The following is a 55,633-nucleotide window of genomic DNA, read 5'->3' as shown; positions in this document are numbered from 1 at the left end:
CCGCCGCCCTCCTCCTGTCCGTGCTCAGCGCGGCAGCGGTCCGTTTCGGGCTGTGGTGCTACGAACACCGGCTGCCCCCCGCCGTGCCCGTGCCGCCGGCCGGCAGCGCACTGGCCCGGGTGATCACCCGGCAGGCCGTCCAGGCCACCTCCGGCGCCGCCTTCGCGCTCGTCGTGGGGCAGATGGTCTCCGGACAGCGCTGGTACTGGGCCGTCGGCGCCACCTGGTGGGTCTTCGTGAACACCGTCTCGCGCGGCGAGACCCTGGTGCGCGGCTTCCGCCGCGTCCTCGGCACGGTGCTCGGCCTGGGCCTCGGCGCCCTCCTCGTCGTCCCGCTGCACGGCGCCGTCCTGCCCACCCTCGCCCTCGTCGCCGTCAGCGTCTTCGGCATCTTCTACACGGCCGCCGTGTCCTACACCTGGATGATGCTCTGGGTCACGCTGCTCGCCGAGTCGCTCTACGGCCTCCTCGGCGTCCTCACCCCCGGCCTGGTCGCCCTGCGGCTCGGCGAGACCGCCGTCGGCGCACTCGGTGCCGGGCTGGCCGTGCTGTTCGTGCTGCCCGTCACCACCCACTCCGTCACCGATGCCTGGATCCAGCGCGCCCTGCGCTGCGTCCACGCGTGCACCGCCGAGGCCGCCGCCCGGCTCGCGGGCGTCGCGGACGCCGATCCCACGCCCCGCGTGGCCGAACTGGAGCAGCTGCTCGGCCGGGTACGGCTCTCCGTGGCTCCGCTGGTCCACCCGCTGAACCCGATGCTCGGCCGCAAGCGGCGCGCCCGCCGGGTACTCACGCTGCTCGACGACTGCGCCCGCGAGATCCGCGGTCTGGTCGCCGTCGCCGCCGACCCGGAGGCCTCCCACGACGCGCGCCTGGCCGCCGCCTGCTGGCGAGTGGAGGCGGCCGTGGAGGCGCTCACCGGCGGCGCCGAACCCTTCACCGCGACGCCCGCCACCGACACCGCCCGCCCGACCGCGGAAGCGGGCGCCCTCGCCCACCTCCACGGCCTGGAGCGGGCCCTGACCGACCTGGCCGCCCCGCTCCGAGCCCCCTCGGGGTCCCCCCTGGTCGGCGCCTGACCACCACGGCGCACCCGCCCCACCCCCAAGCGCCGGGACACCCCGAGATTCTCCGGCCTTGGTCTAGACCGCACATGATCGACTGCTACCGTCAGCCCGAGACGGGTCGAGCGGGCGAGAGGGGACAGTGGTGGCAGGCGAGGGCGGCGGGCGGCGGCGGGCGTTCATCGGGTCGTTCACGGCGGCGGGAGGACCCGGCGTGGTCACCGCGGCCGTGGCCCACAGCGATGGCGCGCTGACCGTGCTGAGCGACGTGGACGGCGTGCTGGACCCGTCGTACCTGGCCCTGTCGCCCGACGGCGGCACGCTGTACGCGGTCAGCGAGACCGCCGAGGGCGCGGTGGCCGCGTACCGGGTGAAGGAGGAGACCGTCGAGCTCACCGGGGCCCCGGTGCGAGTCGGCGGGAGCGGACCGACCCATCTGAGCGTGTTCGACGGGCACGTCCTCACCGCCAATTACGGCTCCGGCAGCGTCAGCGCCGTCCCGGTCCGCGCCGACGGCCGGCTCGCCCATGCCCCCTCCGACGTCCTGCGGCACACCGGGTCCGGTCCGCACGAACGCCGGCAGCGCGGTCCGCACGCCCACCAGGTGCAGCCGGACCCGAGCGGACGCTGGGCCGTCGGGGTCGACCTGGGCACGGACTCGGTGCGGGTGTACGCGCTGGCGGACGGCAAGTTCACCGTGCACCGCGAGATCGCGCTGCGGCCCGGCTCCGGACCCCGCCATCTGGCCTTCCACCCGGACGGCCGGCACGCCTACGTCGTCAACGAACTCACGCCCACCGTCACCGCCTGCCGCTGGGACGCCGCGAGCGGCGCCCTCAAGCCGCTGGCCGAGACGCCGGTCCTGCCCCATGCCCCGGCCGGTGACGCCTACCCCTCGGGCGTCGTGGCCGCCCCTGACGGCCGGTTCGTGTGGACCGCCACCCGCGGTGAGGACGTGCTGTCCGTGTTCGCCGTCGAGGCGGACGGGGAGCGGCTGGAACTGGTGGCGACGGTGCCCTGCGGCGGCCACTGGCCCCGGGCGCTCGCCCTGTCCGCCGGCTTCCTCTACGTCGCCAACGAGCGCTCCGGCGATGTGACCTGGTTCGCGGTGGACCCGGACACGGGGCTCCCGGAGCGCACCGGCGCGGTGCGGGTGGCCGCGGCGTCCTGCGTGGTCTTCGGCTGACGCCCCCGACCCGCTCCCGCACCGCCACGCACCGCCGCCGCACGGCGAAGGGCCCGCCCCGGCTGTCCGGAGCGGGCCCTTCGTGCGGTCGTACAGGTCGTACAGGTCGTACGGGTCGAGCGGGTCGTACGGGTCATGCGGGTAGTGCCGGTCGTTCGGTGGTTCGCGATGCCGCCGGAGGTCGGCGACGCGCGGATCAGCGGACCGGCGTCCCCTGCGACTGCTGCGGGGCGATGCCCAGCGCGGTCGTGTACTTGGCCAGGGCGAGCTTGCCGATGGCCGGGTACGGGCCGAGCGCCTCGGCGGCCGGGCAGTCCGCCTCCTTGGCGGCCGCCTCGATCAGCTCCGCGTCGATCTCCGGGCCGATCAGGTACGGCGCCAGGGCCAGCTGCTGGGACCCGGAGGAACGCAACTGCGCGGCGACGGCCGCGATCGAGCCCTCCTGGTCGAGGGCGGCCGCCATCACCGGCACGGCGAGGCGGGCGGCCAGCAGCATGCCGGTGATCCCGGCGGCCTGGACGGCCTCCTCGCCGCCGACCGACGCGAGGATGATGCCGTCGGCGGCGGTGGCCACCGTGAACAGGCGGGCGCGGTCGGCGCGGGCCAGGCCGGCCTCCGACAGGCGCACGTGCAGCGCCTCGGCGAGCAGCGGGTGCGGGCCGAGCACATCGGTCAGCTCGGCGGCGACCCGGCTGTCCATCACGGCCTGGCGGATCTGACGCAGCAGCGCGCTGTCCGGGCCGGCCAGCAGCGGCACGACGACCCCGACCGGGCCGTCGGGCTCCTTGACCTCGGCACCGGCGGCCAGCGCCTGCTCGTAGCGGGCGGTCCGCTGGTCGGCCGCGTGCGCGAGCACGGACCGCAGGGTCGGGAACTCCTCGTCGTCCCCGTCGACGTACCCGATCAGGGCGTCGAGGCCGGGAAGCTCGGAGCGGGCGATGCTCACGACCTCCTCGGCAAGGCTGCGCGTGGCGGCGCCGGGCGTGCCCGGCACCGCGAGGACGAGCGCGGGCGCGCCCTCGGGAGCGGCCAGCGGTTCGGGTCGGCGGTGCCGTCCGGGCTGGCGGGGGCGCGGCATTCGTACTGGCAGGCCGGACGCGGGCCCAGTGGGGGAGCTCATGGCGCCGCATGTTACTGGCTTTCCGGGTCCTGCTGTTCGGGGAGGGTGCAGGTGAGCGGTATCCGTCCGGTTTTGTCGGATGCGTGACGCGGTGATCCGAACCGGTGGATGTGTGCAAGGGGTCGGATACGGCAACTCGCCCGCGACATGGGCGCACTTGTCCGACATACGCCGGACACATGCGGACGTGGCGGACGTGAGCGGATCAATCCCCTTGTGCCGGTGGCACGTAGAGCAGCTTCTCGTCACCGGGCAGGGCGAAGGTGCCTCGGGCCAGGTCGGTGGCGATGCGCACCGAGCCGTGCAGCGGATCCCCCTCGGCGGCCACGCGCCGCGCGTGCGGCAGCCGTACGGCCAACTCCTGCTCCAGCGGCACGAGGAGCGGGTCGCCCATCTTGAACAGGCCTCCGGTGAGGGCGACCAGGGGCTCGCCGAGGGGAGGGCAGACGGCGGCGGCCGACTCGGCCATGTGCCGGGCCGCCGCGCGCAGCACGCCGGCCGCCACGGGGTCCTCGGCGGCACAGGCGGCCACCTCGGGCGCGAAGGAGGCGAGGACGGCGGCGCGGTCCGAGCGCGGATAGATTATGCCGGGCAGCCGCGGCATCGGCCCGAACGCCTCCTCGGCACGCGCCAGCAACGCCGCCGAGCCGCCGTCCCGTCCGTCGTGGGCGCGCAGCGCGGCCTCCAGACCCGCCCGCCCGATCCACGCCCCGCTGCCGCAGTCGCCGAGGAGATGACCCCAGCCGTCGGCACGGTGCCAGCCGGACAGGTCGGTGCCGATCGCGATCAGGCCCGTCCCGGCGGCGATCACCGCCCCGGGCCGCGGGCCCAGGGCGCCGACATAGGCGGTGACCGCGTCGGCGACGAGTGCGACCCTGCGCACCCCCAGTTCCCGCGCCAGCGCCCCGGGGAGTTCGGCGCGCAGGGCGTCGCCCAGGGTGGCGAGTCCGGCCGCTCCCACGACGGCCGCCTCCAGCCGCCCCACCCCGGCCTCGGCGGACAACGCCCGCGCCATCGGCACGAGTTGCTCCACCAGGTGTCCGGGATCGATCCCCCGGTCCCCCGTGCGCACCGGTTCCTCCGACGCCCGCTGAGCGAGCGGCCCGGCCCCGGGCACACCGATGACGACCCGCATTCCGGAACCGCCCGAGTCCACGGCGAGGAAGCCGGCCGCCGAGTCCGCGCCGGCCTCCGTCCGGCCCGTCACGGCAGGCGCCAGTCCACGGGCTGCGCCCCCTGCCGGACCAGCAGGTCGTTGGCCCGGCTGAACGGGCGCGAGCCGAAGAAGCCGCGGTCGGCCGACATGGGAGAGGGATGGGCCGACTCCACCGAGGGCAGGTCGCCGAGCAGCGGACGGAGATTGCGGGCGTCACGGCCCCACAGGATCGACACCAGCGGCTTGCCGCGTGCCGCCAGTGCCCGTATCGCCTGCTCGGTGACCTCCTCCCAGCCCTTGCCGCGGTGGGCGGCCGGCTTGCGCGGGGCCGTGGTGAGCGCCCTGTTGAGCAGCAGCACGCCCTGCCGGGTCCAGGGCGTCAGGTCGCCGTTCGACGGCTGGGGCAGCCCCAGGTCGCCGTTCAGCTCCCGGTAGATGTTGACGAGGCTGCCGGGCAGCGGACGCACCTCGGGCGCCACCGAGAACGAAAGGCCGACGGCGTGCCCTGGGGTCGGGTACGGGTCCTGGCCGACGATCAGGACGCGTACGTCGTCGAAGGGTTGCTGGAAGGCGCGCAGAACGTTCGCGCCGGCCGGGAGGTAGGTGCGTCCGGCGGCGATCTCCGCGCGCAGGAAGTCACCCATCGCGGCGATCCGCCCGGCCACGGGTTCCAGGGCCTTCGCCCAGCCTGCTTCGACGATTTCATGCAACGGTCGTGGTGCCACGGGCGTCACCCTACTGCCGGACACCGGCCGTTGATCAAGCTGTGGCCGAAACCCGGGCCCGGCCGTCACGGGGGACGGCCGGGACTGCGCCTCGGGGCCGGCAAGTGCCGTCATGCTCAGCCGATCACCGCCGCCCGTACGCACAGCACGTCCGGCAGATGCGCGGCCAGCTGCTGCCAGCTGTCGCCGTCGTCCGCCGAGGCGTACACCTCGCCGTTGCGGTTGCCGAAGTACACGCCGGCCGGGTCGGCGTCGTCGGTGCACAGCGCGTCGCGCAGCACCGTGCCGTAGTGGTCCTCCTGCGGCAGGCCCGCCGTGAGCGGCTCCCAGCTCTTGCCGGCGTCGGCCGTGCGGAACACGCGGCACCGGTGTTCGGCGGGCACCCGGTCCGCGTCGGCGTTGATCGGGAAGACGTACGCCGTGTCGCCCCGGTGCGGATGGGCGGCCGCCGCGAAGCCGAACGTCGACGGCAGTCCCTCGCCGATGTCCGTCCAGTGCGCGCCCCCGTCGTCGCTGCGGTACACCCCCCAGTGGTTCTGCAGGTAGAGCCGGTCGAGGTTGACCGAGTCCTGCGCCACCTTGTGAACGCACTGGCCGAACTCCGGGTTGGCATCGGGCAGGAACACCGCGGACACCCCGGAGTTGGAGGGCTCCCAGCTCGCGCCGCCGTCGGCCGTACGGAACACCCCGGCGGTGGACACGGCGACCGTGACGGCCCTCGCATCGCGCCGGTCCGTCACCACGGTGTGCAGGCCCTCACCGCCGCCGCCCGGCACCCACTTCGACCGCGTGGGGTGCTCCCACAGCGGGCGGACCAGCTCGAAGCTCTCGCCGCGGTCCTCGGAGCGGTAGAGCGCGGCCGGCTCCGTGCCCGCGTACACCACGTCGGGCTCGGCGGCCGCCGGGTGCAGCTGCCACACCCGCTCCAGCGAGGCGCCCGTCTCCTTGGGGAACTTCACCGCCGGCCGGGCGGGCTCCGTCCACGTACGGCCCAGGTCGTCGGAGTGGAACACGGACGGGCCCCAGTGCGCGCTGTCGCCACCGGCCAGCAGCCGCGGAACGGCGCCGCGGGTGTCGATGGCCACCGAGTACACGGCCTGCGCGTTGAAGTAGGGGCTGTCGTCGAACTCCCAGGCGCCGTCCCGCCGCCGCCCGATGAACAGGCCCTTTCGGGTGCCCACGGCGAGCAGTACCTCGGTCATGCCGATCACCTCCGAGAGGTCTTCGTCCGGACATCCTTGTCTCGGACACCGGCCAGTCTGCACCCCACCACTGACAGTCACCCCCGCGATGACGTCGTCGCAGGTCGGACCGGCATGGTGGGCGTGCCCCGCGAGCCGGGGCGTGCGGAAGGGACGGTTTCGCGCCGCCGCCGGACCCATGGCAGCGCCGGGCCGGGGAACCCGTGATGAGCGTCGAGGAGCCCTCTGCCGTAAGGAAGGGCGGTGGGGCAGGTCCGTGTGGCCCGTGAGCTTGTGAGGAGGATGCCGTCGATGGCGTTCCGGGGTCCCGAGGTGTGGCTGTGGCGGTGGCGCCGCAATCCGCTCAAACGCCGTTCCGACACGGTGGAGGCCTGGGTCGTGCTGGGGGCGTGGGTGCTCACCGTGGCCGCCGGGGTGCTCACCGGGTGGACCGCCGCCGGCGGAGTGGAGGGCGTCATGGCCCGGGAACGGCTCGAGTGGCGGCCCACGGCGGCGCTGGTGACCCAGCAGGCGTCACGCCCGCGGCCCGGTGACCCGGACCCGACGGGCGACGGGAGCGGCCGTGGGGCCACACAGGGGACCGACACGCTCAGGGTGTGGGCGAAGGTGCGCTGGACCGCGCCCGACGGTTCCGCGCACACCGGTCAGGCCCGGGTGCCCTCCGGCAGCGCACCCGGCACCCGCGTCACAGTGTGGACCGACCCTGACGGCGGGCTGGTCACCAGGCCCGCCACACCCACCCAGGCCCACACACACGCCCTGCTGATCGGCGGGCTGGCGGGCATGAGCGCCGCCGCCGTCCCCCTGGCCGGCAGCCGCGTCCTGCGCGGCCGCCTGGAACGCCGCCGTCTGGACCAGTGGGACGCCGAGTGGGCCCGCTTCGATCCGCTGTGGGGCCGCAAGACCTGGTGACGCCGCGGGACCTGGCGAACCCCCCTACGCCGCGTACGCCGGAACCTGCGCTTCGCCACCGGGCCCGACGACACCATCGCGGTGTCCACGGGGGCCGGGAGCCCTCCGCCGCCGTGGACGCCGCGCGCGTGACGCGTCGGCTGCAGGTGATGTCCGACGCCGAGTAGCGGCAGTACGTGCCGTCCGGTCCGCTGCCGGTCTCCGTGGGCTCCGCGCCGGCGTTGTTGCCCTGATAGCGCACGCACGGCTTGATCTTCTTCGAGCTGTCGCCATGGATGCGGATCCTGCTCAGCGGCGCCGCGTCACCGTAGTTCTGGTTGATGCCGACGATCGCCTTGCCGGGCGCCGTGACAGTCGACGCCGCTGACCGCGATCGTGCGCTTGTACTGCGTCCTGCAGTTGCCGCAGGAGCGGACCAGCTGGCCGAAGTCCTCCACCTGGAACTGAGAGACCGCCAGCTTGCCCGCGCCGTTGAACTGCAACACCTTGTCCGACGCCTTCCTCGCACCGCCCCCGATCACGCTGTAGGAGAAGGACGACGACTTGCCGAGGAAGGTGGCCGCGTCCTCGCCGACGTCCTCCCACCTCACGTTCTGCGGCGTGCGGCTGCCCAGGCAGTGGATGCCGTCGGCGGCGGGGGAGCCGATGATGGCGGCGCTCGCGGGGGAGAGGGCCATGTCTGTCATGATCATGACAGCGTGGAGTGTAAGCACTTTCTGGCCACGCTCGGCGCAGAAGGTCGTGGGAGCGCTCCCCCGACGTGCCCGACGAGGCACTCGAAGAGCCCGGGGAGCCGGGAGTCGGGTGGCGCGCGCGCAGCCCCTGACGTTCCCTGAGAAATGGCGGGATGACCAGCACTGTCGCGGGCACCCGGCCACGGAAAGGGATCTCACCCCCAGGCGAGGAGAGTCATGGCTGAGCAGAAGTCGTCGTCGATCCTTACGGCGCCCCTGCACGGCGCTGCCTCGGTGCTGCGGCGGGTACCCGGCGCAGGGCTCGTGGGCAGGGCCGCCCAGGGAACGCTCGACAAGGTCGGCGCCGTGTCGCCGAGGGGCCGGCGGATCGCGGTCTACACGGGGGCCGGGGTGCTCGGCGTCGCCGGAGTGGTGGAGTGGCCGGTCGCCCTCACGGGCGCGGCCGTGGCCTGGCTGACCCAGCCGAGGCCCGATCACCCCGAACGAGCCGGACAGCCGCCGCAGGCCCTTGGCACCGCACCGGACGGCGGCCCGGAGACCGGAGAGGCCATGCCGGTCAGCGAACCGGCGGCCCGCAACGTCGCACGACCCACCGGCACCACGGCCGCCGCCCGGCAGGCCGCGCGCAAACGCGCCGCCGCCACCCGCGAAGGCGCCGAGGACGTCGCCGCCGCGGCCCTCAGGTCCCCCGGCACCCGGAGCCGGACCAGGCCGCCCGCGGGCAGGACCTCCGCGGCCAAGTCGGCGACGGCCAAGGCCGCCACCGCGAAGGCGCCGACGGGCGGGACGGCCACCAGCAAGGCGTCCACACGCAAGGCCGCCACGGTGAAGGCGGCCACCACCAGGACCGCCACCACATCCGCCACGAGCAAGGCGACTCGTAAGACGGCCGGCGGCAAGGCCGCCACGGCGAAGGCGTCCTCCAGCGGGTCCACCACCGGGACCCTCGGCCCGACGGCGCGGCGCGCCCGTACCACCCGCTGAGGAACGTCATGGTGCTCGGTCTGCTGACGGCTCCGGCGGCCGCCGCGCGGCGGCTGAACGAGGCGCCCCGGCTGCTGGCGCGGGCGGCGGCCCCGGCGGTCGGGGTGGCCGCCGGGGCGGTGGCCGGTACGGCTCGCGCCGGCGTGCACGGCCTGGACGCGGCGGCGCGGGTGACGCGGGTCGCGCGCAACGCGCTGCCCGGCGCGGGGGTCCATTGGCGCTCCGGCAGGCGCGCGCACTTCGCGCTGCGCCCCGCCGAGCCGGAGCGGGTCCGGCGCGCCGGCGGCACCGAGCACCTTGCGCGCCGCGTCGCGGCCGCCCTGGCCGAGCACCCCGACGTGTTGTTCGCCTACTGGGACCAGGGGCTCGGGCGTCTGGTCGTCACCGCCACCCAGGAGGAGGCCGCCGAACGGGTGACGGATCGCGCGGCTGAGCTGGCCGCCCAGCACGATCTGACGCTCGCGGGCGGCGACCCCGAGGAGACGACCCATCCGGCCGACCCCGCGGGGGTGCGGTTCGCCGCGGCCACGCTCGCCGCCGACGTCGTCGGCATCGCCGCGGGACTGACCGCCTACGCCCTGCGGCTGCCGCCGTCACCGCGCATGGTGACCGCCGCGCTGACGCTGCTGCGCGAGAACCCGCGCTTTCGCGCGCGGCTGCGCGCCCGGCTGGGCCATCAGCGGATGGACCTCCTGCTGGCCTGCGCCAACGCGGCCGTCCACGGCGCCGGGCAGACCCCCACCTCACTCGTGCTCGACGGGGTGCTGCGCTCCTGCCAGCTGGCCGAGACGGTGGCCCGCTCGGCCGCGTTCGACACGGTCCACGACCGGCTGTGCGCCCCGGACCGGGTCAGCGTCGCCGCCGGCGCCTTCCCCCGCCCGCCGCTGCGCCTGACGCCGGCCCAGGAGTACGCCGAACACGCCTCCGCGGGCAGTCTGCTGGGCGCGGCGGTGACCCTGCTGGTCAAGCACGACGCGGCGGAGGCGGCCGAGGCGGTACTGGCCGGCTCGCCCAAGGCCGCGCGCTACGGGCCCGCCCTGTTCCACTCCGTACTGAGCGCGTCGCTGGCCCGCACCGGCGTGCTGGTGCGCGATGCGGAACGGCTGCGGCAGCTGGGGATGACCGGCACCGTCGTGCTGCACCCGAGCGCCCTGCGCACCGAGACCGGGGATGTCGATCCGTGGGCGGAGGCCGTGCTCGACGCGGCCCGCCGGGCCCGGCTCAAGGTCGTCCTCGTCGACGACCCGGCCCTGGAGGACCTCACCGGCCTGGCCGACGAGGTCGTCGACGCCCGGCGGCCCCTGGACGACGTGGTGTACGGGTTGCGCGGCGGCGAGGACGAGGGCGTGGTGCTCACCGTCGCCCGGATGCGGTCGGCCGACGAGCAGGGCCTCCTGGCCGGACTGCGCGGCAGCGACATCGCCGTCGCCCTCGCCGACCACGACAGCGCCGTCGTCTGGAGCGCGGACATCCTGGCCGTGCACGGCCTGCCCGACGTGTGGCGGGTGCTGACCGCGGTCACGGCCGCCCGCGCCGTCGGCCACCGGGCGCAGACCCTGGCCCGGTCCGGCGCCGCGCTGTCCGGGCTGCTCGTCGCCATCGGCGAGTCCAAGGGCGGACGCGGGCGCCGGGCCGTACTGCCCGGGCTGCGGCACGCACCGGTCGACGCGGCGGCGGCCGCCGCCCTGCTGTCCGGGGCGCGGGCCGCCCTGGGGGTCGCGGCCGCCCGCGCCCCGCACCCGAGCCCGCGCGTGCACTGGCACGAACTGGACTCGGAGGAGGCGCGCGAGCAACTGGAGCACGAACCGGCCGCCGTACCGACCACGTTCGAGCGGGCCACCGGCCGCCTCCGCAAGGCGGCCGACGGCGTCGCCCGGCACCCGGCCATGACCCCCGTGCGCTGGACCTACGAGCTCGGCGCGGCCGTACGCGGCGAACTGCACGACCCCCTCACCCCGGTGCTGGCCGTCGGCTCGGCGGCCTCCGCGATCCTCGGCTCCATGCTGGACGCCCTGCTCGTCGTCGGCGCCCTGGACCTGAACGCCCTCGTCGGCGGCGTGCAGCGGCTGCGCGCCGAGCGGGCGCTGTCCGGGCTGCTCGCCGACCAGAAGCGCAAGGCGCGCATCGCGCCCCCGGACGCGGAGGCGCCGGCCGGCGGCACCCGTACGGTCGACGCCGGCAAGCTGCGCCCGGGCGACGTCATCGAGCTGAAGGGCGACGACGTGGTGCCCGCCGACGCGCGCCTGCTGTGGGAGGAGGGCCTGGAGGTCGACGAGTCCGCGCTGACAGGGGAGTCCCTGCCGGTGCAGAAGCAGACCGCCCCGACCCCGCACGCGGCCGTCGCCGACCGGCGGTGCATGGTCTTCGAGGGCACGACCGTGGTGGGCGGACGCGCCCGGGCCGTCGTGGTGGACATCGGAGAGCACACCGAGGCCGCCCGCGCCGTGCACCTCGCCGCCCGTACGCCCCCGGCCGGCGGAGTCCAGGCCAGGCTCCAGGAACTCACCCGCAAGGCCCTGCCGTTGACACTGGCGGGTGGGGCCGCGGTGACGGGCATCGCGCTGCTGCGCGGCACCCCCGTCCACGAGGCGGTCAGCGGCGGCGTGGCCGTCGCCGTGGCCGCCGTTCCCGAGGGCCTGCCGCTGGTGGCCACGGTGGCCCAACTGGCGGCGGCCAGGCGGCTCACCCGGGGCGGCGTGCTGGTGCGCACCCCGCGCACCCTGGAGGCGCTGGGCCGCATGGACACCCTCTGCTTCGACAAGACCGGCACGCTCACCGAGAACCGGCTGCGCCTGGTGCGCGTCTGCGATACGGGCGGCACGGTCCACGCGGTGCGCGACGAGGCCGCCGCGGAGACGCTGCGCGCGGCCGCGCGGGCCTGCCCGCGGGTGAACGGCGGCTCCGACCGGCCGGTGCACGCCACCGACGAGGCCGTCCTGGACGCGGCCCGCCCCGACCCGGAGTGGACCCAGCTCGAAGGCCTCGGCTTCGAGGCCGCCCGCGGCTACGCGGCCGCCGTGGGCCGCAGCGCGGACGGGCCGCGGGTGCTCGTGGTCAAGGGCGCCCCGGAGACCGTCCTGCCCGCCTGCTCCGGACTCCCGGCCCACGCCTCCGACGCCGCGCACGCGCTGGCCGGCGACGGGCTGCGGGTCCTGGCGGTGGCCCGGCGGCGGCTCGCCGCGCGCGAGAAGGAGACGGACGTACTCGAAGAACCTCTGGCGGGACTGGAGTTCGCCGGTCTGCTGGCGCTGTCGGACGTGCCGCGCGAGACCTCCACGGCGCTCGTCCACGGCCTGTACGAGGAGGGCGTCCGGCCGGTCATGCTCACCGGTGACCACCCGCAGACCGCGCGGGCGATCGCCATGGAACTCGGCTGGCCGGCCGACACCCCCGTGGTCACCGGCGACGAACTGGCCGCCGCCGACCGCTCCGCCCGGGCCCGCATGCTGCGCGACGCGGGCGTGGTGGCCAGGGTGGCGCCCGAGCAGAAGCTCCAGGTCGTCGAGGCGTTGCGGGACGCGGGCCGGGTGGTCGGCATGGTCGGCGACGGAGCCAACGACGCCGCGGCGATCCGGGCCGCCGACATCGGCGTGGGCATCAACGCGCGGGGCTCGGCGGCCGCGCGCAACGCCGCGGACATCGTCCTCACCGACGACGATCTCACCGTCCTGATCGACGCGATCGGCGAGGGCCGCGCCCTGTGGCACAGCGTCGCGGACGCCATCGCCATCCTCATCGGCGGCAACGCCGGCGAGGTCGGCTTCGGCATCCTCGGCACCCTGATGTCGGGCAGGGCGCCGCTGTCCACCCGGCAGATGCTGATGGTGAACCTGTTCACCGATCTGTTCCCGGCGATGGCGGTCGCGGTGACGCCCAAGGAGGACGTCGAGCAGACCCGGGCCGGATCGCCCGAGGACGCGGCCGGCGGTGTCCTCGGGGAGCCGCTGATCCGGCAGATCCGCCACCGCGCCCTGACGACCTGTCTGGGCGCGGTCACGGCCTGGCTGATCGGACGCTTCACACCGGGCAGTGCCCGCCGCTCCGGCACGATGGCCCTGTGCGGTGTGGTCGGCACCCAGCTCGTCCAGACGCTTCTCGACCGCCGCGACAGCCCGCTGGTCCGGGTGACGTCCCTCGGCTCCGCCGTCGTCCTCGTCGCCGTGGTGCAGACCCCGGGCGTCAGCCGTCTCTTCGGCTGCACTCCCCTGGGACCGGTCGCCTGGGCCGGCGTCGCCGCGGCCATCGCCCTCGCCCTCGCGGGCCAGCGGACACTGCCCCGCCTGGAGGAGACCGTGTCCCGCCTGCTGCCGCCGCGCTGGGGGAGCGGGGCCGGAGGCAGCTTCCGAGCCGGGCGGGCGCCGCTCCGGGGCTGACGGGCGCTGCGCGGAGCGGTCGTCAGACGGAGCGGTGGTACTGGTCGGGTACGTGTACCTGGCCGCCCAGTTCGCGGGCCGCGTGCCGAGCCCAGGAGGGGTTGCGCAGCAGTTCGCGGCCCAGGAGGACCGCGTCGGCCTCGCCATTGGCGACGATCTTCTCCGCCTGCTCCGCGTCGGTGATGAGTCCGACGGCGGCGACCGCCATCGGCGATTCGGTCTTCACTCGCGTCGCGAACGGCACCTGGTAGCCGGGCCCCGTCGGAATGCTCACGCCGGGGGCGTTGCCGCCGGTGGAGACGTCGAGCAGATCGACACCGTGCGCGTGCAGCTCGGCCGCGAAGCGCACCGTGTCGTCCGCGGTCCAGCCGGCGTCCTCCAGCCAGTCGGTCGCGGAGATGCGGAAGAAGAGCGGCTTGTCCTCGGGCCAGACCGCGCGCACCGCGTCGACGACCTCGAGGGCGAAACGCACCCGGTTCTCGTACGAGCCGCCGTAGGCGTCGGTGCGGTGGTTGGAGTGCGGGGAGAGGAACTCGTTGATCAGGTAGCCGTGGGCGCCGTGGATCTCGGCGATCTCGAAGCCCGCGGCCAGGGCCCGCCGCGCCGCGTCCGCGAACTGCCCGACGACCTCCTGGATCTGGTGGGCGCTCAGCTCGTCGGGGACCGGGTGCCGGTCGGCGAAGGCGACAGCGCTCGGCGCCACCGGCCGCCAGCCGAGCTCCTCCGGTCCGAGGGGCGCCCCGCCCTTCCACGGCTGGTCCGTCGACGCCTTGCGGCCGGCGTGCGCCAGCTGGATCGCCGGCACGGTGCCCTGGCTCCTCAGGAAGCCGGTGATCCGGCGGAACGCCTCGGCCTGGGTGTCGTTCCAGATGCCGAGGTCGTACGGCGAGATCCGGCCCTGAGGCGACACCGCGGTGGCCTCCACGATGATCAGGCCCGTGCCGCCGGTCGCCCGCGCCGCGTAGTGGGCGAAGTGCCAGTCGCGCGGGACGCCGGCCCCGGGCCCCTCGGGCTCGGCCGAGTACTGGCACATCGGGGGCATCCAGACGCGGTTGGGGAGGGTCACTTCGCGCAGTGCGTAGGGCTCGAAGAGCGCACTCATGGCGGACTCCATTTCGTCACGGGGGGACCGGTCACGTTCGTCACCGAACCGATCGCGACTTGTACGATAACTCTCGTAGTACGTTGGCTGTCAAACTACGATGTTTCTCGTAGGATGAGGAACTCGTACGAAGTGGAGCCGCCGTGAACGCCACCGCCACCGCCGCCGGCAGCCGTGATCTTCCGCACCCCGCACGGGAGGAGATCCGCCTGGAGGGCGTGCTGCACGCGCTGTCCGATCCCCTGCGGCTGCAGATCGTGCGGGAGCTGGCCGCCGGGGCCGAGGAGCTGACCTGTTCCCAGTTCGACCTGCCCGTCTCCAAGTCGACGAGCACGCACCACTTCCGCGTGCTGCGCGAGGCCGGCGTGCTCCGGCAGATCTACCGGGGCACGGCGAAGATGAACGGCCTGCGCCGCGACGACCTGGACGACCTCTTCCCGGGACTGCTCGACAGTCTTGTCGCTGCCGCCACCCGGCAGGCCGCCCGCCACGGGGAGGGCGAAACCGCCGGTCACGACGAGGACCGGTGAGGCAGCCGGCCGGCCCACGTGTGCCATCCCCGGACGCCGGTGACACCGGGTGACATGCGTGCTTCCGTCCGCGGGCTGCGACCCCTGCGACCCCTTACGACCCCTACGGCACCGAGGTGCGCGCCGCCGCTCGCAGCGACTCCCAGTCGGGGAGCTTGACCACGCTCCGCCCGAGCGAGGCGCCGAGCTCCGCCTCGGCCCGCTCGATGGCCTGCCATCCCTCCCACTCGACCGGCTCGACGCCCTCGGCGCGCAACGCGTCGACGGCATCGTCGGGTACCCGCGTACGTACGAGCGCCGGCGCGTCCGCGAGCAGTGAGGTCACCGTCTCCTTGGCGCACGGCCGGTTGGTGCCGATGACGCCGGTGGGTCCCCGCTTGATCCAGCCGGCCACGTACTCGCCCGGCGCGACCGTCCCGTCGCGCAGCACGCGCCCCTCCTGGTGCGGCACCGTGCCCGTGTCGGCGTCGAACGGCAGCCCCTCCAGCGGCACCCCGCGATAGCCCACGGACCGCAGCACCAGCTGCGCCGCCACGTCCTCGTACCGCCCCGTGCCCATGGCACCGCCGCGGCCGTCCGGGACCGTCCGCTCGAACCGCACGGCCGCCACCCGGCCGTCGGCGGCGAGCAGTTCCACGGGACGCAGGAAGAAGCGCAGCCGGATCCGGCGGGCGGCGCCCCGCGGGGGCGTGGCCGCCCACTCGCGCAGCACCTCCACGTTGCGGCGCTGGGCGGCGGGCAGCGCCGAGGGGTCCGCGTACCCCGGATCCAGCGCCAGCTCCTCCGGATCGACGACGACCTCGGTGTCCGGCAGGGCCCCCAGCTCACGCAGTTCCTTGGTGGTGAAACGGGCCTGCGAGGGGCCGCGCCGGCCCACCATGTGGATCTCGGACACCCGGCTCGCGGTCAGCGCGGCGAGCGCGGCCTCGGGCACGTCCGTGGGGCTCAGTTCCGCCGCACCGCGGGCCAGCATGCGCGTGACGTCCACGGCCACGTTGCCCACACCGATCACCACGGCGCTGTGCGCCCCGCGCACGAACCCGTCGTCCACGGCGTCCGGGTGGGCGCTGTACCAGGACACGAACTCGGTCGCCGACCAGCTGCCCGGCAGATCCTCGCCCGGGATCCCGAGGCGGCGGTCGGTCGCGGCACCCACGCAGTACACGACCGCGTGGTACAGCTGCCGCAGCCGCCCGGCGGGCACCCCGCCCGGGCCGCCGACCTGCACGCCGCCCAGGAACCGGACCCGGTCGTGCTCCAGGACCGTCCGCAGGTTGTTCTGCAGCGACTTGATCTTCTCGTGGTCCGGCGCCACGCCGTAGCGCACGAGCCCGTACGGGCACGGCAGCCGGTCGAGGACGTCGACACACACCGAGGGGTCCTGCTGGACGAGGCCCTGAGCGGTGTAGCACCCGCTCGGACCCGAGCCGACGACGGCGACACGCAGCACGGCGGAACTCCTTACCCCGGTGGTCGGAGGAGATCGCTGATGACTCCAGCATGGCAGCAAGCGGCCCGTCCGGGGAGTGCGGCGACACGCCACCGGACGGCGTGTCGCCCGCCCGTTTCCTCCCGAGCCGTCCGACGACCCGCCGGACGGTCCACCCGCTCCGGCTCAGCTGCTCAGGTGCTCAAGTGCTCAGCGGCTCCGGCTGTCCCGGGCCCCGGGGATCCGTTCCCCCCGCTCCTGCGCCCGCGGACCTGTACCGGGCTTCGGTCCCGCGGCCCCGTACCGGGCCCCGGTCATGCGGACTCGTGGCCTCTGCTTCCGGGCCTGTGGATCCGTGCCGGGCCCCGGCCCGGTGACCTGTGCCGCTCTGCTCCGGGCCCCGACCCCGTGCCACCTGCTCCCGCCCGCGAACCCGCGCCGGCCCCGGCCCTGCGGACCCGTGCCGCCAGCTCCCGGGACCGGGCCCCCGGGCCGAACCTCGAACCCGGGCCGGGCCCCCGAGCCGAACCTCGAACCCGGGCCGGGCCCCCGAGCCGAATGTCGAACCCGGGCCGGGCCCCGGGCAAACCTCGAACCCGGGCCGGGCCCCCGGCCGTACCACGGACTCCCCGACCGGCTACTTCTTCCGGTCCGCCGGGTGCTGGTCGGTCGCGAAGAAGCGGGAGATGTCCGTGCGGCACGAGCCGGCGGGTGACTCGGTGTCCGGTGGGAGCCCCATGTCCCAGTCGAGCCGGTAGCGCTTGAACAGCTCGGCCCGCAGCACGGGCACCGGCATCGGCGCTCCGGGGACCAGCGCCGCGTAGACCGCCCCCATCAGCAGCGCCCGCAGCATCGGGTAGTCGGCGTCGACGTCCGTCGAGCCGCGCCGGGCCACGGTGTCCCGCAGCAGGTGGGACAGGCGCTGCTGCTCCGGGCACTGCACGAACCCCTCGGCCTGGAGGATCCCCGCCATGTGCTGGCGCATCAGCACCGGCCGGTCCCGGGCCAGCCCCAGAATCGCGTCGATGGCCCGTGCCATCCGCTCCCGGCCGTCCTCCGTGCGCGGCTCGCGCTCCAGCGCCTCCTCCAGCGTGCGGTGCATCAGCCGGTGCACGGCCGACTGCACGAGCTGGCGCTTGCCGGGGAAGTAGTACGACACCAGGCCCCGGGCCGATCCCGCCCGGTCCGCGATGTCGCCGAGCGTCGTCGCGTCGTACCCGTGCTCGCCGACCAGTTCGACCGCCGCCTGGAGGAGCCGTTCCCGGGAACGCCGCCGCAATTCTTCATTGACCGAGGCGCTGCGCGGGGACATGCTGAAACTCCTGCGTTGACTGGCTGCCAGCCAACTATACTCAACGCGAGCGGACCGGCCCCCGATTCGGGGTCAGGTCGTGCTGCCGCCCGTCTCGGGCGACGCGGGGGATCGTCCGAGACGGGCTCATCTGTGTCCGACTGGTGTCCTGAGGCTACCTTTCGGGGCGTCCGGCACGGGTGTTCTTCCGTATCTCACGCCAGATCATGCGCGGAACACTGGGTCGTACCCGGGTGGTGGCCACCCCCATCGCCCGGCGCACGAAGCGGTCGTCGGCCAGCTGGGCGAGCATGCTCGCGGCGAGGTCGGAGCGGGCCGTGAAGACGCCGTCAGCGCTGTCCTCGGCGAGCAGGTAGGGCGTCGGGCGGGGATGGTCGAAGAGGCCCGAGGGACGCACGATCGTCCAGTCCAGGCCGTGGGCGCGGACCACGTCCTCCATGCGCCGCATGTCCTCGTGGGCCGCGCGGGCGATCACCCGGTTGACGTAGGGGTCGAGGACGTTGTTGAAGAAGAACGCCCCGCTCGGCCGCCAGCCGGGGTCCAGGACGCTGGAGCTGACGACCATCAGCCGTTTCACCCCGTGCCGCTCCATGGCGGCGGCCATATGGGCGGCCGAGTCGGAGTAGAGGGTGACCGGCCCCTTCCCCGGAGGGACGCCGAGCGCCGAGAGGACCGCGTCCTGGCCGGCGACCACGGCGTCGACGGCCCGCGCGTCCAGCGCGTCGGCCTCGGCCACGACGAGGCCCTCGCGGGCGGGGACGAGCAGCGGTCTGCGGGTGACCGCGGTGACCTCGTGCCCGTTGTCGAGGGCCTGGGTGAGCAGTTCGCGGCCGGTGGGGCCGCCGGCTCCGAAGACGGCGATGCGCATGGGTTTCTCCTCGTCGAGGTTCGCGGAACGCCTTGACGGTGCCGCCCGGAGGCCTGGATATTCAACGCTGATGAATAAAAACCGTGGCCGCCCGCGCGGCCGTCCCGCCACCAAGGCCCGGATCGCCGAGAAGGCCCGCGCCCTCTTCCTGGCCCACGGCTACCAGGGCACGACGCTGCGCGCCGTCGCCGCGGCGGCGGACGTGGACGTGGCGCTGATCGGCTACCACTTCGGTTCGAAGCAGGGGCTGTTCGGCGAGGCGATGAATATCGACTGCGGCCGTTCGACCGCGATCGTCCGGGCCCTGGACGGCGATCCGGCGTACCTGGCCGAACGGCTCATCGACGCGGTCACGGCGCTCTGGGAGGAGCCGGACGCGGACGGTGCCGGGTTCGCGGCGCTGGAGCCGGTGGCGATGCGGGACGAGGACGTCATGCGGGTGTTCCGGGAGTTCCTGGAGCGCGAGGTGCTCGGCAGGATCGCCGACCACCTCGGCGGCCGGCACGCGAGGGAACGCGCCACCGGCGCGGTGGCCGTGCTCGGCGGACTGATCTTCACCCGCTATCTGAATCCGCTGGGCCCCGTCGTCGCCCTCGACGCCGCCGGCGTACGGCGGATCCTTGCCCCCGCGCTGCGGGCGGCCCTGCACGGCGGGTCGATACCCGTACGCGCGCACCGGCTGCCCGCACGCCTGCCACGCACTGCGTGACGGGCGGCATATCGGATTCGGGTTCACACAGGCCGTTGATCCCCCGCGGTTGAGCCCCGACTTCACGCAGGCCGTTGAGCCCCGGCCGTCGAACCCCGGCCGTCGAACCGAAGGGCTTCAGCCCCGGCCGTTCAGGCCTGCTGTTCAGGCGCCCCGGCCACCAGGTCGAGCACCGGCCGCAGCGCGTCCGGCCGCTTCTCCACCGGCAGGTGGTCCACGAAGTGCACAGCGCACCCCAGGGCCGCCGCACCCCCGTCGTCGTGGCGGTTGTCCCCGACCATCAGCACGTCACCGGGGTCCGCGCCGAGCGCCTCGCACGCCACCGCGAACAGCCTCGGGTCCGGCTTCTGGATGCCGTGTTCGTACGACAGGACGAACGTGTCCACGTAGGCGTCCAGGCCGTGTTCGCGGAACACCGGGCGCAGGTCCCAGCCGATGTTGCTCACCACGGCGACCGCGATCCCGCGCTCACGCAGGGTGCGCAGCACCTCGGACGTGTCCGGGTACGGGGACCAGGCGGCCGGAGTCCTGTGACGCTCGTACAGCGCGTCGTGCAGTGCCGGGTCGGGCAGCGGTACCTGACGGGACAGACCGGTGTAGGCGGCCCGGTGCTGCTCGGCACTGCGGTCGCGGTTCTCCCACAGCCCGGCCAGCTCGTCGGGGATCCGCCCCGGGGACGCCCCGCCCGGCAACGCCCCCGCCTCCTCCAGCGCCTGCGCCGCCTCGGTCAGCTCCCGTTCCCCGAGCACCAGACCGGCCTCGTCCAGCACGGCTCGCAACCAGGATTCGGTGGACTCGACACGGAAGAGGGTCCCGGAGAAGTCGAAAAGAACGGCAGCCATGGAGGTGATCATCGCTCATTCGGACGATGCCGGCCACCGTGTGTGGACGGCCGCCGCACCCGCCACCACCGCCCCGCCCAGCAGCCAGCCGCCGAGGACGTCCGAGGGCCAGTGCACGCCCAGCCAGACGCGGGTCATGCCGACCCCGGCGACCGAGAGCACGGCCGGCATGACGGCGGCACCCCACAGGATGCCTGCGGCGCCCCCGCGGCGCAGCAGCCACAGCAGCAGGCCGCACACCACCGTCGCGGTCATGGCGTGACCCGACGGGAAGGCCGCGTAGTGGGCGGAGTCCACCGGGTCGGGCCACACGGGGCGGGGCCGGCCGACCGCGGCCTTCAGTCCCTGTTGCAGCACGGCGCCCAGCGCACATGTGCCCACCAGCCAGCACGCCGTCCACCAGGCGGATCGACGCCACAGCAGCCACACCGCGGCCGCCGCGCACAGCAGGCGCATCGTCAGCGGGTCCCACACCCAGTCGGTGAGGACACGGAACGCGTGGGTGAGGCCGCGCTCGTCGACCGCCCAGCGGTGGGTGGTGCGGGCGACAGCGCCGTCGAACACCATCAGGGGCCGCCATCGGACGACGGCCAGCGCCGCCGGCACCGCCGAGCACAGGACCAGGACCGAGGCGGCCCGGGCGGCGACGGTGCGCCGGACGGGCGGACGGGGCGGGGAGTCGACGGGAGCGGCCGGCATGACTCGATCCTCGCCCATGGGCGGACGGAGAAACACCGAACGTCGCTACCGCCCGGTCAGCCCAGCGCCCGCAACCCCGGTATCAGCGTCACAAGGACCGGGATCACCGGGACGAGCGAGGCCAACGCCGTCAGACGCAGCCGGCGGCCCGCGGTGAGCCGGTCCGGCGGAGTGAGCAGGCGGTGCACCCGCTGCGGAACATGGGCCTGCGCGGTGGGGCAGGGGCCGAACACGCCCCGGTCCTCGTTGAGTTCGACGAGCGCCAGCGCGGTCGTCAGCCGGCCGAAGCGGCGCGAGGCTATGTCGTCGGCGGCGAGTTCGACCAGGCGGTGCATCTCGTCGCGGAACGCGGCGAACACCGGCACCTGGGGAAAGCCCCCCGCCAGCGCGGCCGAACAGTGCAGCAGCCAGTCGTGCCGGGCCCGCGCGTGACCCTGCTCATGGGCGAGGACGGCGTCCAGCCGGCGCCCCTTCAGGCGGCGCAACGCGGCTGTGGTGACGACCAGCCGCGGTGGGGCGCCGGGCAGCCACCAGGCCTCCGGCCGCTCGCCCTCCAGGACCACGAGCCGGTCGGAGCCGGGCTGCTCGCCGGGCAACAGCGGAGCCCGGACGAGGAGTTCGGCACGTCGCTGGTTGCGGCGCGCCCGGGCCCGTACGACCTCGCGGACCAGCATCGCCGCGCTCCACACCCCCGCGCACGCCAGCGCCACTGCGGTCGTCGGCGCCCAGGCGCCGGCCGCGCCTAAGGCGTAGGCCTCGACCACCGCATGCGGAGCCGTGGCGAACACATGGCCGCGCACCGCCTGCCAGGCGGCCGCCGCGCTGAGGGTCATCGACAGCGCGCAGCACAGCAGGACGCCGGCCACCACGCACTGCCAGGCCCACAGGGCGACCACCGGTTCCCGGTCCGTCCAGTCGGCCCGGGCGAGCAGCCGGGGAGCGGCTACGGCGGTCAGCGCGCCGAGCAGCAGCAGGACCGCGGGCACCATCATGCGAGCACCTTATGAGCGGCCGACCGCTCGGAACACGGTTCCCCGCTCCGAAGTGACACAGACCACGGGCCCATGGCGCGCCGTACCCCCGGCCCGCGTACCACCCGTCCCGCCTCGCGGTCTCACTCGGGGTCGGTCGGCGGCACGATGTTCACGGGGCCGGCGCTCACATGGTCAGCAGCATGGCGACCATCGCCATCCCCATCGACAGCCGGCACGCCCGCGCCAGCTCCGGCCGGTCGCCCCACCGCGGGGCGCCGGTTCCCGGCACACCCGTGGCCGCACCCGCCCCCGCCGTCGCGGTCACCGCCGGCACCAGCCGGGCACCCGACAGCAGGACGTAGCCGGTGAAGTACAGCAGCAGGGCGCCGGTGAGCAGGGGTATGCCGGATCCGCCGTGACCGTGGTGGTGGGACTCCGGCGAGGCGGCCATGACGACGGACATGTAGACCATGGCGCCCGCGCCCACCAGGTGGTGCAGATGGTGCGGACTCGTCCGCGCCGACCACAGGGCGCGCAGCGCCGCCGCGCCGAAGACGGCCGCGTAGGCGGGCCAGGCCCACACCGGCGGGGTGAACGCGGCCGCGGGCACGGCCATGGCGGCCATCCCGAAGCCCATCAGCGCCTCGCCGCCCGCGGCGCGGCGCTGCTCCTCCACGGGGCTGCGCATCCGCAGCAGACAGTAGGCGCCTGTCGCCACGCAGAGCGCGACCAGCAGCCAGCCGGGCGAAGCCGGTCCGTGCACCCGCCACCTCCCCGTTCGACGGTTCCGGGCCGCTGGGCGGCGATCCGGTCGGTCGCTCTTGCGATGCCCGGGGCACGCGGTGCGCACACGAGCGCAAGGGTGTACGAGGGGAGCATTCCAGGGGGCGCGAGCCTCACCTCGCGCCCACAGGCGCGTACCCGCCGATATTTTTTACTAGTAAAACACCTGCTAAGCTTGTTCCATGAGCAGTGCGTCCCCCACCCCCGACCCCACCCTCACCCCCACGACACGCCCCGTCCGCCGCCTCCCGCTCACCAGCGTGCTGCGGCTGGGCCGCCCCTCGGACATCTGGTTCAAGCCCGCCCTGAGCGTCGTCGTCTCGGTCGCCCCGCCCAATCTCACGCTGCTCGCCCTCGGCAGGCTCGACCTGGCCATGTACACGATGGCCGGATCGCTGTGCGCCCTGTACGCCCACAACCGCCCCTACGCCGCACGGGCCCGCGTCCTGGCCTGGGTGGTGCTGGGCATGCTCGGCGGTCTGGCGCTCTCCCTGGTCGCCGCCTCGCTCACCTCGGACGCGGTCGTCCTGGTCGCCGTCGGCGCCCTCATGGCCGCCGTGCAGAAGGCGCTGTGCGACGCCACCCGCATCGGCCCGCCCGGCAACGTCGTCCTGACCTTCATCAGCTCCGCCTCCCTGTTCGTACCGCAGACCCTCGGCCAGGTCCCCGGCCATCTGGCGCTGGCCGCCGCCGCGGCCGCGTGGGCGTGGCTGGTCGGCATGGCGCCCGGCCTGCTCCGCCCGCACGGCCCGGAACGCCGCGCCACCGCCCAGGCGCTGGACACCGCCGCTGCGTACGCCGCCACGCGCGGAACCTCGGCCGGCCACGCCCGGACCCGCGTCGCCGCTGCCATCGCCGTCCAGGCCGCCTGGCAGGCCCTGGCGGCCACCGGCGCGCGCCCCGGGCCCCGGCGCGCCCTGGAGCGTCTGATCGTCCGCGCCGAGGTCGCGCTCGCCGCCCCCGCGGACACCGACCCGGAGCGGCTGCGCGGCTGGGCGCGGCAGCTGCGCGGCACCGGCCCGCTCCCGAGTGCCGGCGAGACGGCGGCGGCCACGGAGGAACTCTTCGGCGTGGACGCCGAGAACGCCGCCCCGCACCGCCCCTGGTGGAGCCGGCTCGGCCCGCTCGCCCCGGTCGCCGTGCGCACCGCCCTCGGCTGCGCGCTCGCGGGGTACGCCTCCCTCGCGCTCGGTATCGGCCGCCCCTACTGGGCCCTGGTCACCGCGGCGTCCCTCTACCAGACCAACCTCGTCCTCACCTGGAGCCGGAGCGTCCAGCGCGTCGTCGGCAACCTCGTCGGCGTCCTCGTGTTCGCCGCCATCGCCCCGCTCGCACACTCCGGTGGCCTCGCCCTCGTACTGTGCTGCGCGGCCCTCAACTTCGGTGCCGAGGCGCTGATCGGCCGGAACTACTGGCTCGGCACCATCTGCGTGACCCCGATGGCGCTGCTCATCACCGAGTTCGCCGGACGGCAGGCCGCGGGCGAGCTGATCACCGAGCGGGCCGTGGACACCGTCGTCGGCGCCCTGGTCGGCTTCGCGGCCGCCGTCGCCGTCACCAACCGCCGGACCGGCGACCGCGTCGAGCACGCCCTGACCACCGCCGACCGGGCCCGCGAGCGGGCCGCGCGCCTGCTCGCCGAGGAGCGGCCCACGCCCGCCGCGCTGGAGTCCGCCCGCCGGAACCTGGCCGCCGCGCTGGTCGAGCTGCGCGCCACCGTCGACGCCGCGTCCGGCGAGTGGTGGCAGCGCGCCCTGCCCCAGGAGCGGGTCGTGCTCACCGAGCAGTCCGCACACCGTACGCTCGCCGCGACGGTACGACGCCTGGGCCTCGACGCCCCGGTGGCGAGCACGGGCAGGACGACGGAGGACGTACGGCCATGACGGCGCACAACGGACGGCCGGCACCGGGGGAAGCGGCAGGGGGGCGGACGTCGCAGCCGGTCCCCGGCGCCGCCCGCGACGACACCGTGGCCGGAGTCGTCCGCCAGTGGCGGGCCGTCCACCCCGACCTGGACACCGACCCGATGGAGATCATCGGCCGCATCAACCGCTGCGCCGCCCTCCTCCAGCAGGCCGAGGACGCGCCACTGCGCCGCGCGGGGCTCAGCCGGGCCGAGTTCGACCTGCTCGGCGCGCTGCGGCGCACCGGACACGAGCTCACGCCGAGCGAACTGGCCCGCGAGACGTTCTCCTCGGGCGCCGCCGTCACCAAGCGGCTGAAGCAGCTGACCGAACGCGGTCTGGTGGAGCGCCGCGGCGACACCCGTGACCGCCGCGTGGCCCACGTCCACCTCACGGACGCCGGGCGGGACCTCGTCGACGGCATCCTGCCGGAGCAGCTCGCCTACGAGCGGACCGTCCTCGCCGGACTGGACGGCGAGCGGCAGGGCGAGCTGGCCGGCCTGCTGTGCATGCTGCTGGGCCGCCTGGAGGGCCGCCAGGGCCTGGCACGGCCGACGGGGTGACTCAGATTCCCTCCGGTCGGGGCTCCTCCTGCCCGGCCACGTAGATCCCGAACGCCGCGCCCTGCGGATCCCGCAGCACCGCGATGCGGGGCCCGCCCTCGACGGACGTGGGCTCTTGCAGAGGCTTGCTGCCGGCCCGCACGGCGACCTCGGTCGTCGCGTCGACGTCCTCGACCGCGAAGTACGGCAGCCAGTGCGGGGGCACGTCGGCCGGGAAGCGTTCGTGCAGCGCCGTCACGCCGCCGAAGTCCATGCCGCGCAAGCCCCACTGCGTGTACCACTCCGAGGCGTTGACGCTCCACCCGAAGACGCTGGTGTAGAAGTCGCGGGCCCGCTTCACGTCCCGGGTCGCGAGCTCCACCCAGCCCAGCGCGCCGGGCCGGTTGAACACCCCCGCGCCCGGGAAGTCCGCGGCCTGCCACATCTGGAAGGCCGCGCCGGACGGGTCGAGCGCCACGGTCCGGCGGCCCTCGTCGAAGATGTCCATGGGACCGCGGATCACTGTCCCGCCGGCCTCCACCACCTTGTTCGTGGCCTTGTCGGCGTTGGCGACGGCGAACGTGACGTTCCAGGCGACCGGCTGGGTGGGCCGGTACAGCGGGCCGATGCCCGCGACCGCCGCGTCCCCCAGTCGGGCGATGGCGTATCCACGCAGTTCCGGACGGGGGTCCGTCTCGCACCGCCAGCCGAAGACCTCTCCGTAGAACTGCTGCGCCGCCGCGAGATCGCTGGTTCCCAGCTCCGCCCAGGAGGGGCCGCCGATCACCGGTTTGTCGAACTCCATGGCATTCCTCCGGGAAGGCTCCGCCCCCACCACAAGCACGCTATCCCCGGTCACCCTCGGTGGCCAGTGGGAGTCGTCCCGGAGCCCCGTCGGCCCTAGATCCCCGCCCGGTACCGCAGCGGATGGTCCGCCGGTACCTCGACGAGGACGATCGGCGTGCCGTCCGGGTCGGCGATCCACATCTCGATCAGTCCCCACGGTTCCCGCACCGGCGGCCGTGCGATCTCGACGCCCCGTTCGCGCAGCTCCTCGTGGGCCGCGCCCACGTCCGCCACCTGGAGCCACAGCCGCACGGCGGGGGAGCGCGGGGCCTCGGAGCGGCCCGACAGCTCCAGGAAGCCGCCGCCGAGGAAGTAGACGGTGCCGCGCTCCGGTCCCGTGCCGAACTCGCGGTAGACGGCCAGACCGAGCTGCTCGCCGTAGAAGCTGCGGGAACGCTCGGGGTCGGTGGGCTGGAGCAGCGTCCGGCTGCTGAGTACGTGCACCATGTACCCGGAGCCTAGGGCCTGTCCGGCGGATCCTGCCGCAGACGCGGGGTCTGGCACGCCCTCCCCCACTGCCTCAACGGCGTGGGGGGACCCCCAGCGGCGTTGTCGTCACTCACCGACTCCCCCACGCTCGAACGAGCTCGCGCGGGGGCACCCCATCGCGTCGACTCCCTCCTCCGCCTTGCGGCTGCACGCACCAGACCCCGCTCACCTGGGTCGATCAGGTGCCGTGAATTCCCTGCGACGTGATCCGCCGGACAGGCCCTGGTGGCAGGATTGCCTTCACCCCCGCCCTGCCGCGCCCGAGCACCTTCGGCCGCGCCCGAGACCGAAAGGTATCGCCCATGGACACCGCCGCCCTCGGACTGACCTTCCGCGACGCCACCGACGCCGACGTCGATGCCCTGGTCGCGCTGATCGAGTCGGCGTACCGGGGGGAGTCCAGCCGGGTGGGGTGGACCACCGAGGCGGACATCCTCCAGGGGCAGCGGACCGACCCGGAGGGGGTGCGGGCCGTGATCAAGTCGCCGGACAGCAGGCTGCTGACGGTGGAGCGGGACGGCCGCGTGGTCGCCTGCTGCCAGCTCGAGCACCGCGGCGACCACGCCTACTTCGGCATGTTCGCGGTGAGCCCCACCCTTCAGGGCGGCGGCCTGGGCAAGCTGATCATCGCGGAGGCGGAGCGGCAGGCCCGCGAGACATGGGCCGTCACGGAGATGCACATGACGGTGATCTCCGTGCGCGAGGACCTGATCGCCTGGTACGAGCGCCGTGGCTACCGCCGTACGGGACGGATGACCCCTTTCCCGTACGGCGACGAGCGCTTCGGCGTCCCGCAGCGCGACGACCTCCAGTTCGAGCTGCTGGTCAAGGAGCTCGTGTAGTCACCGCGTCGCCCGACCGCGTCACGCGGTGAAGCGGCCGGTGCGTTTGATCTCCGGGAAGTCCGTGGTGGCCCCGTCCAGCTCCAGGGCGCGTACGAACCGCAGCTGGGCCAGGGTGTTCACCACCCAGCCGATGATCCTCAGGTCCGCCGCGCGCGCGTGCTCGACGATCTCCAGGGTGAGCCGGCGGATGTTGAGGACGAGGGTTGCGGCGCCGACCGCGCCGGCGCGCTCGACGACCTCCTTGCCGTAGTGGTCGGCGACCAGCGCGGTGCGCACGCCCGGCACCAGGTTCGCGATCTCGGCGATCGCCTCGTCGTGGAAGGACAGCACCTCGACCCGGGACACCAGGTCCCGCCGGTGCATGACCTCCGCCAGCGCCCGCGCCGCCGCCACGTCCTTGATCTCGGCCTGGAGCGGCGCCCGCACCGCGTCGAGGACCTCCTCGAAGACCGGGATCCGCTCGCCCTTGCCGGCGTCGAGCGCGCGCAGTTCGGCGAGGGTCTTGTCGGCGATCGGACCGCTGCCGTCGGTCGTGCGCTCCACGTCGGCGTCGTGCATGACGACGAGCGCGCCGTCCTTGCTCAGGTGCAGATCGAGTTCGATGGCGTCGAGGCCGGCCTGCTCGGCGGCGACGAAGGAACGGAGGGTGTTCTCGGGCTCGACACCCATGACTCCGCGGTGACCGATGGTAAGGAAGTTCAAGGTTCAACTCGCTTCCGTCGACGGCGGCTCGGCACGCACGCGGACCTTCAGGGACCTCGTAGTCCACGCGGCAGTGCCGCAGCCTAATGGCCCGGGCCCGCGATGAACCCGTGCGTACACGGGGCAGTGGGGTGACGGCCGGGACGCGACGGGCCCGTGGCCGCCTGGGCGGTCACTCCGTCGTGGGCGAGTCCCGCGGATGTTGACCGCGGTGACCCGAGGGCCGTTCCGCCGTCGCCGCAGGCCGGAATGCGACCCCCGCTCTGGGGGTGGCGCCTCACCCGACCGGCCTAGTGGAAGTGGGCGCGTCCGGGGTGGCTGACAGGAAAATGGGCGGCGACGACGGGCGCCCGCAGAATAATTTTCGGAGGGCGCCCTTGCTGCGAGAAACCCCGCATGTATACGGTCTTCTTACGCGAGCTTCTCCCGTGGAGGATGGGTCATGACGGAAATTCTTGTGCAAGTGGGTACGGAGGGGCAGGTTCCTCCGGTGAGCAGGGTGGTTGAGCACCCGTCATGGCCCGTGCTCAAGGATGCCGTGGAGCAGATCCGGCCATGGCAGTCGAAGGACGGCTCCATCGACTTCGAGGCCGAGGGCGCCCCGGCCCGGAGGGACGTCGAGACCGTCCTGGACCGCGTGATCGACGCGGTGGAGGAGCTGTCCCCGCTGCTGCCGCACGACGCCGCCTACCACGAAGCCCTGGTCAAGGACCTCCGGCGCTGGGCCGAGGGCGGCTTCCAGGTGCCGGACTTCCTCGACTCGCTGCTGGCCTTCCAGCCCGCCGCGCGCCGCGAGGACGGCCTCCAGCACCTGGTCGTCTTCCCGATGTACACGCAGAACGGCAACCCGGACCGCAACCTGGAGGCGGTCGTGCTGCGCATGGTCTGGCCGGACTGGCTGGCCGAGCTGGAGCGCACCCGTTACGACAACCCGCTGTTCTGCGGCATCACGTTCGAGGACTTCACGGCCGGCTACGACACCAACTCCGCCGTCCTGTTCCCCGAGACCATCGCCGTGCGCGAGGCCCCGGAACGCTTCTCCTGGGGCGGCATCTTCTGCGACCGCGAGGCCGCCCGCTTCCGCCGGGTGACCGCCGCCGCCGTCGGCCTCCTGGGCCTCGACCTGCCCGAGGACATCGCCGCGATGGTCCACGACCAGAGGCGGTGCGAGGAGGCCTTCGTGCTGTGGGACATGGTCCACGACCGCACCCACAGCCACGGCGACCTGCCGTTCGACCCGTTCATGATCAAGCAGCGCCAGCCGTTCTGGATGTACGGCCTGGAGGAGCTGCGCTGCGACCTCACCGCCTTCAAGGAGGCCGTGCGGCTGGAGAAGGACGGCGTCCCGCAGGCCCGTGACGTGCAGTACGCGGTGCTGTTCGACCGCATGTTCCGCTTCCCGGTCACCGGCGAGCGGGTGCGCAACTACGACGGCCTCGGCGGCCAGCTGCTCTTCGCCTACCTGCACAAGCACGACGTGGTGCGCTGGACCGACAACAAGCTCTCCATCGACTGGGAGCGCGCCCCGCAGGTCACCAACCAGCTGTGCGCCGAGATCGAGAAGCTGTACCGCGACGGCATCGACCGCCCGAAGCTGGTGCACTGGTTCGCCGGCTACGAGCTGGTCTCCCGCTTCCTCGCCCCGCACCCCGGCTCCAAGTGGGCCAAGGGCCCCGACGCCCTGGACCTGACTCAGCCGCCGCGCAAGCTCGTCGACGACGTGCTTCCGGACGAGTTTCCGCTGAGCATGTTCTACGAGGCCCTGTCCAAGAAACTGAAGAACGTGATTGCCTCCACCAAGGGCATCACCGCGGACAGCGCCGAGCGGGTCGCCGCGTGAGCGACCGCACCGAGAAGCTTGCTCAGGAGGAGAACATGGGGAACGGCAACGGGCCGCTGAGCGGTGCGGTGATCGCGGTGGCGGGCGCGGGCGGACCCGCCGGCCGGGCGACGCTGCTCAGGCTCGCCGAGGCGGGCGCGACCGTGGTCGGGGCGGACAACGACCCCGAGCGGCTCTCCCAGGCCGTCGACGCGGCCCGCTACGCCTGCGGCGGCGCCACCGTCACCGGGGACACCGTCGATCTGCTCGACCTGAAGTCCACCCAGGACTGGGCGGCTCACGTCGAGAAGGACTTCGGGCGGGTGGACGGCCTGGTCCACCTCGTCGGCGGCTGGCGCGGCAGCGAGACCTTCACCAAGACCAGCCTGGACGACTGGGACTTCCTGGAACTGCTGCTCATCCGCACGGTGCAGCACACCTCCCTCGCCTTCCACGAGGCGCTGCAGCGCAGCGAACGCGGCCGGTACGTCCTGATCAGCGCCGCCGGCGCCACCAAGCCCAGCGCGGGCAACGCCGCCTACGCCGCCGCCAAGGCCGCCGCCGAGGCGTGGACGATGGCGATGGCCGACTACTTCCGCAAGGCGGGGGGCCCCGAGGGGCCGACGTCGGCGGCTGCGATCCTGGTGGTGAAGGCGTTGGTGCACGACGCGATGCGCGCCGAGCGCCCCAACGCGAAGTTCGCGGGCTTCACGGACGTCAAGGACCTGGCCGAGGCCATCACCGGCGTCTGGGACAAGCCCGCCGCGGAAGTGAACGGAAACCGTCTGTGGCTGACCGAGAAGCCGTGAACCCTCCCAGGACCGACGCGCGTCGCCATCACGACCCGGAGGTCCGCGGTTTCGCCAGCGACAACTACGCCGGGGTCCACCCGGAGGTGCTCGCCGCCCTTGCCCTGGCCAACGGCGGGCACCAGGTCGCGTACGGAGAGGACGACTACACCGAGAACCTCCAGCGGATCGTCCGGAGCCACTTCGGCGCCACCGCCGAGGCGTTCCCGGTGTTCAACGGAACCGGCGCCAACGTCGTCGCGCTCCAGGCCGTCACCGACCGCTGGGGCGCGGTGATCTGCGCCGAGAGCGCGCACATCAACGTCGACGAGGGCGGCGCCCCCGAGCGCATGGCCGGCCTGAAGCTCCTCACCGTGCCCACGCCCGACGGCAAGCTCACGCCCGAGCTGATCGACCGGCAGGCCTACGGCTGGGAGGACGAGCACCGCGCGATGCCGCAGGCCGTCTCGATCACCCAGAGCACGGAGCTGGGCACCCTCTACACGCCCGAGGAGATCCGCGCGATCTGCGAGCACGCCCACGCACACGGGATGAAGGTGCACATGGACGGCTCCCGCATCGCCAACGCGGCCGCCTCCCTGGACGTCCCCATGCGGACGTTCACCAACGCGGTCGGCGTCGACATCCTCTCCCTGGGCGGGACGAAGAACGGTGCGATGTTCGGCGAGGCGGTCGTCGTCCTCAACCAGGACGCCGTCCGGCGGATGAGGCACATCCGCAAGATGAGCATGCAGCTCGCCTCCAAGATGCGCTTCGTCTCGGTGCAGTTGGAGGCCCTGCTGGCCAAGGACCTGTGGCTGCGCAACGCCCGGCACGCCAACGAGATGGCGCAGCGCCTGGCGGAGGGCGTACGGGCCGTGCACGGGGTGGAGATCCTCCACCCGGTCCAGGCCAACGGTGTCTTCGCCCAGTTGCCGCACGACGTGAGCGAGCGCCTGCAGAAGCGGTTCCGTTTCTACTTCTGGGACGAGGCGGCGGGTGTCGTGCGCTGGATGTGCTCCTTCGACACCACCGAGGACGACGTGGACGCCTTCGTGGCGGCGCTGAAGGAGGAGATGGCGCGCTAGCGGGGTCGCCGAAGACCGGCGGTGAGCTGCCGGTGAGATCTGCATAGTTATGCGATCACTTGAAAAGTCATTGACTGGCGAGTGATCGCATTCCTATGCTCTGGGGACATGGAGCTGATCCAGAACACCCCCGACCTGTCCGCCTATTTGGCCGCGGACGAAGCGATCGACCACGACCACCCGATGGTCCGCGAGACGGCCGCCCGCCTCGCCGAGGGGGCGGTGGACTCGTATGCCTATGCGCGATCCGCGTACGAGTTCGTGCGCGACACCGTCCCGCACTCGCAGGACTCCGGCGACCCGCGCGTCACCTGGAAGGCCTCCGACGTCCTGACGCGACGCACCGGCATCTGCTACGCCAAGGCCCATGCGCTGGCCGCCCTGCTGCGGGCCGAGGACATCCCGACGGCGCTGTGCTACCAGCGGCTGACGCACGACGACGGCGGCGGGCACGTGGTGCACGGCCTGGTCGCCGTACGGTTCAACGGCGCCTGGCACCGGCAGGACCCGCGCGGCAACAAACCGGGCGTCGACGCCCAGTTCTCCCTCGCCGGCGAACGCCTGGCCTTCGTGCCCGACCCGGAGTCGGATGAGGCGGACTACCCGGTTCTGTACTCCGAGCCGCACCCGGCCGTGCTGAGCGCCCTCAAGGCCGCGCCCGACCGGCCGTCGCTGTGGAAGACGCTCCCCGCCGCACTCTGATCCCGAGGCGAGGGACGGTTGCCGATTCGGCGGGGGATCAGTGCGCCGTGGCCATGCGGAGCTGTTCCGGGGTCGGGGCCGTGCCGCCGAGGTGGGCGGGCATCCACCAGGTGTCCTCCGGGCCCCTGGGGCGTACCGGGTAGGCGCGCTGAGCCGTCTCCAGCAGCTCCTGGACGCGCTCGCGCAGCCGGCGCGTGATGGCCCCCGCGTACTGGTCGCGAGGGGCCTCGACCGCCTCGCCCACCCGGACCGTGATGGGGGTGTGGCTGCGCCGGAAGTTGCGCGGGCGGCCCTTGGTCCACAGCCGCTGGGTGCCCCAGACGGCCATCGGGATCAGCGGGACGCCCGCCTCCTGGGCCAGGCGGGCCGCACCCGACTTGAAGCTCTTGAGGGTGAAGGACTCCGAGATGGTGGCCTCCGGGAACACGCCGATGACCTCGCCGGACCTCAGCGAGTCCAGCGCGTGGGCGTAGGCCGCCTCGCCCTGGGAGCGGTCCACCGGAATGTGCTTCATGCCGCGCATCAGCGGACCGGAGATCCGGTGCCGGAAGACCGACTCCTTGGCCATGAAGCGCACCAGGCGCTTCTGGGGAAGCGCCGCCAGCCCGTTGAAGATGAAGTCCAGATAGCTGATGTGATTGCTCACCAGCACCGCGCCGCCCGAGCGCGGGATGTTCTCCGACCCACGGCAGTCGATCTTGAGGTCCCACACCTTGAACATCGTGCGGGCCAGGCCGATGACGGGACGGTAGACGAGCTCTGCCATGGGCGGGGCGGACCCTTCTGTCTGCCAGGGAAGGGGATCCCGGCAAAGTTACGCTGCCGTAGGTTTACGGCCTGTCGCAGATCGTGCCCGAAGAACGGCCGGGGGGCCAGTCAGCGTGCCCGTCCGCGGCGAGATCCTCGTCACGTCGGGGGAATCCTCGTGGACCGGTGAACGCTGTACGGGACGGCAGCGGTGCGCCCACGGCGGCGCGATGACGGCGGAACAGGAGAGCACAGGTGGGCGGACGGACCGGGGACCGGCGGCTGGGCGCGGCCGAGTTGGGCCGGCGGCTGGGCACACACGCCACGCTGGTGCAGTTCTCCACGGCCTTCTGCGCCCCCTGCCGGGCGACCCGCAGGGTTTTGAGCGAGGTGGCCGCAATGGTGCCCGGAGTCGCCCACGTCGACATCGACGCCGAGGACCACCTGGACCTCGTGCGCGAGCTGGACATCGTCAGGACGCCCACCGTGCTGGTCCTCGACGCCGGCGGCCGCATCGTGCGGCGCGCCGCGGGTCAGCCCCGCAGAGCGGACGTCATCGCGGCCCTCGGGGCCGCGGTCAGGGGCCCCGGCCCGGGCCAGTGAGGCATCTCCCACGTTCCGGGGGCGTACTTGACTGCACGGACCACCTATCGTCAGCCTGACCCATATGCCTTGGGAACCCCTTCGCCCCGGGCGGGAACGCCGCCGGACGGCCGTCCTCGCCCGCACCGCGAGCGCGCGCTGTCCGGACTCCTAAGCAGCCTCGGATCCCGCGTCTCCCTCCAGCAGAAGGACAACTCCATGACGGCCCCGTCCGACCTCGTCCCGCCCGCCAACGCCCGGCTCGCCTCGCCCGACCTGCTCCGCTCCGTCTTCCGGCGGCACGCGGCGGGCGTCGCGGTGATCACCGCACGCGGCGAGGCCGGCCCGGTCGGTTTCACCGCCACCTCCCTGACCTCCGTCTCCGCCGAGCCCCCGCTGGTCTCCTTCGGCATCGGCACCACGGGCTCCAGCTGGCCCTCGATCTCCCGCACCGGCCACATCGGCGTCCACATACTCGGCGAGCACCAGGAAGACCTGGCCGCCACCTTCGCCCGCAGCGGTGCCGACCGGTTCGGTCCGGCCACGTCCTGGCGCGAGGGCCCCGAGCGGGTGCCCGTCCTCGACGACGTACTGGCCTGGCTGGTCTGCCGGGTCGTCGGGCGCGTTCCGGCCGGTGACCACCGCATCGTGATCGCCGAGGTCGTCCACGGCGATCCCGCCGGCGCCGGGCGTCCCCTGGTGTACCACCAGGGACGTTTCAACGGTCTGCGTGACTGAACCCGCGGACCCCCCGCCTGCGGAACGGTCGAGTTCCGGTTACGCTGCGTTGCGAAGGTCACAGTTCAAAGCGCTTGCTTAGCGGGCATGAAGTGGGTGTACTGACGAGTAATGTCCCGGCCGGGACGCGGGGTCGCCCCGACCGGGATCGGCCGCTTCAGGCGCCTATGCTGCCTGCAAGAAGGCAGCCCTGAAATGACGATGCAGTAGGAGAGCCGGCGTGAGCTTGAGGATCGTTGTCACTGTGAAGTACGTGCCCGACGCCACTGGCGACCGGCACTTCGCCGATGACCTGACCGTCGACCGGGACGACGTGGACGGTCTGCTCTCCGAGCTGGACGAGTACGCCGTCGAGCAGGCGCTGCAGATCGCCGAGGACGCCGACGACGCCGAGGTGACCGTGCTGACGGTGGGTCCGGAGGACGCCAAGGACGCGCTGCGCAAGGCGCTGTCGATGGGTGCGGACAAGGCGATCCATGTCGAGGACGAGGACCTTCACGGCACCGACGCGATCGGCACCTCCCTGGTGCTGGCCAAGGCGGTCGAGAAGGCCGGCTACGACCTGGTGATCTCCGGCATGGCGTCGACGGACGGCACCATGGGTGTCGTCCCCGCGCTGCTGGCCGAGCGCCTGGGCGTGCCGCAGGTGACCCTGCTGTCCCAGGTGTCGGTCGAGGACGGCACGGTCAAGGGCCGTCGCGACGGGGACGCCGCCTCGGAGCAGCTCGAGGCGCAGCTTCCGGCCGTCATCTCCGTGACCGACCAGTCCGGTGAGGCGCGCTACCCGTCGTTCAAGGGCATCATGGCCGCCAAGAAGAAGCCGGTTCAGTCCTGGGACCTGTCCGACCTGGACATCGACGCGGACGAGGTCGGCCTGGAGAACGCGTACACGGTGGTCGAGTCGGCGGCCGAGCGCCCCGCGCGCACCGCGGGCACGATCGTCAAGGACGAGGGCGAGGGCGGCAAGCAGCTCGCTGAGTTCCTCGCGAGCCAGAAGTTCATCTGAGGCCCGCTCGCTTCCCGCCCCTTCACACTTCGCAAGCAGGAGAGAAGAAGTCCCATGGCTGAAGTCCTCGTCTACGTCGACCACGTGGACGGTGCCGTCCGCAAGCCCACCCTGGAGCTGCTGACCCTGGCCCGCCGCATCGGCGAGCCGGTCGCCGTCGCGCTGGGCAACGGTGCCGCCGACACCGCCGCCACGCTGGCCGAGCACGGCGCGGTGAAGGTCCTCACCCACGACGCCGCCGAGTACGCCGAGTACCTGGTGGTGCCGAAGGTGGACGCGCTGCAGGCCGCGGTCGCCGTCGTGTCCCCGGCCGCCGTGCTGGTGCCGTCCTCCGCGGAGGGCAAGGAGATCGCCGCCCGCCTCGCGCTGCGCATCGGTTCGGGCATCATCACCGACGCCGTCGACCTGGAGGCCGGCGACTCCGGTCCGGTGGCCACCCAGTCGGTGTTCGCCGCGTCCTTCACCACCAAGTCCCGTGTCTCCAAGGGCACGCCGGTCATCACGGTCAAGCCCAACAGCGCTGCCGTGGAGGCCGCTCCGGCCGCCGGTGCGGTCGAGGCCCTGAGCGTGACGTTCTCCGACCAGGCCACCGGCACCAAGGTCACGGGTCGCACCGCGCGTGAGTCGACGGGCCGTCCGGAGCTGACCGAGGCCGCGATCGTGGTCTCCGGCGGCCGTGGCGTCAACGGCGCGGAGAACTTCGCGATCATCGAGGCGCTCGCCGACTCCCTGGGCGCGGCCGTCGGTGCTTCGCGTGCCGCGGTGGACGCGGGCTGGTACCCGCACACCAACCAGGTCGGCCAGACCGGCAAGAGCGTCTCCCCGCAGCTGTACATCGCCAACGGCATCTCCGGTGCCATCCAGCACCGCGCCGGCATGCAGACCTCGAAGACGATCGTGGCGGTCAACAAGGACCCGGAGGCCCCGATCTTCGACCTGGTCGACTACGGCGTCGTCGGCGACCTGTTCGAGGTCGTCCCGCAGTTGACCGAGGAGATCAAGGCGCGCAAGGGCTGAGCCCCGCCCGCCGCATCGGCCGGCTCGGAGCCGAGTCGCTACGAGGCCCCCGTGACCCCCGCGGTCACGGGGGCCTCCGCGTGCTCGGGTTGTCCCCGGGCTGCCGATGGCCCAGGCTGCGGACAGGTGTTGACCCCACGGAAGATCCATGGATAACTTCACTCTACGGATTGTTGATTCCGTAGAGTGGAATAACAGGAGGGTGTGGGAATGGGTCAGGGCCAGCAGGAGCAGGTGGCGACGAGCCTGGCGGGCGCCGTCAGCGAGGAGATCAGCACCTCCCTCGCGCCGGTCGACGCCGAGCTGGAGCGCCGCTACCCGGGCGACCCGGGGACCCGCCAGCCCGTCCACACCGTCTACGTACCCGGTGACGTCTTCGCCGCCGACACCATCCGCTCCTGGGGCGAGAAGGCCCTTGCCGCCCTCGACGAACACGCCCCCGATGCCGCCGCCTTCGCCCGCGTGCTGGGGCTGAGCGACGAACTCGCCGAGCCGGTCTACTCACGCGTCCGAGCCAAGCTGGAACGCGAGCCGATCGAAGACCTGCGCATCGACTTCGAGGACGGCTACGGGCCCCGCCCCGACGCCGAGGAGGACCAGGCAGCCGCCCGCGCGGCCCGGCTGGTCGCCGAGGCCTACGCGAAGGACACGGCGGCGCCCTACATGGGCATCCGCATGAAGTGCATGGAGGCGCCGGTGCGCGGCCGGGGCATCCGCACCCTCGACGTGTTCCTCACCGGCCTGATGGAGGCCGGCGGCCTGCCCGGCGGGCTGGTCCTGACGCTGCCCAAGGTGACCTACCCCGAGCAGGTCACCGCGATGGTGCGGCTCCTGGAGGCCTTCGAGAAGACCCACGGGCTTCGGCCGGGCCGCCTCGGCTTCGAGATCCAGATCGAGACCAGCCAGTCCATCCTCGCCGCCGACGGCACCGCCACCGTCGCCCGTATGATCCAGGCCGCCGGAGGCCGGGCCACGGGCCTGCACTACGGCACCTTCGACTACAGCGCCTGCCTCGGCGTCTCGGCCGCCTACCAGGCCGGCGACCATCCGGCCGCCGACCACGCCAAGGCCGTCATGCAGGTCGCCGCGGCCGGCACGGGCGTACGCGTCTCGGACGGCTCCACCAACGTCCTGCCCGTCGGCCCGACCGAGAAGGTGCACGACGCCTGGCGGCTGCACTACGGCCTCACCCGCCGTGCCCTGGCCCGCGCCTACTACCAGGGCTGGGACATGCACCCCGGCCACATCCCCACCCGGTACGCGGCCGTGTTCGCCTTCTACCGCGAGGGGTTCGAGCAGGCGGCGGCCCGTCTGTCCCGCTATGCCAGCCGCACCGGCGGCGACGTGATGGACGAGCCCGCCACCGCCAAGGCGCTCAGCGGCTACCTGCTGCGCGGCCTGGACTGCGGCGCCCTCGACATCGCCGAGGTGGCCCGCCTCACCGGCCTGACCCGGGCCGGTCTGGAGGGCTTCGCCGCCCCGCGCCGCGGTGACCTCACGGCCTCCGCCCAGTAGCAGGGGGCGGACGCCGTGCGTGTCGTGCCATGCGCCGGCGTCCGCTCAGTCCGAGGGCGGCAGCTCACCCGATCCCCGTGTGACCAGCCGGGTCGGCAGCTCGATGCGTTCGGGGGTGAGAAGGGCGCCGTCCAGCTGGCGGAAGAGGCGTTCTGCGGCGGTGCGCCCGAGCGCCGCCGCGTCCTGGGCGACGACGGTGACGCCCGGCTGGAGCAGGTCGGCCAGCTCGATGTCGTCGAAACCGACGAGGGCGACCGGACGGGGCAGCCCGGCCAGGACGCGGATCACCGTGACCGTCACCCGGTTGTTGCCCGCGAAGACGGCCGTGACCGGCTCCGGCCCGGTCAGCATGGCCTCGGCGGCCCGGCGCACCCGCTCCGGATCGGTGACGCCCAGCGACATCCAGGAGTCCGCCACGGGTATCCCCGCGTCCTCCATCGCCGCCCGGTAGCCGCGCAGACGTTCGGCGGCGGTGTGGATCCGGGGCATGTCGCCGATGAAGCCGATCCTGCGGTGGCCGTGCGCGATCAGGTGCGCCACGCCGTCGCGGGCACCGCCGAAGTTGTCCGACAGCACGACGTCGGCGTCGATGCGGCCCGCCGGGCGGTCCACGAACACCGTCGCCACGCCCGCCCTGATCTCCGGCTCCAGGTACCGGTGGTCGTCACCGGCCGGGATCACGACCAGCCCGTCCACCCGGCGCGCGCACAGCGCGAGCGCCAGCTCCTGCTCGCGGTCCGGGTCCTCCGCGCTGGAGCCGTTGATCAGCAGGGCCCCGTGTGCCCGGGCGACCTCCTCGACCGCGCGGCTCAGCGGCCCGTAGAACGGGTCGGCGAGGTCCTCCAGGATCAGCCCGATGCTCGCCGTACGGCCCTTGCGCAGCACCCGTGCGCTGTCGTTGCGGCGGAAGCCGAGGGCCTCGATGGCCTCCTGGACGCGCCGCTCGGTGTCCGGGGTGACGCCGGGCTCGCCGTTGACCACGCGGGAGACGGTCTTCAGACCGACGCCGGCCCGGGCCGCCACGTCCTTCATCGTCGGACGGTTGCCGTAGCGGGTGCCGGACGGGCGGTCCCGGAGGCGGTCGGCCGGGCGGTCTGCTCGGGGGGCGGTCTCTGGCACGATGCGGCGTCCTGTCCTGTCGTCCACGGAGCGGGCGGTTCGATCCCGGGGGTGCGGTGCGTATGAGGATGTGGCGTCGAGCATAGAGCCTGGACAACGTTGTCATCAGCGAGAGAGACTGTTCACCGCATACTCCGGCCTGCGCCCCCACCGCGAGACCGGGCTGCGCGCACCTCTTGGTTCCTTCATGGTTGACGGGGAGATCTGACTCAGATGCACACCGACCTCGTGGCGGCGCTCGACATCGGCGGCACCAAGATTGCCGGAGCGCTGGTGGACGGCCACGGCAGCATCCTGGCGCGCGCGCAGCGTGCCACGCCCGCGCAGGAGGACGGCGACACCGTGATGCGGGCCGTGGAGGACGTGCTGGCGGAACTGGCCGCGACGCCGCTGTGGGGGAGGGCCGCGGCCCTCGGCATCGGCAGCGCGGGCCCGGTGGACGCCTCCGCCGGCACGGTCAGCCCCGTCAACGTGCCGGGCTGGCGCGACTACCCGCTCGTCGAGCGGGCCCGGGCCGCGACGGGAGGGCTGCCCGTGGCGCTGATCGGTGACGGCGTGGCCATCACGGCGGCCGAACACTGGCAGGGCGCGGCCCGCGGCCATGACAACGCGCTGTGCATGGTGGTCTCCACCGGAGTGGGCGGCGGCCTGGTCCTGGGCGGCCGGCTGCATCCCGGGCCGACGGGCAACGCCGGCCACATCGGCCACATCAGCGTCGACCTGGACGGCGACCCGTGCCCGTGCGGCTCACGCGGCTGCGTCGAGCGCATCGCCAGCGGCCCGAACATCGCCCGCCGGGCGCTCGAGAACGGCTGGCGCCCGGGCCCCGACAGTGACACCTCGGCCGCCGCGGTGGCCGCCGCCGCGCGCGCCGGGAACCCGGTGGCCGTGGCGTCCTTCGAGCGTGCCGCCCGGGCCCTGGCCGCGGGCATCGCCGCGACCGCGACCCTCGTCGAGATCGACATCGCGGTGATAGGCGGGGGAGTGGGCAAGGCGGGCGACGTGCTCCTCGTCCCGCTGCGCCAGGCCCTCACCGACTACGCGACCCTCTCCTTCGTCCGGCACCTGACCGTCGTACCGGCCCGCATGGGCACCGACGCCGGCCTGGTGGGAGCCGCAGCGGCGGCCCTGGCGGCGCGGGCGAACGCCACGGCCGCCGGCGTCTGACGGCGACGACCGCCGCGGAGGCCCCGTACGGGACCCGCCCTGCTCGGCCGGGTCCCGTACGCGACGAGTACGCATGCCGGCTGCCGTACGCCGTGAGAACGTACGCCGGCTGAGGGTGCGTCAGCAGCTGAGCTGTGCGTTCGCCCAGTCCGCGTGGTCGGAGTCGATGCCGTCGCCGCCGTCGGTGACGACGAGCCGGACGACCTGTGCGCCGGTGACATCCGCCGTGATCGGCTGGGCGGGCATGGCGTTGGTGAGGACGCCGGTCGAGGCGGCCTTGGTGCCGTCCGCCCAGATCTCGAAGGCGACGGTGCCCTTGGCGCCCTTCTCGTCGTCGACCCCGACGTCCGCGGTGACCTTGGTGCACGCCCCGCCGGCGTAGTACTCCACGGCGCTCTGGGCATGGACGCCGAGTCCCTTGGCGTACACCGCACCGCCGATGGTGATCGGATGGCCGTCGCCGGCGGCGCTCTCGCCGTTGCTGGTGTCGCGCTCCACGGGACCGTAGCCGTTGGTGGCCGACAGCCAGGGGAGGTCACTGAGGTACGAGGCACCGGCGGGCGGCGGCACCACCACGGACGCGCTGAGCGGCAGGGTGCTGTCGACGCGTTCGCCGGTCGGGGAGCGGTGAGTCGCCTTCAGCGTCAGGTCGTACGAGCCCGTGGGTGTGCCGGGCGGCGCCGTGACCGTCCACGCGGTGCGCAGTGCCCTGCCGGTCGGGACGACGGGGGCGGCCGTCGGGGACTGGGCCCGCACCGTCCAGCCGTCCGGGCCGCTCAGCGACACGGTGACGCGGGTGGCCGGTGTCCGGCCCAGGTCGGTGACCGTGGTGGCCAGGCCGGCGGGCTTGCCCGCCTGGATCAGCGGGCTGCCGCTCAGGCCGAGTTCGACGGCGGGCGGGTTCTCGGCCCAGCGCGGGTCCGCCGACACCCGGACGAGGACCGTGCCGTGGGCCGGGACGGTGGCAGAGATCGCGCCGGCGGTGTTGTAGCTGCGGTGCTGCCACAGGTCGCGCAGGGTGTAGGCGTCCGCGTCGGGCAGTCCCACGGCCCGCGCGGTGGTGGCGATGCGCTGCGGGGCGCCGGTCTCGTTGAACAGGGCCACGGCGCGGCTGCCGTCCTTCATCTCCTTGGCGACCACCCAGCGTCCGCCCTCGGAGGAGACGACCGTGCCCTGCTTGCCCAGCGGGTCCTGGTCGACGGCGATGACCTCCTTGTTGCCCAGGATGTCGAAGGTCGCCGGGGTGGCCTTGCGCAGGTCCGAGCCGATGAGGAGCGGCGCGGCCATGACCGACCACATGGAGAAGTGCGTGCGGTACTCGGTGTCGGTCATGCCGCCGTTGCCGACCTCCAGCATGTCCGGGTCGTTCCAGTGGCCGGGACCGGCGTACGGGGCGAGCGGCAGGTTCTGTTTCAGGATCGACAGCATCGAGCCCCAGTTGTCGCTGATGTCACCGGTGGTGCGCCACAGGTGCCCGACGTCCGACGCCCACTCCCAGGGCTTGTTCTGCCCCCACTCGCAGATGCTGTAGACGATGGGCCGGCCGGTCGCCTTGAGGGCGTCCCGCATGGTGGTGTAGCGCTGTCTGGCGTCCACACCCTGGTTGTTGCAGTTGTCGTACTTGAGGTAGTCGACGCCCCAGTCGGCGAACTGCCGGGCGTCGCTGTACTCGTGGCCGAGCGCGCCCGGGAAGCCGGCGCTGTTGCACGTCTTGGTGCCCGCGCTGGTGTAGATGCCGAGCTTGAGCCCCTTGGAGTGCACGTAGTCGGCGACCGCCTTGATCCCGTTCGGGAAGCGGACCGGGTCGGGGACGAGTTTGCCGTCGGCGTCCCGGGCGGGCAGGGCCCAGCAGTCGTCGAGGTTGACGTACTGGTATCCGGCGGCCTTCAGGCCCTTGTCGACGAAGAGGTCGGCGATGCCCTTGACCATGGACTCGTTGAAGTCGGCACGGCAGTGCGTGGAGTTCCAGTTGTTGAAGCCCATCGGCGGGGTGAGGGCGAGCCCGTCGGCGAGGGCGGGCGCCGCCGCGTCTTCGACGGGCGTGGCGCCGGACTGGACGGGGGCCGCGACGGCGGGTACGGCCAGTCCGGCCGTACACAGCAGTCCCGCGGTGAGGGTGCCGAGCACTCTTCGGCGGATCGTGCGCGTGTGCGGGTGGCGCATGGGAGCGTTCCTCCGAACTCGCGAGGACGAGGTGGGCAGTGACGTCATGTTCGCGTCATTGATGCGCGTTTACGTTAGAACCTGTCGGACTCTGTTGGAAGAGGTGCGGCCGATCTGTTCGATACCGTTCAGCGAAGGGTTCATGGCCGGAACGCGCGGCCGCCAACGGGTGCGTGACCTCCGCCGGGCCGGCGCAGTTGAACCGGCCATGAAGAAGCGCAGCATGCTCGCCCTCGCCTCCCTCGCCACCGGCTTCGTGGTGGCAGCCGTCACCCCCTCGCACGCCGCCGGCCGCGACACGCTGGAGGATCTGAACGTCAAGGACACCGTGGGCACGGTGGACCACTTCGTCAGCCAGGACAGCCTCGACCTCGGCGACGGACCCCTGGGGCAGAACGCCTGAGGCCGGCCCGGACACGGAAGGCGGCGCCGGTGCCCCTCGCGGGGTGCCGGCGCCGTGGCGTGTCCGCGCCCTCAACTGGGCCTGGTTTCCGTGACAGGGTGAAGCGGGCAAGCCACAGGGGGCCAACAGAAGAGGGGGACCTGTGACCGTCGTCTGGATCAACGGCTCGTTCGGTGCGGGGAAGACGACCACCGCACGGGAACTGATCGACCTGATCCCGAACAGCACGCTCTTCGACCCCGAGATCATCGGCGGCCTGCTCACGCGCCACCTCCTGCCGCCCAAGCACCTCGCCGAGGTCGGCGACTTCCAGGACCTGCCGATCTGGCGCCGGCTGGTGATCGACACCGCGGCGGCGATGCTCGCCGAACTGGGCGGCACCCTCGTGGTTCCCATGACCCTGCTGCGTCAGGAGTACCGCGACGAGATCTTCGGCGGCCTCGCCGCCCGCCGGATCGGCGTCCGGCACGTCCTCCTCGCCCCGGCGGAAACGATCCTGCGGGAGCGGATAGCCGGCCGCGAGGTGCCGCCCGACCTGCCCGACGGCGAGGCACGGACACGCCAGTGGGCCTACGCCCACATCGAGCCCTACCGCGCCGCCCTCGCCTCCTGGCTGGCCGCCGACGCCCACCTCGTCGACACCAGCGCCCTCACCCCGTACGAGACGGCCGTCCGCATCGCCGAGGCCGTCGGCAGCGGCGTCGTACCCGTCTGCGACATCGTGCAGACGCCCGAGCCCACCGCGGAGACCGTCGCCTCCGGCGTGCTCCTCTTCGACGAGCAGGACCGGGTGCTGCTCGTCGACCCCACCTACAAGCCCGGCTGGGAGTTCCCCGGAGGTGTCGTCGAACCCGGCGAGGCCCCGGCCCGCGCGGGAATGCGCGAGGTCGCCGAGGAGACCGGGCTGCGGCTGGACGAGGTGCCCCGGCTGCTCGTCGTCGACTGGGAACGGCCCGCGCCGCCCGCTTTCGGCGGTCTGCGGCTGCTTTTCGACGGCGGACGGCTGGACTCCGCCGCGGCCGGCCGTCTGCTGCTGCCCGGGCCCGAACTGCGCGACTGCCGGTTCGTCACCGAGCAGGAGGCCGCGAGGCTGCTGCCGCCCGTCCGCTACGAACGGCTGCGCTGGGCGCTGCGGGCCCGCGAGCGCGGCGCGGCGGTCTACCTGGAAGCAGGTGTCCCGGTCGGCAGCTGACCCCAGCGGACCCCCAGCGACGCTGCTCGGCGAGGGGCATGCCCCCTTCTCAGCCGGGCGTCCGGTACCGGTCCGCCGATTCCCGCAGTGCCCGGCCGGCCTGTGTGGTCACCGGATCGCCGTGGCCGAAGCAGGCCACCTCCGCGTCGAGCGCGGCGAGCCGCCGGAAGGAGGCGATCGCCTGCGCCCGGTCGAGGTCGAACACGCCGAGCACGACCGCTCCGTCCACCGGCGAGGCGGCGACCGCGTCGCCGGTGAACAGCACACCGTGGGCCGGGAGACGGACGGCGATGCTGCCGTGGGTGTGACCGGGCACGTGGACCACGTGGGCGCCGCCGCCGAAGTCGAGCACGTCGGCGTCGGACAGTTCGGTGACCTGCTTCGGCCGCGGCGGCTCACCCTGGGGCAGCAGCTCGGCGGCCGCCGCGTGGAGGGGCCGCTCCCAGTCCTCGAAGACCGGCGGCGGTCCCGGCACCTCGCCGCGGACGACCGGTGCGTCCAGGCGGTGGGCCAGCACCTCGGCCCCGCACAGCCCGGCCACCTCGGCCGCTCCGCCCGCGTGATCCTCGTGGAAGTGGGTGAGCACGATCCGCCGTACGCCGGCGGGGTCCCGCCCCAGGGCCCTGATCGCCTCGGCGATCGGCGCGCCCGCGCCTCTCGCCCCGGCGTCCACGAGGGTCAGCTCGTCACCGTCGCGCCAGAGGTAGGCCTGTCCCACGGGGAAGCGCAGCAGGTGAAGCCGCGGAAGGAGCTCTAAGACGTCCATGGCACGACCCTAGGGAGGGCCCCCAACCGAGGTCGAGGGCCCTCTGCCGTGGGCAGAGCGGAGTGTCGCTCGGCCGTTCCCGCCGCGGCGCGGGGCGGCTCAGCCCGCCGCGTAGTTGCGCAGGAACAGCGCCTCGGCGACCGACAGCCGCTCGAGTTCCTCGGGGGAGACGCTCTCGTTCACGGCGTGGATCTGCGCCTCGGGCTCGCTCAGGCCGATGAGCAGGATCTCGGCGTGCGGGTAGAGCGCGGCGAGCGTGTTGCACAGCGGGATGGAGCCGCCCTGCCCGGCGTACTGCATCTCCTGGCCCGGGTAGGCGACCGCCATCGCGTCGGCCATCGCCTGGTAGGCGGGGCTCGTGGTGTCGGCGCGGAAGGCCTGGCCCTGGCCGATCTGCTCGGTGTGCACCCGGGCGCCCCACGGCGTGTGCGCCTCCAGGTGGGCCTGGAGCAGCTTGGTCGCCTCGACCGCGTCGACGCCCGGCGGCACCCGCAGGCTGATCAGCGCGCGGGCGCCGGCCTGCACGGACGGTGTGGCGCCGACGACCGGCGGGCAGTCGATGCCGAGGACCGTGACCGCCGGGCGGGCCCAGATACGGTCGGCGACCGTGCCGGAGCCGATCAGCTCCACCCCGTCGAGCACCTTGGCGTCCTTGCGGAACTGCTCCTCGTCGTACTGCAGGCCGTCCCACGCAAAGTCGCCGTCCAGGCCGTCGACCGTCGTCGAGCCGTCCTCGGCGCGCAGCGAGTCCAGGGCGCGGATCAGCGCCGCGAGCGCGTCCGGGGCGGCGCCGCCGAACTGGCCGGAGTGCAGGTTGCCTTCGAGGGTGTCGACCTGGACGCGGACCAGGGTCATGCCGCGCAGGGTCGTGGTGACGGTGGGCAGGCCCACACGGAAGTTGCCGGCGTCGCCGATCACGACGGTGTCGGCCTTCAGGAGCTCGGGGTGCTCCTCGGCGTAGCGCTCCAGGCCGCCGGTGCCCATCTCCTCCGAGCCCTCGGCGATCACCTTGACGCTGACCGGTATGCCGCCGTTCGCCTTCAGGGCGCGCAGCGCGAGCAGGTGCATGATGACCCCGCCCTTGCAGTCGGCGCTGCCGCGTCCGTACCAGCGGCCGTCGCGCTCGGTCAGCTCGAACGGCGGGGTGGCCCAGGCGGCCTCGTCCAGCGGCGGCTGCACGTCGTAGTGGGCGTACAGCAGGACGGTCCTCGCGCCCTCGGGGCCGGGCAGGTAGCCGTACACGGACTGGGTGCCGTCGGGGGTGTCGAGCAGTGCCACGTCGGTGAAACCCTCGGCGCGCAGCGCGTCCGCGACCCAGTTCGCGGCGCCCTCGCTCTCGCTCTTCGGATACTGGTCGAAGTCCGCCACCGACTTGAAGGCCACCAGCTCGGCGAGCTCCGCCTTGGCCCTGGGCATCAGGGAGGCGACGGTCTCGGCGACCGGATTCGACGACATGGGCACGCTCCTTGTGGGTGCGACGGGGTGCCGGTGCGCACCGGGGCGGTGCGTCCGAGCACTTCTGTGTTCGAAGATGATCGTGTCAGGGTAGGCGCGTCCCGGTGGGCGGTGCGCATACGCAGCCGATCCTCCCACAGCGGACCCCGGCGACGGCCGCCGTAGGATGCGGGGGACAGCAGCGGCAGCCGGCTTGATCTGGAGCGGTGGACCATCGTGAGCAGCGAGAACTCTTCGGCGGACGACGTGCGGCGGGTGTGGGACGTCGTCGTGGTGGGCGCGGGACCCGCGGGGGCCTCGGCCGCCTACGCGGCGGCGGTCGCGGGACGGCGCGTGCTGCTGCTGGAGAAGGCGGAGCTGCCGCGCTACAAGACGTGCGGCGGCGGGATCATCGGCCCGTCGCGCGACTCCCTGCCGCCGGGCTTCGAGCTCCCGCTGAAGGACCGGGTGCACGCGGTGACGTTCTCCAGCAACGGCCGCTTCACCCGCACCCGCCGCTCCAAGCAGATGCTGTTCGGGCTGATCAACCGGCCCGAGTTCGACCAGCGGCTGGTCGAGCACGCGCAGAAGGCGGGTGCCGAACTGCGCACCGGCGCGACCGTGGTGCGGGTCGAGCAGCACGGCTCGGCGGTGCCGGACCGGCGCACGGTCGCCGTGGTCCTCCAGGGCGGCGAGACGGTCCTCGCGCGGGCCGTGGTCGGCGCCGACGGCAGCGCCAGCCGCATAGGCGCCCATGTCGGAGTGAAGCTGGACCAGGTGGACCTCGGCCTGGAGGCGGAGATCCCGGTGCCCGACACCGTGGCCGAGGACTGGCGTGGACGGGTCCTGATCGACTGGGGCCCGATCCCGGGCAGTTACGGCTGGGTCTTCCCCAAGGGGGACACGCTGACGGTCGGGGTGATCTCGGCCCGCGGCGAAGGCGCCGCCACCAAGCGGTACCTGGAGGACTTCATCGCCCGCCTGGGCCTCGCCGGTTTCGAGCCGAGCATCTCCTCCGGGCACCTGACCCGCTGCCGCGCCGAGGACTCACCGCTGTCGCGCGGGCGGGTGCTGGTGTGCGGGGACGCGGCCGGGATGCTGGAGCCATGGACGCGCGAGGGCATCTCGTTCGCGCTGCGGTCCGGGCGGCTCGCGGGCGAGTGGGCGGTGCGGATCGCCGAGTCGCACGACGCGGTGGACGCCCGGCGCCAGGCCCTGAACTACGCGTTCGCGATCAAGGCCGGGCTCGGCGTCGAGATGGCCGTCGGCCGGCGGATGCTCGCGGTCTTCGAACGCCGTCCCGGTCTCTTCCACGCGGCCCTGACCGGCTTCCGCCCCGCCTGGAGGGCGTTCAAGGAGATCACCCAGGGCTCGACCTCGCTGGGTGAGCTGGTCCGTACCCACCCCGTCGCCCAGCGCGCCCTGACCGTCATGGACCGGCGGCCCTCGGCGCCGGTCACGCCCGCCGACGAGGACGAGCGGACCGCGCGGGACACGGTCAGTTCGTGAGCGCGGCGATCAGCCCATGACCCTGGCGGCCGGTTCGCGACCCTGGCGGCCGGTTCGTGACCGTGGCGGTTCAGTTCGTGACCGTGGCGGTTCAGTTCGTGACCGTGGGGTTCAGCTCGTGACCGTCAGGCGGAAGACCGGGTGGTTCGGGGCGATGCGGCGCAGTTCGGCCTCGGGGGAGTCGGGGCCGACGCCGTCGAAGAAGATCCCGACCTCGGCCTTCCAGCGCTTGAGGTAGGCGCGCAGCAGCGGCGCCTTGTCGTCGTCGGCGACCTCCGTCGCGGTGAACACCTCGACCCGCTTGCCCAGGCGCAGTTCGCCGCCGCCCGCCGCGCGCATGTTGTGCGTCCACTGGACGTGGCCGCGCGGCGCGAGCAGGTACTGCTGTCCGCCGACGGTCAGCGGGTTCACCGGGGTGGTCCGCCACTCGCCGCTCTTGCGGCCGCGCACCGCCAGGGTCCGGGAGCCCCAGACGCTGATGCCGCGGCGGGCCGTCCAGGCCACCGCGCGGTTGAGGACGTTGACGGTGAACCAGCCGGGCTTGCGGACGTGTGCGGACATGACTTCCTCCCGGAAGCGGAAAGTGTGAGCGGTGCTCTCGCTTTTCCTCAGTGTGGCGCAGATCGGTGCTCCAGAGCAAGAGCGGTGCTCTCTTTTGTGTGCAGTGCTCTGGAAACGTGGAACACTGTCCTCCATGAGCACCGCACGAGGCGCCCGAGCCCGGGCCAGGACGGAGATCACCGCCGCGATCAAGGACGCGGCACGCAGACAGCTCGCCGCGGAGGGCGCGGCGAAGCTCTCGCTGCGTGCCGTCGCCCGCGAACTGGGCATGGTCTCCTCCGCGCTGTACCGGTACTTCCCCAGCCGTGACGACCTGCTCACCGCGCTGATCATCGACGCCTACGACTCGCTGGGCGAGGCCGCGGAGGCCGCGCACCGCACGATCGCCGACGCGGATCCCTTGGCGCGCTGGACCGCCGTGTGCGAGGCGGTGCGCGGCTGGGCCCTCGCCCACCCGCACGAGTACGCCCTCATCTACGGCTCGCCCGTGCCCGGCTACACCGCGCCCGAGACGACCGTCCCGTCGGCGGCCCGTGTCGGCCTCCTCTTCGTCGGCATCACCCGCGAGGCCCACGAACGGACGGAGCTGACCGCGCCCCCGGTCCCCGCCGACCTGCGCGAGGAGGCCGACCGGATGAGAGCCGACCTCGCGCCCGATCTGCCCTGCGAGGTGGTCGCCGCCCTCGTCGCCGCCTGGGCGCAGCTGTTCGGGCTGGTCGGCTTCGAGCTGTTCGGCCAGTTCCACCGGGTGGTGGAGGACCGCGCGCCGTTCTTCCGGCACGCGGCCGTCCGGCTCGCCCACGGGGTGGGCCTGAGGTCCTGACCTCCCCTGCCCGGCCGCCGCGGCACGTCGGCGGCCGTACTTCCCGGGGAGTACGAGTGATCACCTCACCGGGGTGACGCACGGGTGGCGCGGGGCGTCTAGCGTGGCCGTCATGGAAGAGCAGCGCCTGCGCCCGGGCGGTCCACCGCACTGGTGGCGGCACGGGCCCCCGTGGTGGTCCCGCGCCGACGAGGGGGAGACGCCGGGCGCCCACTGGCCCGTCGTCTCCACCGCGCTGTTCACCGCCTTCGTGCTCATCGGCTCCCACTTCTCGGCCCGCAACCAGCACGGCAACCGGGAGGCGCTGGACCCCTACGCGTACGCGCTGCTGTGCGTGGCCTGCGGGCTGCTGCTGTGGCGCAAGCGGCACCCGGTGTTCGTCGCGTACGGCACGGCGGTGGCCACGCTGGCCTACTTCGCCGCCGGATATCCGTACGGCCCGGTGTTCCTGGCCGTCGCCGTGAGCTGCTTCAGCGCCGTCGTCGCCGGGCACCGCAGGGCCGCCTGGGCGTCCGTGGGCCTGCTGTGGGCCGGGCACGCGCTCATCGCGCTCTGGCTCTACCGGTGGCTCCCGCCGCCCGGCGACACCGCCTCCTCCTGGGGGCAGCAACTCGTCATCGCCACCTGGGTGGTGGCCGTCGTCGCCGTCTCCGAACTGGGCCGGGTCCGCCGCGAGCAGTGGGCCAAGGAACGGGCCGAGCGCGCCCAGGCGGCCCGGCGGCGCGCCGACGCCGAACGGCTGCGGATCGCCCGCGAACTCCACGACGTCCTCGCCCACAGCATCTCCGTCATCAATGTGCAGGCCGGCGTCGGCCTCGCGCTCCTGGACACCGACCCGGAGCAGGCGCGCACCGCGCTGACCACCATCAAGGCCGCCAGCAAGGAGGCGCTGGGGGAGGTCCGCCAGGTGCTCGACACCCTGCGCGCCCCCGGCGCCGCCCCGCGCGCCCCGGCGCCCGGCCTGGACCGGCTGCCCGAACTCGTGGACCAGGCGGCGAGCGCCGGCCTCACCGTCGAGGTGGAGGGCTCCCCGCCCCGGCTGCCGCCCGGCACCGACCTCGCCGCCTTCCGCATCGTGCAGGAGGCCCTCACCAACGTCGTACGGCACTCGGGCTCCCGGAACGCGCGCGTGCGCCTCGATCACGACGGCGACACGCTGAGGCTGCGCATCGACGACGACGGCCCGCCGACCGGCGCGGACGCGGGCGGCAGCGGCAACGGCCTGGCCGGGATGCGCGAGCGGGCCGCCGCGCTCGGTGGCACCATCGACGCGGGCCCGCGCCCCGACGGCGGCTGGCGGGTGCTCGCCGTGCTGCCGCTGACGATCAAGGAGGAGAACCGGTGATCCGCGTCACTCTCGCCGACGACCAGTCACTGGTGCGGGCCGGCTTCCGGGCACTGCTCGACGCGCAGCCGGACATCGAGGTCGCCGGGGAGGCAGCCGACGGCGAGGACGCCCTGCGCATGGTGCGCGAACTGCGCCCCGACGTGGTGCTGATGGACATCCGCATGCCGGCGCTGGACGGCCTGGCCGCGACCCGCCGCATCACCGAGGACCCCGGCCTGAAGGACGTCAAGGTGGTCATGCTCACCACCTTCGAACTCGACGAGTACGTCTTCGAGGCGATCCGCTCGGGCGCCTCCGGCTTCCTGGTCAAGGACACCGAACCCGACGAACTCCTGCGCGCGGTACGGGCGGTGGTAGGCGGCGACGCCCTGCTGTCCCCCGGAGTCACCCGAAGGCTGATCGCCGAGTTCGCCGCCCGCTCCAAGGAGCCCGCCACCGCCGACGCCCTCGCCCGGCTCACCGAGCGCGAACGCGAGGTCATGACCCTGGTCGGCATCGGCCTTTCCAACGAGGAGATCGCCCGCCGCCTGGTGGTCAGCCCGCTCACCGCGAAGACCCACGTCAGCCGCACCATGGTGAAGCTCGGCGCCCGTGACCGCGCCCAACTGGTCGTCCTGGCCTACGAGTCGGGGCTCGTCAGGCCCGGCTGGCTGGGCTGAGGCGGCGCACGCCCGCCGCGAGCGGCACACCCGCCTGCCGGACAAGGCGCGGACCCGGACCGAACCCGGACCGAACTCGGACCCGGACCGGGCTCGGACTCCGACCGTCGCCCGGCCCGGACTCAGCCGATCGCCGAGGTCTCCCGCCACAGCGCGACGAGCGAACCGTCGCCCGTCACGTGCGGCACCGGGACCCGGTTCCACAGCGCCAGGTACAGCAGGTCGGCCGGACCGGAGAGTTCGGCGTCGGCGACCGCGGAGGCGTCCCGGACCGTGACCGGCGGCCCGTCCGAGAGCCGTACGGTCCATACCGCGTCCGCGCTGTCGGCCGTGCCCGTGGCGCGCACCCGCAGCACGCGCGGCTCGGGAGTGCGGACCCGGCTCCTGGAACGGGCGTGGAAGCCGCGCAGCAGCTCGTCGATGCCGTCGGCGGCGAACTCGCCGTCGATCGTGGTCGGCGCGGCGCCGCATGCCTGCTCCGCGTCGAAGCGGTGGACGGCCGTCTCGTGCGCCTGCCGCCGGGTCCAGAAGGCCAGCGGCGACGGCGGATCCTGGGGCGCGGGGTGGAACGTCCAGCACTCCACGCCGGCCGGCGCCCCGGCCAGCGTGTCCACGAGCCGCCGGTGGCTGTCCCGGTACCAGGCCACCAGCTCGGCGCCGTCGAGCTCGGGCGGATCCCCCATGGGGCGCGGTGAGGTGTGCCCGTCGGCGACGAAGGCGGCGGCCCACTCGTGCACCGCGCCCGTGTGCCCCAGCAGGTCCCGTACCCGCCAGCCCGGGCACGTCGGCACGACGGTGTCGGTCCCCGCCTCCTCGGCCGCGGCGGCCAGCAGACGGCCCTCCCGATCCAGCGCCTGAAGGAACTCGGCAGTCTTCATGGGGGAATTCTGCCGGACGGACGGCGCCGGTGAGCGCGGAGACTGCCGGGTGAGACACGCCGTACGGCACCGGAGCGGCCTGTGCGGGCGAGCGGGCTCCGCAGTCCGTCACCCGCCGGTCGACCGCCTGGTGGTGAATCCGACCGCCGCGGCGACCGCGGCCAGGGCGGCGACGCTGGTGAGCGCGGCCGGCAGGGAGATCCAGTCGGCCATGAATCCGATCGCCGGGGGGCCGACGAGCATGCCGCCGTAGCCGAGGGTGGAGGCGACCGCGACACCGCTCGGGCCGGCCAGGGCGCCGGCGCGTTCCACGGCGACCGGGAACAGGTTGGCGAGCCCGACCCCGGTGACGGCGAAGCCGAGCAGCGCCGCCCACACCGACGGCGCGAGACAGCCGAGCAGCATGCCGGCCGCGGCGGTGGACCCCCCGGCCACGATCGTGCGGGTGCGGCCCAGCCGCTGGAGGAGGGTGGTCCCGGTCAGTCGCCCGACCGTCATCGCCAGGGCGAAACAGGAGTAGCCGGCCGCCGCGACGCCCGGCGAGGCGCCCAGGTCCTGCTGGAAGTGGAGCGCGCCCCAGTCGGCCATGGCCCCTTCGCCGTACGCCGTGCACAGCGCGATGAGGCCGAGGACGAGAACGACACCGCGGGTACGGCCGTCCAGGCGCCGCGGATGCGGCGGCTCCGTCCGGTCCTGCGCCCGCTCGGCCGGTCGCGGGGACGGCTGCCGCAGGAGCGTGCGCCCGGCGACGGCGGTGACGAGCAGACCGATCACCGTCAGGCACAGCAGATGGCGGGTGGGGGAGAGGTGTCCGGCCACGAATCCGCCGACTCCGGCTCCCACCATGCCGCCGAGGCTGAAGGCCGCGTGGAAGCTCGGCATGATCGGCCGCCGCAACACGGCCACCAGCTCGACGGCCGCGCTGTTGAAGGCGACGTTGATGCCGCCGTACGCGGCACCGAAGACCAGCAGGACCGCGCCCAGCGCCCAGGCGGAGTGGGTCAGCGGGGGCAGGGCGACGCTGAGGGAGAGAAGGACGGCGCAGACGACGGTGACCGGATGGCTGCCGTACCGGCGGCACAGGCGGCCGGTGAGGGTCATGGTGACGACGGCCCCGGCGGACACACCGAGAAGGGCGAGACCGAGCGCCCCGGTGGAGGCGTGGGTCTGGTGCTTGACGGCCGGGATGCGGACCACCCAGCCGGCGAAGACGAAGCCGTCCAGGGCGAAGAAGGCGGTCAGGGCGGCGCGGAGTCGTCTGAGGGCGTGGTCCGGCACGGCGTTGTGCGGACGGACTTTGTTTAGAAGCGGCACAAAGTCAGGCTAGGGAGGTGGCGGGGCGCGGACAAGGGGTGGGGTGGGTTCGGCTGTGGCGGGCCTGACGGTGGAGCGGGCGCGGGGCACGGCGGCTGCCCGGCGCGGAGGCTGCTGGAGTGGCTCGGCGCGCGGGGTGCAGGCGGTCGCCGGGCGTGGACGGTGTCGAGGGGCTCTGCGTGCGGGTGCGGGTGCCGCCGGGCGTGGGCGGTGCTGGAGTGGTTCGGCGCTGGGGGTGCAGGCGGTCGCCGGGCGTGGACGGTGTCGAGGGGCTTTGCGTGCGGGTGCGGGTGCCGCCGGGCGTGGGCGGTGCTGGAGTGGCTCGGCGCGCGGGGTGCAGGCGGCCGCCGGGCGTGGGCGGTGCTGTGAAGAGCGGGGCTGCGGCGGCCGTCAGCCCGTCTTGCGGCCCCACCAGGTGTCCACCCGGGCCCACTCCTCGGCCCACTGGTCGAAGCGGCGGCGGTCGAGCCGGCTCTGGATCAGCTTGGCGCCGCCGATGACGAGGCCCGCCGTGGCCGCGCCCGCCCACAGACCGCTCAGCCCGGACTGGAAGGCGGTGTCGGCCGGGGAGGCGGGCGGCGACGTCAGCGTGCCGTGCCCGTTCGTCCACACCGTGACATGGGAGCCGGGCGTCGCGGAGGCCGGGACCCTGGCCCGGTCCGTGTGCGTCGAGCCGTCCGGTTCGCTCCAGCGCACCGTCCCCCACGCCAGGGCGCTGCTCGTCGGCCGGGCGGAGCCCTGCGCCGCCTCGTGGACGAGGACGGCCGGCACGGGCCGGCTCTGCTCGCGCACCCGTTGCGCGCTGTGCTGCATGGCGCTCGCCGTCAGCAGCCCCGCCAGCAGTCCGCCGGCCAGGGCGAGGGTCCAGGCGACGAGAAGGATCCACGCCTCCACGACATCACTGGTCCGCCTGAGCGGACTGCGCCGCCACCGCCACAGCCAGACTCCCGCACGACGTGTCACCTTCGACACCCCCTCGTGCCCTCCTACGGCCCTTACTCCAAGTGTGCCCCCAGACGCGATCAGAGGCCCCCGGTGCCGGCGGAAATGCGGGTCACCGGAGAACCGGGAGGCGAAGGGAGCCGGAAAGGTTCGGAGTGGAGCGGGCGACGCGCGGCCGCTTTTGGACACGGATCGGTTAAGGCTCGCTCACGCATCGGTTGCCGTGCGGTGAGCGCGCCATGATGGGACCATGACGCTCGCGGCGCGTGCCCTCGCCCAACTGGCCACCTGGCCCGACCTGATGGAAGCGGCCCCGAGCTGCGGCACCGGGCAGGCGCTCAGCTCGGCGTACGGCGAGATCGCTCACTTCCACTCCGGCCGGGACGTCGATCTCCACCTCACCGACCGGGCCGTACGCCGTCTCGCGGGCGACCTGAAGCGCTTCGCCGCCATCCGCGTCGTACCGGGCTCGTCCTGGGTGACCATCCGCCTCGACGCCTCGGCGGACGTCGATCTCGTCCTGTCGCTGACGAGCGTGGCGCTCAAGGCCCACCAGGGCGGTCCCGCAGAGGACCGTGCGGTGCCCTCCGGCTGCAACGACGGCCGCGGTGTGGGCTTCCTGCGCACCTGACGCCGTGCCCTCACCGGCGGGGGCGTCCTCAGACGGTGAGGACCCGGATGCCCGCCTCCTCGAACCGGCGCACCATCTCCTTCCCCGCCGCCGAGTCCGTGACCAGGGTGTCCACCGACTCGGCCGGGCAGATGCGCGCGAAGGCGCGCCCGCCCAGCTTGCTGGAGTCCGCGGCGACGACCACGCGTGCGGCACGCTCGCACAGCAGCCGGTTGATGGCGGCCTCCGCCTCGTCGTTGGCCGCCGCACCGTGGGTGACGTCGAAGGCGACCACGCCGAGGACCGCCACGTCGATCGTGATCTGGCCGAGCACCCCGTCCGCCAGCGGGCCGATGAGCTCGTACGACTGCGGGCGCGCGACCCCACCGGTCACCACGATCTTGAACTGGGGCCGTACGGCGAGCTCGTTGGCGATGTTGAGCGCGTTGGTCACCACCGTCAGGGCCGGAGAGCCGGACGACAGGTCCCCGCGCACCGCCAGCGCGCGGGCCACCTCGGTGGTCGTCGTGCCGCCGGTCAGGCCCACCGCCTCACCGGGCGCCACCAGGTCCGCCACGGCCTTGGCGATCCGCTGCTTCTCGGAGGCGCGGCGGGCGGTCTTGTAGCGCAGGGGCAGCTCGTAGGAGACGCCGTGCACCACCGCGCCGCCCCGGGTGCGGACCAGCATCTGCTGCTCGGCGAGCTGGTCGAAGTCCCGCCGGATCGTCGCGGCGGACACCCGCAGCTCGG

Annotated in this window: 52 protein-coding genes and 1 pseudogene (2 of these 53 running past the window's edge); 27 read left to right on the top strand and 26 right to left on the bottom strand. The window is 73.5% G+C overall.

Annotated features, from left to right (window positions below; all coding sequences use genetic code 11):
• On the top strand, positions 1–1,079 hold the 3' portion of the coding sequence (locus R2S09_RS25310; RefSeq protein WP_316743405.1) for an FUSC family protein. Its footprint begins 424 nt before the window's first position; the window shows 1,079 of its 1,503 coding nt (coding positions 425–1,503); its start codon lies off the left edge, out of view; its stop codon occupies positions 1,077–1,079.
• 130 nt (positions 1,080–1,209) lie between these two features.
• The gene (locus tag R2S09_RS25305) at positions 1,210–2,250 is read left to right on the top strand and encodes a lactonase family protein (RefSeq protein WP_316743403.1); all 1,041 of its coding nucleotides are present in this window, start codon (positions 1,210–1,212) and stop codon (positions 2,248–2,250) included.
• Between the two features lie 196 nt (positions 2,251–2,446).
• On the opposite strand, the gene R2S09_RS25300 is transcribed toward R2S09_RS25305, so the two are convergent.
• The 4 genes from R2S09_RS25300 to R2S09_RS25285 form a co-directional block, all read right to left on the bottom strand.
• Complete coding sequence (locus R2S09_RS25300) at positions 2,447–3,370, bottom strand: sirohydrochlorin chelatase (protein ID WP_306190704.1); 924 nt, start codon at positions 3,368–3,370, stop codon at positions 2,447–2,449.
• Between the two features lie 205 nt (positions 3,371–3,575).
• Positions 3,576–4,505 carry a BadF/BadG/BcrA/BcrD ATPase family protein gene (locus R2S09_RS25295; protein WP_316743426.1) on the bottom strand — a complete coding sequence of 310 codons (930 nt, stop codon included), beginning with the start codon at positions 4,503–4,505 and terminating at the stop codon, positions 3,576–3,578.
• 68 nt (positions 4,506–4,573) lie between these two features.
• Positions 4,574–5,251: a uracil-DNA glycosylase gene (locus tag R2S09_RS25290; RefSeq protein ID WP_306190703.1), complete on the bottom strand. Its 678-nt coding sequence runs from the start codon at positions 5,249–5,251 to the stop codon at positions 4,574–4,576.
• Positions 5,252–5,367: 116 nt separating this feature from the next.
• Positions 5,368–6,453 (bottom strand): sialidase family protein, encoded by a 1,086-nt coding sequence (locus tag R2S09_RS25285; RefSeq protein WP_306190702.1) that lies wholly within the window; start codon positions 6,451–6,453, stop codon positions 5,368–5,370.
• A 291-nt stretch (positions 6,454–6,744) separates the two neighbouring features.
• On the opposite strand from R2S09_RS25285, the gene R2S09_RS25280 reads away from it, so the two are divergent.
• Positions 6,745–7,365, top strand: a complete 621-nt coding sequence (locus R2S09_RS25280) for a hypothetical protein (protein ID WP_316743400.1) — start codon at positions 6,745–6,747, stop codon at positions 7,363–7,365.
• 145 nt (positions 7,366–7,510) lie between these two features.
• Here the strand turns inward: R2S09_RS25280 and R2S09_RS25275 are convergent.
• Positions 7,511–8,015, bottom strand: a pseudogene (locus tag R2S09_RS25275) (pectate lyase); the annotation flags it as partial.
• Between the two features lie 261 nt (positions 8,016–8,276).
• Here R2S09_RS25275 and R2S09_RS40635 point away from each other — a divergent pair.
• Together R2S09_RS40635 and R2S09_RS25265 are read left to right on the top strand one after the other, a co-directional pair.
• A complete protein-coding gene (locus tag R2S09_RS40635; protein WP_399144609.1) occupies positions 8,277–9,044 on the top strand; it encodes a hypothetical protein in 768 nt (255 codons plus the stop codon).
• An 8-nt stretch (positions 9,045–9,052) separates the two neighbouring features.
• Positions 9,053–13,417, top strand: coding sequence for a cation-translocating P-type ATPase (locus tag R2S09_RS25265; RefSeq protein ID WP_316743398.1), 4,365 nt, complete (start codon positions 9,053–9,055; stop codon positions 13,415–13,417).
• 22 nt (positions 13,418–13,439) lie between these two features.
• On the opposite strand, the gene R2S09_RS25260 is transcribed toward R2S09_RS25265, so the two are convergent.
• The gene (locus R2S09_RS25260) at positions 13,440–14,519 is read right to left on the bottom strand and encodes an NADH:flavin oxidoreductase/NADH oxidase (RefSeq protein ID WP_316743397.1); all 1,080 of its coding nucleotides are present in this window, start codon (positions 14,517–14,519) and stop codon (positions 13,440–13,442) included.
• 143 nt (positions 14,520–14,662) lie between these two features.
• On the opposite strand from R2S09_RS25260, the gene R2S09_RS25255 reads away from it, so the two are divergent.
• Positions 14,663–15,049: a helix-turn-helix transcriptional regulator gene (locus R2S09_RS25255; RefSeq protein WP_306190698.1), complete on the top strand. Its 387-nt coding sequence runs from the start codon at positions 14,663–14,665 to the stop codon at positions 15,047–15,049.
• A 103-nt stretch (positions 15,050–15,152) separates the two neighbouring features.
• On the opposite strand, the gene R2S09_RS25250 is transcribed toward R2S09_RS25255, so the two are convergent.
• The 3 genes from R2S09_RS25250 to R2S09_RS25240 form a co-directional block, all read right to left on the bottom strand.
• Positions 15,153–16,499, bottom strand: a complete 1,347-nt coding sequence (locus R2S09_RS25250) for an FAD-dependent oxidoreductase (RefSeq protein ID WP_316743395.1) — start codon at positions 16,497–16,499, stop codon at positions 15,153–15,155.
• Between the two features lie 616 nt (positions 16,500–17,115).
• Positions 17,116–17,790 (bottom strand): helix-turn-helix domain-containing protein, encoded by a 675-nt coding sequence (locus R2S09_RS25245; RefSeq protein WP_316743393.1) that lies wholly within the window; start codon positions 17,788–17,790, stop codon positions 17,116–17,118.
• 154 nt (positions 17,791–17,944) lie between these two features.
• Entirely contained in the window at positions 17,945–18,658 is a 714-nt protein-coding gene (locus R2S09_RS25240) for an SDR family oxidoreductase (RefSeq protein WP_316743390.1), read from the bottom strand.
• 70 nt (positions 18,659–18,728) lie between these two features.
• On the opposite strand from R2S09_RS25240, the gene R2S09_RS25235 reads away from it, so the two are divergent.
• The gene (locus R2S09_RS25235; protein ID WP_316743388.1) at positions 18,729–19,367 is read left to right on the top strand and encodes a TetR family transcriptional regulator; all 639 of its coding nucleotides are present in this window, start codon (positions 18,729–18,731) and stop codon (positions 19,365–19,367) included.
• Between the two features lie 131 nt (positions 19,368–19,498).
• Here the strand turns inward: R2S09_RS25235 and R2S09_RS25230 are convergent, their stop codons facing one another.
• The 4 genes from R2S09_RS25230 to R2S09_RS25215 all read right to left on the bottom strand — a co-directional run bounded on the left by R2S09_RS25230 (position 19,499) and on the right by R2S09_RS25215 (position 22,645).
• Positions 19,499–20,209, bottom strand: coding sequence for an HAD family hydrolase (locus tag R2S09_RS25230; protein WP_306190693.1), 711 nt, complete (start codon positions 20,207–20,209; stop codon positions 19,499–19,501).
• 15 nt (positions 20,210–20,224) lie between these two features.
• On the bottom strand, positions 20,225–20,908 hold the full coding sequence (locus R2S09_RS25225; RefSeq protein ID WP_316743385.1) for a phosphatase PAP2 family protein: 684 nt from the start codon (positions 20,906–20,908) through the stop codon (positions 20,225–20,227).
• A 56-nt stretch (positions 20,909–20,964) separates the two neighbouring features.
• Positions 20,965–21,900, bottom strand: a complete 936-nt coding sequence (locus tag R2S09_RS25220; protein ID WP_316743383.1) for a M56 family metallopeptidase — start codon at positions 21,898–21,900, stop codon at positions 20,965–20,967.
• A gap of 166 nt (positions 21,901–22,066) precedes the next feature.
• Positions 22,067–22,645 carry a DUF5134 domain-containing protein gene (locus tag R2S09_RS25215; protein ID WP_316743381.1) on the bottom strand — a complete coding sequence of 193 codons (579 nt, stop codon included), beginning with the start codon at positions 22,643–22,645 and terminating at the stop codon, positions 22,067–22,069.
• Between the two features lie 202 nt (positions 22,646–22,847).
• Here R2S09_RS25215 and R2S09_RS25210 point away from each other — a divergent pair, with 202 nt between their 5' ends.
• Both R2S09_RS25210 and R2S09_RS25205 read left to right on the top strand, forming a co-directional pair.
• Positions 22,848–24,548: an FUSC family protein gene (locus R2S09_RS25210; RefSeq protein ID WP_306190689.1), complete on the top strand. Its 1,701-nt coding sequence runs from the start codon at positions 22,848–22,850 to the stop codon at positions 24,546–24,548.
• Positions 24,545–25,132 carry a MarR family transcriptional regulator gene (locus R2S09_RS25205; RefSeq protein WP_316743379.1) on the top strand — a complete coding sequence of 196 codons (588 nt, stop codon included), beginning with the start codon at positions 24,545–24,547 and terminating at the stop codon, positions 25,130–25,132. Before R2S09_RS25210 ends, R2S09_RS25205 begins: the two co-directional genes overlap by 4 nt.
• A 1-nt stretch (position 25,133) precedes the next feature.
• Here the strand turns inward: R2S09_RS25205 and R2S09_RS25200 are convergent, their stop codons facing one another.
• Both R2S09_RS25200 and R2S09_RS25195 read right to left on the bottom strand, forming a co-directional pair.
• On the bottom strand, positions 25,134–25,916 hold the full coding sequence (locus R2S09_RS25200) for a VOC family protein (protein ID WP_306190687.1): 783 nt from the start codon (positions 25,914–25,916) through the stop codon (positions 25,134–25,136).
• A 95-nt stretch (positions 25,917–26,011) separates the two neighbouring features.
• Positions 26,012–26,404: a VOC family protein gene (locus R2S09_RS25195; RefSeq protein WP_306190686.1), complete on the bottom strand. Its 393-nt coding sequence runs from the start codon at positions 26,402–26,404 to the stop codon at positions 26,012–26,014.
• 344 nt (positions 26,405–26,748) lie between these two features.
• Between R2S09_RS25195 and R2S09_RS25190 the strand changes: the two genes are divergently transcribed.
• Positions 26,749–27,288 (top strand): GNAT family N-acetyltransferase, encoded by a 540-nt coding sequence (locus tag R2S09_RS25190; RefSeq protein ID WP_316743375.1) that lies wholly within the window; start codon positions 26,749–26,751, stop codon positions 27,286–27,288.
• 21 nt (positions 27,289–27,309) lie between these two features.
• On the opposite strand, the gene R2S09_RS25185 is transcribed toward R2S09_RS25190, so the two are convergent.
• Positions 27,310–27,993, bottom strand: a complete 684-nt coding sequence (locus R2S09_RS25185; RefSeq protein WP_316743373.1) for a glycerophosphodiester phosphodiesterase family protein — start codon at positions 27,991–27,993, stop codon at positions 27,310–27,312.
• Positions 27,994–28,435: 442 nt separating this feature from the next.
• Between R2S09_RS25185 and R2S09_RS25180 the strand changes: the two genes are divergently transcribed.
• From R2S09_RS25180 to R2S09_RS25165, 4 genes are all read left to right on the top strand, one after another.
• Positions 28,436–29,833 (top strand): DUF6421 family protein, encoded by a 1,398-nt coding sequence (locus R2S09_RS25180; protein ID WP_306190683.1) that lies wholly within the window; start codon positions 28,436–28,438, stop codon positions 29,831–29,833.
• Between the two features lie 35 nt (positions 29,834–29,868).
• Positions 29,869–30,621, top strand: coding sequence for an SDR family NAD(P)-dependent oxidoreductase (locus R2S09_RS25175; RefSeq protein ID WP_306190719.1), 753 nt, complete (start codon positions 29,869–29,871; stop codon positions 30,619–30,621).
• A complete protein-coding gene (locus tag R2S09_RS25170) occupies positions 30,618–31,688 on the top strand; it encodes a low specificity L-threonine aldolase (RefSeq protein WP_316743371.1) in 1,071 nt (356 codons plus the stop codon). The genes R2S09_RS25175 and R2S09_RS25170 overlap by 4 nt, the downstream gene beginning before the upstream one ends.
• Before the next feature lie 108 nt (positions 31,689–31,796).
• Positions 31,797–32,390, top strand: coding sequence for a transglutaminase domain-containing protein (locus tag R2S09_RS25165; RefSeq protein WP_316743369.1), 594 nt, complete (start codon positions 31,797–31,799; stop codon positions 32,388–32,390).
• Between the two features lie 37 nt (positions 32,391–32,427).
• Here the strand turns inward: R2S09_RS25165 and R2S09_RS25160 are convergent, their stop codons facing one another.
• Positions 32,428–33,156 (bottom strand): 1-acyl-sn-glycerol-3-phosphate acyltransferase, encoded by a 729-nt coding sequence (locus tag R2S09_RS25160; RefSeq protein ID WP_306190681.1) that lies wholly within the window; start codon positions 33,154–33,156, stop codon positions 32,428–32,430.
• 236 nt (positions 33,157–33,392) lie between these two features.
• On the opposite strand from R2S09_RS25160, the gene R2S09_RS25155 reads away from it, so the two are divergent.
• The 5 genes from R2S09_RS25155 to R2S09_RS25135 all read left to right on the top strand — a co-directional run bounded on the left by R2S09_RS25155 (position 33,393) and on the right by R2S09_RS25135 (position 37,995).
• Positions 33,393–33,740, top strand: a complete 348-nt coding sequence (locus R2S09_RS25155; protein ID WP_306190680.1) for a thioredoxin family protein — start codon at positions 33,393–33,395, stop codon at positions 33,738–33,740.
• 198 nt (positions 33,741–33,938) lie between these two features.
• On the top strand, positions 33,939–34,457 hold the full coding sequence (locus tag R2S09_RS25150) for a flavin reductase family protein (RefSeq protein WP_306190679.1): 519 nt from the start codon (positions 33,939–33,941) through the stop codon (positions 34,455–34,457).
• Positions 34,458–34,677: 220 nt separating this feature from the next.
• Positions 34,678–35,463 carry an electron transfer flavoprotein subunit beta/FixA family protein gene (locus R2S09_RS25145; RefSeq protein ID WP_306190678.1) on the top strand — a complete coding sequence of 262 codons (786 nt, stop codon included), beginning with the start codon at positions 34,678–34,680 and terminating at the stop codon, positions 35,461–35,463.
• A gap of 54 nt (positions 35,464–35,517) precedes the next feature.
• Complete coding sequence (locus R2S09_RS25140) at positions 35,518–36,480, top strand: electron transfer flavoprotein subunit alpha/FixB family protein (RefSeq protein WP_306190677.1); 963 nt, start codon at positions 35,518–35,520, stop codon at positions 36,478–36,480.
• Between the two features lie 210 nt (positions 36,481–36,690).
• A complete protein-coding gene (locus R2S09_RS25135; RefSeq protein WP_316743365.1) occupies positions 36,691–37,995 on the top strand; it encodes a DUF6986 family protein in 1,305 nt (434 codons plus the stop codon).
• Between the two features lie 45 nt (positions 37,996–38,040).
• Here the strand turns inward: R2S09_RS25135 and R2S09_RS25130 are convergent, their stop codons facing one another.
• A complete protein-coding gene (locus tag R2S09_RS25130; RefSeq protein WP_306190675.1) occupies positions 38,041–39,141 on the bottom strand; it encodes a LacI family DNA-binding transcriptional regulator in 1,101 nt (366 codons plus the stop codon).
• 186 nt (positions 39,142–39,327) lie between these two features.
• Between R2S09_RS25130 and R2S09_RS25125 the strand changes: the two genes are divergently transcribed.
• Positions 39,328–40,281, top strand: a complete 954-nt coding sequence (locus R2S09_RS25125; protein ID WP_316743361.1) for an ROK family protein — start codon at positions 39,328–39,330, stop codon at positions 40,279–40,281.
• Positions 40,282–40,401: 120 nt separating this feature from the next.
• Here the strand turns inward: R2S09_RS25125 and R2S09_RS25120 are convergent, their stop codons facing one another.
• Positions 40,402–42,444 (bottom strand): NPCBM/NEW2 domain-containing protein, encoded by a 2,043-nt coding sequence (locus R2S09_RS25120; protein ID WP_306190673.1) that lies wholly within the window; start codon positions 42,442–42,444, stop codon positions 40,402–40,404.
• A gap of 208 nt (positions 42,445–42,652) precedes the next feature.
• Between R2S09_RS25120 and R2S09_RS25115 the strand changes: the two genes are divergently transcribed.
• Together R2S09_RS25115 and R2S09_RS25110 are read left to right on the top strand one after the other, a co-directional pair.
• Positions 42,653–42,847, top strand: a complete 195-nt coding sequence (locus R2S09_RS25115; RefSeq protein WP_306190672.1) for a hypothetical protein — start codon at positions 42,653–42,655, stop codon at positions 42,845–42,847.
• Positions 42,848–42,989: 142 nt separating this feature from the next.
• Positions 42,990–44,039, top strand: coding sequence for an NUDIX domain-containing protein (locus tag R2S09_RS25110; RefSeq protein WP_316743359.1), 1,050 nt, complete (start codon positions 42,990–42,992; stop codon positions 44,037–44,039).
• Positions 44,040–44,088: 49 nt separating this feature from the next.
• Here the strand turns inward: R2S09_RS25110 and R2S09_RS25105 are convergent, their stop codons facing one another.
• Both R2S09_RS25105 and R2S09_RS25100 read right to left on the bottom strand, forming a co-directional pair.
• Positions 44,089–44,805 carry an MBL fold metallo-hydrolase gene (locus R2S09_RS25105; RefSeq protein WP_316743357.1) on the bottom strand — a complete coding sequence of 239 codons (717 nt, stop codon included), beginning with the start codon at positions 44,803–44,805 and terminating at the stop codon, positions 44,089–44,091.
• Positions 44,806–44,904: 99 nt separating this feature from the next.
• Positions 44,905–46,260: a dipeptidase gene (locus R2S09_RS25100; RefSeq protein ID WP_306190669.1), complete on the bottom strand. Its 1,356-nt coding sequence runs from the start codon at positions 46,258–46,260 to the stop codon at positions 44,905–44,907.
• A gap of 216 nt (positions 46,261–46,476) precedes the next feature.
• Here R2S09_RS25100 and R2S09_RS25095 point away from each other — a divergent pair, with 216 nt between their 5' ends.
• Entirely contained in the window at positions 46,477–47,748 is a 1,272-nt protein-coding gene (locus tag R2S09_RS25095; protein ID WP_306190668.1) for a geranylgeranyl reductase family protein, read from the top strand.
• Between the two features lie 111 nt (positions 47,749–47,859).
• Here the strand turns inward: R2S09_RS25095 and R2S09_RS25090 are convergent, their stop codons facing one another.
• Positions 47,860–48,309 carry a nitroreductase family deazaflavin-dependent oxidoreductase gene (locus R2S09_RS25090; protein WP_316743356.1) on the bottom strand — a complete coding sequence of 150 codons (450 nt, stop codon included), beginning with the start codon at positions 48,307–48,309 and terminating at the stop codon, positions 47,860–47,862.
• Between the two features lie 133 nt (positions 48,310–48,442).
• Between R2S09_RS25090 and R2S09_RS25085 the strand changes: the two genes are divergently transcribed.
• The 3 genes from R2S09_RS25085 to R2S09_RS25075 all read left to right on the top strand — a co-directional run bounded on the left by R2S09_RS25085 (position 48,443) and on the right by R2S09_RS25075 (position 51,139).
• Positions 48,443–49,132 carry a TetR/AcrR family transcriptional regulator gene (locus tag R2S09_RS25085; RefSeq protein WP_316743355.1) on the top strand — a complete coding sequence of 230 codons (690 nt, stop codon included), beginning with the start codon at positions 48,443–48,445 and terminating at the stop codon, positions 49,130–49,132.
• 112 nt (positions 49,133–49,244) lie between these two features.
• Positions 49,245–50,477: a sensor histidine kinase gene (locus R2S09_RS25080; RefSeq protein WP_306190665.1), complete on the top strand. Its 1,233-nt coding sequence runs from the start codon at positions 49,245–49,247 to the stop codon at positions 50,475–50,477.
• On the top strand, positions 50,474–51,139 hold the full coding sequence (locus tag R2S09_RS25075; RefSeq protein WP_306190664.1) for a response regulator transcription factor: 666 nt from the start codon (positions 50,474–50,476) through the stop codon (positions 51,137–51,139). The genes R2S09_RS25080 and R2S09_RS25075 overlap by 4 nt, the downstream gene beginning before the upstream one ends.
• A 122-nt stretch (positions 51,140–51,261) precedes the next feature.
• Here the strand turns inward: R2S09_RS25075 and R2S09_RS25070 are convergent, their stop codons facing one another.
• The 3 genes from R2S09_RS25070 to R2S09_RS25060 form a co-directional block, all read right to left on the bottom strand.
• Positions 51,262–52,017, bottom strand: coding sequence for a maleylpyruvate isomerase family mycothiol-dependent enzyme (locus R2S09_RS25070; RefSeq protein ID WP_306190663.1), 756 nt, complete (start codon positions 52,015–52,017; stop codon positions 51,262–51,264).
• A 108-nt stretch (positions 52,018–52,125) separates the two neighbouring features.
• Positions 52,126–53,331, bottom strand: coding sequence for an MFS transporter (locus tag R2S09_RS25065; RefSeq protein ID WP_316743353.1), 1,206 nt, complete (start codon positions 53,329–53,331; stop codon positions 52,126–52,128).
• Positions 53,332–53,721: 390 nt separating this feature from the next.
• Positions 53,722–54,303: a hypothetical protein gene (locus tag R2S09_RS25060; protein ID WP_316743352.1), complete on the bottom strand. Its 582-nt coding sequence runs from the start codon at positions 54,301–54,303 to the stop codon at positions 53,722–53,724.
• Between the two features lie 220 nt (positions 54,304–54,523).
• Here R2S09_RS25060 and R2S09_RS25055 point away from each other — a divergent pair, with 220 nt between their 5' ends.
• Complete coding sequence (locus tag R2S09_RS25055) at positions 54,524–54,904, top strand: luciferase family protein (protein ID WP_316743351.1); 381 nt, start codon at positions 54,524–54,526, stop codon at positions 54,902–54,904.
• Between the two features lie 28 nt (positions 54,905–54,932).
• On the opposite strand, the gene R2S09_RS25050 is transcribed toward R2S09_RS25055, so the two are convergent.
• A protein-coding gene (locus R2S09_RS25050; RefSeq protein ID WP_306190659.1) for a DeoR/GlpR family DNA-binding transcription regulator crosses the window boundary here: on the bottom strand, positions 54,933–55,633 show its 3' portion. The gene runs 79 nt beyond the window's last position; 701 of the gene's 780 nt are visible here — the last part of the coding sequence; its start codon lies beyond the right edge, outside the window — the gene reads right to left on this strand; its stop codon occupies positions 54,933–54,935.

Source organism: Streptomyces sp. MK7, assembly GCF_032658145.1.
In the GTDB taxonomy this organism is placed as follows: domain Bacteria; phylum Actinomycetota; class Actinomycetes; order Streptomycetales; family Streptomycetaceae; genus Streptomyces; species Streptomyces spiralis.
This window is presented reverse-complemented; position numbering and strand designations above follow the sequence as displayed.

Excerpts from the sequence above, each read along its gene's own strand:
- R2S09_RS25300 (WP_306190704.1), bottom strand. The coding sequence starts at position 3,370 with ATGAGCTCCCCCACTGGGCCCGCGTCCGGCCTGCCAGTACGAATGCCG.
- R2S09_RS25295 (WP_316743426.1), bottom strand. The coding sequence starts at position 4,505 with ATGCGGGTCGTCATCGGTGTGCCCGGGGCCGGGCCGCTCGCTCAGCGG.
- R2S09_RS25285 (WP_306190702.1), bottom strand. The coding sequence starts at position 6,453 with ATGACCGAGGTACTGCTCGCCGTGGGCACCCGAAAGGGCCTGTTCATC.
- R2S09_RS25280 (WP_316743400.1), top strand. The coding sequence starts at position 6,745 with ATGGCGTTCCGGGGTCCCGAGGTGTGGCTGTGGCGGTGGCGCCGCAAT.
- R2S09_RS40635 (WP_399144609.1), top strand. The coding sequence starts at position 8,277 with ATGGCTGAGCAGAAGTCGTCGTCGATCCTTACGGCGCCCCTGCACGGC.
- R2S09_RS25265 (WP_316743398.1), top strand. The coding sequence starts at position 9,053 with ATGGTGCTCGGTCTGCTGACGGCTCCGGCGGCCGCCGCGCGGCGGCTG.
- R2S09_RS25260 (WP_316743397.1), bottom strand. The coding sequence starts at position 14,519 with ATGAGTGCGCTCTTCGAGCCCTACGCACTGCGCGAAGTGACCCTCCCC.
- R2S09_RS25245 (WP_316743393.1), bottom strand. The coding sequence starts at position 17,790 with ATGTCCCCGCGCAGCGCCTCGGTCAATGAAGAATTGCGGCGGCGTTCC.
- R2S09_RS25240 (WP_316743390.1), bottom strand. The coding sequence starts at position 18,658 with ATGCGCATCGCCGTCTTCGGAGCCGGCGGCCCCACCGGCCGCGAACTG.
- R2S09_RS25235 (WP_316743388.1), top strand. The coding sequence starts at position 18,729 with ATGAATAAAAACCGTGGCCGCCCGCGCGGCCGTCCCGCCACCAAGGCC.
- R2S09_RS25230 (WP_306190693.1), bottom strand. The coding sequence starts at position 20,209 with ATGGCTGCCGTTCTTTTCGACTTCTCCGGGACCCTCTTCCGTGTCGAG.
- R2S09_RS25225 (WP_316743385.1), bottom strand. The coding sequence starts at position 20,908 with ATGCCGGCCGCTCCCGTCGACTCCCCGCCCCGTCCGCCCGTCCGGCGC.
- R2S09_RS25220 (WP_316743383.1), bottom strand. The coding sequence starts at position 21,900 with ATGATGGTGCCCGCGGTCCTGCTGCTGCTCGGCGCGCTGACCGCCGTA.
- R2S09_RS25210 (WP_306190689.1), top strand. The coding sequence starts at position 22,848 with ATGAGCAGTGCGTCCCCCACCCCCGACCCCACCCTCACCCCCACGACA.
- R2S09_RS25205 (WP_316743379.1), top strand. The coding sequence starts at position 24,545 with ATGACGGCGCACAACGGACGGCCGGCACCGGGGGAAGCGGCAGGGGGG.
- R2S09_RS25200 (WP_306190687.1), bottom strand. The coding sequence starts at position 25,916 with ATGGAGTTCGACAAACCGGTGATCGGCGGCCCCTCCTGGGCGGAGCTG.
- R2S09_RS25195 (WP_306190686.1), bottom strand. The coding sequence starts at position 26,404 with ATGGTGCACGTACTCAGCAGCCGGACGCTGCTCCAGCCCACCGACCCC.
- R2S09_RS25190 (WP_316743375.1), top strand. The coding sequence starts at position 26,749 with ATGGACACCGCCGCCCTCGGACTGACCTTCCGCGACGCCACCGACGCC.
- R2S09_RS25180 (WP_306190683.1), top strand. The coding sequence starts at position 28,436 with ATGACGGAAATTCTTGTGCAAGTGGGTACGGAGGGGCAGGTTCCTCCG.
- R2S09_RS25175 (WP_306190719.1), top strand. The coding sequence starts at position 29,869 with ATGGGGAACGGCAACGGGCCGCTGAGCGGTGCGGTGATCGCGGTGGCG.
- R2S09_RS25165 (WP_316743369.1), top strand. The coding sequence starts at position 31,797 with ATGGAGCTGATCCAGAACACCCCCGACCTGTCCGCCTATTTGGCCGCG.
- R2S09_RS25160 (WP_306190681.1), bottom strand. The coding sequence starts at position 33,156 with ATGGCAGAGCTCGTCTACCGTCCCGTCATCGGCCTGGCCCGCACGATG.
- R2S09_RS25150 (WP_306190679.1), top strand. The coding sequence starts at position 33,939 with ATGACGGCCCCGTCCGACCTCGTCCCGCCCGCCAACGCCCGGCTCGCC.
- R2S09_RS25140 (WP_306190677.1), top strand. The coding sequence starts at position 35,518 with ATGGCTGAAGTCCTCGTCTACGTCGACCACGTGGACGGTGCCGTCCGC.
- R2S09_RS25135 (WP_316743365.1), top strand. The coding sequence starts at position 36,691 with ATGGGTCAGGGCCAGCAGGAGCAGGTGGCGACGAGCCTGGCGGGCGCC.
- R2S09_RS25125 (WP_316743361.1), top strand. The coding sequence starts at position 39,328 with ATGCACACCGACCTCGTGGCGGCGCTCGACATCGGCGGCACCAAGATT.
- R2S09_RS25120 (WP_306190673.1), bottom strand. The coding sequence starts at position 42,444 with ATGCGCCACCCGCACACGCGCACGATCCGCCGAAGAGTGCTCGGCACC.
- R2S09_RS25115 (WP_306190672.1), top strand. The coding sequence starts at position 42,653 with ATGAAGAAGCGCAGCATGCTCGCCCTCGCCTCCCTCGCCACCGGCTTC.
- R2S09_RS25105 (WP_316743357.1), bottom strand. The coding sequence starts at position 44,805 with ATGGACGTCTTAGAGCTCCTTCCGCGGCTTCACCTGCTGCGCTTCCCC.
- R2S09_RS25100 (WP_306190669.1), bottom strand. The coding sequence starts at position 46,260 with ATGTCGTCGAATCCGGTCGCCGAGACCGTCGCCTCCCTGATGCCCAGG.
- R2S09_RS25090 (WP_316743356.1), bottom strand. The coding sequence starts at position 48,309 with ATGTCCGCACACGTCCGCAAGCCCGGCTGGTTCACCGTCAACGTCCTC.
- R2S09_RS25085 (WP_316743355.1), top strand. The coding sequence starts at position 48,443 with ATGAGCACCGCACGAGGCGCCCGAGCCCGGGCCAGGACGGAGATCACC.
- R2S09_RS25080 (WP_306190665.1), top strand. The coding sequence starts at position 49,245 with ATGGAAGAGCAGCGCCTGCGCCCGGGCGGTCCACCGCACTGGTGGCGG.
- R2S09_RS25070 (WP_306190663.1), bottom strand. The coding sequence starts at position 52,017 with ATGAAGACTGCCGAGTTCCTTCAGGCGCTGGATCGGGAGGGCCGTCTG.
- R2S09_RS25055 (WP_316743351.1), top strand. The coding sequence starts at position 54,524 with ATGACGCTCGCGGCGCGTGCCCTCGCCCAACTGGCCACCTGGCCCGAC.